A 57,671-nucleotide genomic window follows, 5' to 3' on the forward strand; every position below is an offset into this window, starting at 1 on the left:
GGCCAGGTCTGCCGCCGCTTCGAAGCTTCCGAGTGTCGAGACGTCGCCAGTGATTGGCCGCACATTTTCGCCGACTTCGGCAGCAACGCGGGCCGCGGCGGCCTCATCACGGTCCATCAACACGACCAGCGCACCTTCGGTGACGAATTTCCTGACGATGCCTTCGCCAAATCCCGAACCGCCGCCCGTGACGATAGCGACCTTGCCAGCAAGTCTCATATCTGTTCCTCCGTTGCCGGCACCATCGGGGAAGTCGCGTGCATTGCACAGTCCGATTATCTGAACGCCCTTTTAGCTTTCCTTGTTTGAGGTCGACCGGCGTGGGAGTCATAGTCGCCACGGAATTGTGAGGAGGAAGAGATGACGCTGAATTTCGACCCGCGGGCGAAGGCCACGGCGCTCTACCATGGCGAATTCCGGCCGATGTTCGTCGGCGGCAAGTGGGTTCCGGCACAATCCGGCCAGGAGATGCAGGCGCTCAACCCGGCGACTGGCGAAGTGCTGGCCACGGTGCCGCGTGGCTCGGCGGCCGACATCGATGCGGCGGTGGACGCTGCGCGCGCGGCTTTCGAAGGGCCGTGGTCAAAATTCTCGCCCTACGAGCGGCAGTGCGTGCTTCTGCGCATCGCCGATCTCTTCGAGACCCATTGGGAAGAACTCAGCGTTTCCGACACTCTCGACATGGGACTGCCGATCACGCGCACGCTCGCCAACCGGCGGCGCGTCATCGGCATGCTGCGCTTTTATGCGGGCATGGCGACCGCGCTGCATGGCGAATCCATAGACAATTCGATCCCCGGCGAGATCGTCTCGTTCACAAGGCGCGAGCCGGTAGGCGTTGTCGGCGCGATCATCCCCTGGAACGCTCCGACCGCAGCGTCGATCTGGAAGATCGCGCCGGCGCTCGCCACCGGCTGCACCATCGTGCTGAAGCCCTCGGAGGATGCTTCGTTGACGCCGCTGCTGATCGCCAGGCTGATGCAGGAGGCCGGCGTTCCCGACGGCGTCGTCAACGTCGTCACCGGCACCGGGACAGAGGCCGGCGCGCGGCTCGCTGAACATCCCGACGTCAACAAGATCGTCTTCACCGGCTCGACGCTGACCGGCCAGGCCATCGCGCGGGCGGGCGTGACCAACCTCAAGCGCGTTTCCCTGGAGCTCGGCGGCAAATCGCCGATCATCGTCTGCCGCGATGCCGACATTGACAAGGCGGTTCCTGTCGCCGCGATGGCTGTGTTCGTGCATTCGGGCCAGATCTGCATCGCCGGTTCGCGGCTTTTCGTGGCCCGCGAAATCCATGACGAATTCGTGCGCCGGGTCGCCGAGTTTGCCGGCAGGCTTCGCATCGGCCATGGCATCGAGGCGGAAACCGAAATCGGCCCGCTCATCAATGCCAGGCAGGCCGGCAAGGTGGTGGGCTATATCAAGGCCGGCCGCGACGAAGGCGCGGAACTGATGGCGGGCGGCTCGCGACTGACCGGCGGGCCCTACGACGGCGGCAATTTCATCGCGCCGACTGTCTTCGGTGCGGTGTCGGACAAGATGACCATCGCGCGTGAAGAGATCTTTGGTCCGGTGATTTCGGCGATGCCGTTCGACACGCTCGACGAAGCCGTGGCGCGGGCCAATGCGACGCCCTATGGCCTGGCGGCCGGCATTTTCACCAGTCATCTTGGCACCGCCCACAAGCTCGCCCGCCGCATCAAGGCCGGCTCGGTATGGGTCAACATGTACCACGCCATCGACCCGGCGGTGCCGTTCGGCGGCATGAAGATGTCCGGCTACGGCCGCGAGGGCGGCATCGAACATCTGCATGAATATCTGGAGACCAAGTCGATCTGGATCCAGACCGACTGAGGGTGCGCTGATATTCAGGAGAGGCCGGGCTGCCAATGGCGGCGTTCCCAACGCACCATTCTCGGCGCTCGTGCAAGGTGCCTGTCCGAAGGCGCGACGCTCAGTTTGCCAGTTCGCGCAAATTGGTGCGGATGAGGTTCATCAGCTGTTCGGAGAAGGAGTGGTGCACATAGCCCCGCGCGGTGATGATGCCGACCGAGCGGTGGGCGTCGCGATGGTCGATCGGCACCACCCGCATACGCTCGTCATTGCGCGAAATGGCGATGCCGGGCACCACGCAGACGCCAAGTCCCGAACACACCAGCGCCACCGCCGTCTGTGCGCTTTCGACCTCGTATTGCGGCTTGAACTCGATGCCTTCCGCCGCCGTCAGCCGATCGACAAGGCCGCGCACGGCGGTCTTGCGGCTGAGCAGGATGAGCGGATAGCGCAGCAGGTCCGAGAGCAGCAGCTTCTTTTCGCCACCGTATATTTCCGTGGGGATGCAGGCCATCAGCGGATCGTCGAGGATGGACTCGAACTGGAAGTCCGTCAAGTTTGGCAGTTCGGGGCCGATGTAGAACTCGACCTCCTGCTGTTGCAAAAGGCCAAGCGCGGCCTGCGGCGGGCTCTCGATGACCTCGACGATGCTGCGTGGATAGCGCAACTTGAATGTCGCCAGGATATCGCCCAGCCGGCTTGCCGCGAGCGTCGGGGCGCAGGCGATCTGCACTTTGCCCTTGCGCCGAGCGGCGACCTCCGTCAGGCGGTCGAGGCTGGTCTGCACCTGTGACATCACGTTGGCGATCTCCTCGAACAGGATCTGGCCTTCCGGCGTCAGGCTGGCACGCTGTGCGGTGCGGATGAACAGCGAGATGCCGATCTGCTCCTCAAGGTCGCGAATCTGCATCGAGACCGCCGATGGCGAACGGTTGCTCTCCTCGGCAGCACGTCGGAAGCTGCCGTTTTCGGCGGCAAGCAGGAACGTCTGGAGAAGTTTGAGGTTGACGCTGGGCATATCCGCTCGGGCAGGGTGATCTGACCCCTGACCTATTCAGACGCGGAACCGATTGCAAGGCAATAGGGCAGGCCAGACATTGGTCCTGGCTTGGCCGGCAAAAGTGTCTCTCTTGTCGAGCCGCTCAATGAACCGCGGCGAACATGACGCGTTCCTCGGTGGCCTCCGAAAGCATCATCTCCTCGACCACGCGGCCGCGCTTGACCACCAGAATGCGATCCGAAACGGCGAGAATTTCAGGCAGGTAGGACGAGATGACAACGACGGCCATGCCTTGCTCGGCGAGATCGCTGATAAGCTGGTGGATCTCGACGATGGCGCCGACGTCGACCCCGCGTGTCGGCTCGTCGAAGATCACCAGCCTCGGCTTCTGAATCAGCGATTTGGCGATCACGACCTTTTGCTGGTTACCGCCGGAGAGCTCGATCATCCGGGCTCGGTCGCTGGTCTGCCGCAGGCTCAGACGTTCGCCCCATTCGCGGGCAAGTTGCCTGGCTCGCGCCAGCGACACCATGGAGACGGGATTGGCGCCCTCGGTCAGTTCACCCATTTGCAGGTTCTCGCCCGCGGTCATGGTTTCGAAGAAACCGTCGACCTTGCGATCCTCGGTGACATAGACGATGCCGTCGCGCACCGCAGGCCTGGGCACCCGATAGCGCACCGACTTGCCGAGCAGGCGGATCTCGCCGCCGTGGAAGATGTTGCGCTTCAACAGTCCGGCGACGACCTTGGCCATTTCGGTGCGGCCGGCGCCGACAAGGCCGAACATGCCGGTGACCTGGCCTGAAAACACCGAGAAGGAAGAGTTGCGCACCAGACCGGCGCAGGACAGATTCTCGACCGAAAGCACCTTGTCGCCATAGGGGCGCGCCGTGCGCTTGACCTCGCCATGCAGCGTTTCGGTGAGCGTGCGGCCGACCATGGCCTGCACGATCGAGGCGCGGGTGAAGCCCTTGGCCTCGCCGGACGCGACGATCTCGCCATCGCGCATGACCGTGATGCGGTTGGCGACGGCAAGCGCCTCTTCCAGCGCATGGGTGATGAAGATGACGGCGATGCCCTCCTTCACCAGCCGCTGCAAAAGTTTGAAGAAGTGGCTCTTCTCTTCAGGCGTCAGCGTCGCGGTCGGCTCGTCGAAGATGATGACGCGAGCCTTGTGGTGGACGGCGCGCGCGATCTCCACCATCTGCTTGTGCGCCGCGCCCAGCGTGCTGACCTGCGCGGACGGGTCGACCTGGAAGCCCATGCCGGCGAGGAACTGCCGCGCCTGAATGTAGAGGCCGCGCAACCGGTTGAACATCTTCTCTTCGCCGAGATAGAGATTCTGCGCTACCGTCATGGCCGGCACCAGGTTGGTTTCCTGGAACACCATGGCGATGCCGGCGCGCAGCGCTTCGGCGGGCGTGGCGAAGGACACATCCTTGCCGTCGAAGGTCATCTTGCCCTCGGTCAGCTTGAAGACACCGGCCATGACCTTGGTCAGCGTCGACTTGCCGGCGCCGTTTTCCCCGAGCAGCGCGTGGATTTCGCCTTTGCGCAGGTCGAAATTGACATTCTTGAAGGCCGGAATGCGCGCGAATGCCTTGGCGGCATCCCTGAGTTCAATGATGTTGGCGTCCGACATCGCTTAGCCTCGCTTGCCGCTGGCGGCGCTCGCCACGCGTACGATCCTCGATCCGCCGCGCGAGGCGACCAGCAGATCATCGCCCAGCTCGCAGGCGCTCAGCGTCCCGTGCACCTTGCCGTCTGCGCGCGAATGGAAACTCGACAGCGGCTTCATGTTCTGGTCGCAAAGAACCACCAGCCCGTAGGACCTTGTCACCGCGTATGGCTTCAGCACGTTCATCTGCTTCAACTGGCTGCCTTGCATGGGCTCGCGATAGTCGCGCCATGAGCCGAGCGACGGCGCCATCCAGTAGGCCTCCGGGACTTCCGCCAGCATGCGGGTGCGGTAGGTCTCCTCGCGCAGGATGAACTCCACCAGTTGGTTGCGCACGGAATAGAAGGTCAGCCAATAGCCGGCGTTGAAGGCCGGGGCGATGCGGGCGGGGTAGGCCGGCAGATGCTCCAGCACGGGCAGCGTCGCCGTGGTGGCAAGGTCGATCGCCAGCACGCGGTGGCGCCAGGCCTCCGAAACGTAGATGCGGTTGGAGCCGGTGGTGGCGATGCCGGCCGGCCAGGCCAAGCCGTCCCTGACAAGCTCCAGCCGGCCGTTTTTTAGATCGAGCCGCCAGACCGAACCGGACACGCTCTTCTGCATCAGGTCGCGACGCCAACCGCTCGCCGGCACTGAGGCCGAACCGTTGGCCACCAGCAAGGTGTTGCTGTCGAGGAAGGTGAGAGCGGTGATGCAGGAGAGGCGCCGAGCCTCCTCACCCGTCGCCTCGCGCCCGTCATGCAGGCCGCCGTGGACAACGACGCCCTTGCCGTCGATGGCCATCGCCGTCATGCCGCGGGCATGGGCGAGTGCGGTGATCTCGCCCGGAAATTCCTGCAAGGTTTCGGCATGGCCGTCGGCGCTAAAGCGCATCAGCCGGTTGGCGCTGCTTGCCAGAATGCCCTTTTCGGTGCGTACGAGATTGTCGGCCTCGGCGAGGCCGGCGAACGGCTCGGCTTCCTCCAGTCCTTGGTTGGGCAGCAACGGCCCGTCGAGCGTCGGCACGGTCACTGCCCACTCGCCACGGCCGAGAAAGCGGTCAAGAAGCTGGCTCAAACCGCTCATGGCTTTTTGCCCCAGTAGGAATCCGAGCTGAACCAGTCGGGATCGACGCCTTTCAAGGGCAAGGTGCCCATGCGGTTGTTGAAGATGCCGCAGAGATAGAGGATGCCCTTGTGCTCGCGCATCGAGGTGATCATCGGATGCTTCTCGCCGGTCTGGTCCCACAGGCTTTCGAGGATCTGGCCGTTCTCGTCGAAGCGCAGCACGCAGCCGGTGTTGAGATTGGGCATCAGCCACGCGTCTTCCGATACGCGCCGCGCCATGCGACGGCGGAAGCTCGGCATTTCAAGCGAGAGATCCAAGGCCGGCGTGCGCATGCCCATCAGGGCCAGCCAGTAGGTGCCGTCGGAGGCGCGGTTGATGTTGTCGGGATAGCCGGGCAAGCCCTCGATGACGCGCTCGACCTGGCCCTTCTTCGGGCCATCGAAATAGTAGCGGCTGATGCGGCAGGCCCAGCTTTCGGCGAACAGCACCGACTGGCCGTCGAAGGCCGTGCAAATGCCATTGGGGAAGACGAGGTTCGACAGCAGTGTGCGTGTCGAACCGGATTTGGGATCATGGACGATGATGCGTCCGTTGCCACGGCTTTCCAGCGCGTCGGCATACCAGTCATGCATTTCGAAGCGCACTGTCGCTTCCGAGAAGACGATACGGCCGTCCGGCAGGATGTCGCAGTCGTCGGCGAGCTTCATGGTCGAGTCGTCGACCACCGAGGTCAGTGAGCGGTTGGTTTCGGCGGTCAGCAGCTTTACGTCGCCGGCCGGCGAGACCTGATAGAGGCCCATGCCGGCGACGCAGATGACGAGGTTGCCGTCGCGGTCGAAAGCCATGCCGAGCGGCGAGCCGCCAATATGTGCGAACACTTCGCTATCGGTATAATGGGGCGGCTGGAAGCGCAGGATCTCGCCCTGGCGGCTGCCGGTGTAGAGACGGTCCTGCCGGTCGAAGATCACATCCTCCGCGCCGTCGAGAACGCCGAGGCCGATGACGCCGACGTCCTTCAACCGGTCATTCACCGCCATTGGCGCGCCGGGCGCGGTCGAGATCGCCTGCGGCATCTTGGCGAAGGTCGGCGAGATGTAGACGCTGCGCAGGATCTTGTGGCGGTTCTTCACCCAGCGAACGTCGAGAAGCACCGACAAAAGCAGCACGATGCCGAGGATCAGGAAATTGACCGGGCCGGGCACGGCCAGCGCGAGCAGGCTGTTGGACAGGACAAGCACGAAGACGGTGCCCATCAGCGCCTTGGCGACCGAGCCGCGCCCGCCGCCTAGCGAGATGCCGCCGAGCACGGTCGCGGTCAACACCTGCAGTTCGAGACCGGTGCCGATGTCGGAAGCGGCACTGCCGATGCGGGCCGAGAAGAAGAAGCCGGAGAGCGCCACCAGCACCGAGCACAAGACATAGGCGCTGAACAAGATGAAGCGCACATTGATGCCGGCATTGTAGGCAGAGCGGCGCGCGCCGCCGACCGCGAACAGCCGCCAGCCATAGCGGGCGCGCGACAGCACGAGATGGATGATCAGCGCGATGACGACGAAGACCACAAAGGACGTCGGCACGCCCCAGATCGTACCGAAACCAAGAAAATCATAGGCCGGCGAATCCGGACCGCTGGTGACGATCCGGGTCGAGACCTGGGGAAAGACGATGTCGAAGGTCGAGCGGTAGATGATGAGCGTCACCAGCGTGGTGAGAAACGCCCGCATGCGCAGGAAGCCAACCAGGAAGCCGTTGATGGCGCCGCAGACGACGCCGAGGCCCAGGCACGCCAACAGGCCGGTACCAAAGCTCCACTGCTCGACATTCATCCCATAGAGCGTGACCAGCACGGCGAGCGCGAAGGTCGACCCGACAGACAGATCGATGCCGCCTGACACCATGACGATGGTCATGCCGAGCACCACAAGGCCAAGCTCGGCGGTCTGGCCGCTGAGATTGGTCAGCGTCGCCAGATCGAAGAAGCCTGGCACGATCGAGCCGAAGATCGCGCACAAAATGACCAGCGCCGTGAAGGGGATGACGCTGTCGATCCACTTCTTGGTCAGAATCTCCCCGACCACGTGGTCGGGGAGCAGGCGGTAGCGCCAGCGCACAAGGCTTTCAGCCATGCTCATCAAGGAAGTCCGTTACTTGAGCTCGTCCAGCTTCCAGCAATTCCTGCCGGTCGCATTGGCCTTGTCGACGCGGGTGATCGGACCGAAGAAGATGGTCTTCTCGCTGCCCGCCTGCCGGCCGGACTGCTGCAGCAGCTCGGAAATCTGTTGTGCTGCGATCTCGGCCTGGATGGGGGCATTAAAGTTGAAGATCACATCGAGCAGCCCGTTCTTGATGCTCTCGCAGCCCGTGGCGCTGCCCGCGCCATTGGTAACGATCGTCACCTGGTCCTGCTTGCCGGCGGCCACGACGGCGGCGCCGGCGCCGACCTCGGCATTATCCCAGATGCCCATGATGCCGCACAGGTCCGGATGTTGCTGGAGCACCGTCTCAGTGATCTGGCGGGCCTTTTCGCTCATGTAATCGGCCGGCTGGTCGGAGACGAGCTGCAGCTCGGGATTGGCCTTCAGCACCTCGTCGATGCCGGTGCGCATGTAGATGTTGGCGGCACCCGTCTGGACGCCGGCGAGCCAGACCACCTTGTGCGAGACGGCATTGGGCCCGGTGCAGTGCTTGGCCAGTTCGCCCATTTCGAGACGGCCCATTTCGATCCAGTCGTTGCCGACATAACTGTCCGTCTGGGTGGCCGACTGCATGTTGACTTGCAGCACCTTGATGCCGGCCGCCTGCGCCTGTTTCAACAGGCGTGCGTAGGTCTGGACGTCGGGGTTCTGCACGATGATCAGGTCCGGCTTCTCGGCGATGGCGCCCTGCATGGCGCGAATGCCGGCATTGGTGTCGCCGGAGGGATCGCGCACTTCGAGGCTGAAGCCGTAGCGAGCGGCGTGACGCTGCCACACCACCACCCAGGCCTGGTTGAGGTCCATGCCCTGCGAGATTGGCACGAAGATGACCTTCTTGCCCTTGAGCGCCTCGAGATAGGTGGAGCGGCCGACCTGATCGGTTTCCTGCGCCGTGGTGATTTTCGCCGCGCCCAGCAGCGCCAGCGCTGTCATGCCCGCGAGCAGGCAGTTCTTGAACAACTTCATGGTATCCTCCCAGATTTATGTCTCGGTTCTTGTTTCAGATGTCGCCGCTTTGCGAGGTCTGCTCGTCGCGCGGATTGATGATGGCGTCGATCGCCAGCGCGCCCAGCAGGATCACGCTCTTGATCAGGTTCTGGCTGGTGTAGCTGAAGTTCAGGATCGTCATGCCGTTGGTCAGGATGCCGACCAGGATGGTGCCGACGATGACGTTGCGTACGCCGCCCTGGCCACCGGAGAGGCCGATGCCGCCCAGCACGACGACCAGCAGCACGTCGTAGATCAGGCTGGAATTGTAGAGGCGCGTGTCGATGCCGGTGACCAGCCCCAGCATGATGATGCCGGCGATATAGGCAATGAGGGCGCTGATGACATATTGCGTCACGATGATCGGGCGCGTCGGCAGCCCGGTCGTGCGGGCCGCGTTCGGGTTGTCGCCAGTAGCATAGACCAGCCGGCCGAAGCGGGTCTTCCTCAGGAAAAAGCCCATGAGCGCGGCCACCGCCGCGAAGATGATCACCGACATCGGGATGCCGAGGATGGTTCCGTTGCCGACGAATTTCAGCCAGCCGATATCGGAGGGGGCATAGAGCACGTCGGACGCAAAGACGATGCGGCCAGAGCCGTAGACCGAGGACGCGATGGCAAGGGTGGCGAAGATCGGCGGAATTTCGGCCACCGCCACCATGACGCCGGTGAACAGGCCGATGGCCGCGACCAGGATGGCCCCGAAGACGACGGCCAGCGTGAAGTCGACGCCCCAGGTGGAGATCCAAATACTGAAGGCGACGCCGACGACCATCACCGCCACCATGGTCAGGTCGATGCCGCGCCCAACGACGATGAGCCCCATGCCGACGGCCAGCGTGCCCAGGATCGAGACATTCTTGAGAATGGCAAGGATGTTGCCTTGGCTCAGGAAATTGTTGAGCGTCGCCGAGAACACCAGGAAGAGGACGGCCGAGATCGCGCCGACGACGAGTTCCTGGGACATTTTGATGCCCAAGCGCGCGGTGTCGGATTTGCCCGAACCAGCCAAGTCAGTTCCTCCCTCGCTGCCGGTTTGAACCAGCGGCGTGCCAAAGCGGCCTTGCCCCAGGGCTTTGCCGCGACGACGTTCCTCCACAGCCCTAAGCCGGCTGCTTGCGTAAAGACCATCGCGGCTCAGGGCGGCAGGGGCAATTTCGATTTTCTGATGCGCTGTGCAGTTCGTCAGTGTGGAAAAAGAGGATGAGGAATCGTCGGTTGTGTGCTCTGCCGGATTTCACCTGTCGCAAAGCTCAGCCCGATGCCGGCAGCGTGCCGCGATCCCCGTGACGGTACTTTCCTGAGTGACGGGAGTGTCAAGTAAGGCACAAGCGGGCCCTGCTCTCCCTGGGTTTCCGTCCTACAGGCCGTTTCCATCGATCATCGCCATCAGGCAATCGCCAGCTTGTGTGCCGCTGATGCCCAGATCACGCACGCTGTTCATGTGGTTTCGGTCATTCAGGCGGAGGTCGCTGACAGGGTGCCCCTGCGCGCGCAAGCGCTTTCCGAAGTCGGCGGCCTGCTGGTGAAAAGGTGACGTTTCCTGATCTCCGACGAGAATGGTCGCTGCCGTCTCCGGGTCATGCCACCGCGTCATTGGGGTGAAGGCAGCTGCCTCCTCATCAGTGATGCCGATTAACGGCTGGAGGAAGGAGGTCTGAAGGGGCTTGAGGTCGTAAAGGCCGCCTAGCAGCAGCGCCGCACGTATGCGCGACGGCATTGGCGCCTTTTCGAACAGGAATGTGGCCAGGTGCGCACCCGCCGAATGACCACTTACGCTTAGCCGGGCAGGGTCGCCGCCATGGGCGGCTATATTGTCCAGCACCCATTGTTTGGCACGCCGGATCTGGTCGACGATTGCCGCCATCCTGAATTCGGGCATCAGCGCATAATCGACGATGACCGCGATCGCCCCAGCTTTGGTGACTGTGTTCGCTACATAAGAATAGTCGCTTCTGGAGAACATGCGCCAGTAGCCACCATGGATGAAGATGTGCACGGGAAGATCCCTGCGCACACCGGGCGGAAAGAACAGGTCCAACCTTTCGGCCTCGCCCTCGCCATAGGCGATACCCGCCGATATCGGCAGGGTCGCCCGGGTTTCGGCGCTGCGAGTCACTATGTCGGCCACGATATCGTCAAAATCGGCCACATGGTCGCGCGTGCGGAAAGGGTCCTTTGACATGACTGCCGGTTCAGAAGGTGACGGCAATATATTTAGCCTCCATGAACTCGGCGATGCCGTGGTGCTGGCCGCCTTCGCGGCCAAGGCCGCTCTGCTTGACGCCTCCGAATGGTGCGGCCGGATCCGACATCAGTCCCCGGTTGAGGCCGATCATGCCGGCCTCGATCCCCGACGCCACCCGCATGCCGCGCCCAACATCGCGTGTGTATATATAAGCGGCCAGGCCATATTCCGTGTTGTTAGCATGGGCGATGGCCTGGGCCTCGGTGTCGAAGCGTGTGATAGGTGCCACCGGGCCGAAAATCTCCTCGTGCGCCATCTCCGCATCCGGCGGCACCTCGGACAGCACTGTTGGCGGATAGAAGAATCCTTCTTCCTCCGAAATCGCCCCGCCGCAAAGCACCTTGGCTCCCCGGCCCACCGCGTCCTTGACCAGGCGATCGATCTTGTCGACAGCCTTTCTGGTGATCATCGGCCCGCACTCGGTGTCGGCATTCGGGCCCGCCCCCACCTTAAGTGCCGCCATGCGCTTGCGGAGCCCGTCGGCAAAAGCATCATAGATTCCCGATTGCACATAGAGGCGATTGGCGGCGGTGCAGGCTTCGCCGGCGTTGCGCATCTTGGCGATCATCGCGCCATCGAGGGCGGCGTCGAGATCGGCATCGTCGAAGACGACAAACGGGGCATTGCCGCCGAGTTCCATAGAACACGAAATGACATGCTTTGAAGCCTCGCCGAGCAAGGTTCGGCCGACACCCGTCGACCCCGTGAAGGACAGCTTCCTGACCCGCGGATCGGCAAGCATGGCCGAAGTCAGCGGCCCGGGATTGGTCGTGGTCAGCACGTTGACGACGCCGGCAGGCACGCCGGCTTCGCTGTAGAGTGCCGCCAGCGCATAGGCCGTCAGTGGTGTTTCGCTGGCCGGCTTCAGGACGACAGTGCAGCCTGCCGCCAGCGCCGGCGCGATCTTGCGGGTCGCCATCGCGGCCGGAAAATTCCACGGTGTGATCAGCACGCAAATTCCGATCGGCTCATAATCGACCACGATCCGGTTGGTGCCGGATGGCGCGGTGCCGAATTCACCGGTGATCCGGACCGCCTCTTCGGCATTCCAGCGGAAGAACTCGGCGGCATAAGCCACTTCGCCGCGCGCGTCGCGCAGCGCCTTGCCGTTCTCCAGCGAGATCAGCATGGCGAGCGTTTCGGAGCGTTCGACCATCAGTTCGAAACAGCGCCGAAGGATTTCCGAGCGTTTGCGCGGCGCAGTTTCCCGCCATCTCCTAGCTGCTTTGGCCGCCGCCTCGACGGCGGCGGTGGCGTCCTCGACCGTCGCATCGGGAACCGCCGCGATCACCGCCCCGGAGGAGGGATCGACGACATCGATGAGCCGACCGTCGGAGGACGACCGCCAAGTGCCGTCGATGTAGAGTCCGTGCGAAAAACCGCGCACGTCATAGCCATCCTGGTCGAGTTGCTGAGCGTTCAAATTCATCGCTTTGTTCCGTTTCTCACATAACGCAGGCGGCGAGGTCGCCGTCATGGGCGGCCTGGACGAGGCGTCGCATCGTGCCGAGATCGAACGCACGCGGATTGTTCTTGATCAGGCGGTCGATGCCGAGCGCTTGCTCGGCGGTCCAGTCAAGCTTATCGGCAGGGAGGCCCAGATCCGCCAGTGTCGGCGTAATACCGATCGCCGCGAACAATCGCCTGATCTCCTCGATCGTGGCGGCTGCCATCTCGTCGGCGGTTCGCGCCTTGGCCTCCAAGCCAAGTGCCGCGCCGATCTCTGCCATCTCGTGAGCGGCGACGCGGCTGTTATAGGTCATCACGTAAGGCATCATTGTGGCCACGCCCAAACCATGGGCGGTGTGGGTGAGGGCGCCTGCCGGGTATTGCACGGCATGCGCCGCCGCCGTGCCGGCGGTGCCGAACGCGCAGCCCGCCGCCAGAGCGCCCATCATGACATCGGCACGCGCGTCGGCATCCGTGCCGTCGCTGCAGGCTTTCTCCAGACTCCGGCCAAGCAGCTTTATCGCGAGCAACGCGAAATGGTCTGTCAGCGCAGTCTTGCCGATGAAGACATGCTGTTGCGGCAGATTGGGGTCTTCACCGCGCCGCATGGCGGTGAAGGCCTCAATCGCATGGGTCAAGGCGTCGGCGCCGGCGATCGCGGTCAGGCCAGGCGGACAGGTCATTGTCAGCTCGGGATCGCACAGAGCGACCGCGGCGATAAGGTGAGGGCTCGATATGCCGACCTTGAGCGTCCGGTCCGGGTCGGAAATCACCGCGACCGGCGTCACCTCGGAGCCGGTGCCGGCCGTGGTGGGTACGGCGATCAGCGGCAGTGTCTGACCCGGCACCTTGAACTCCCCGTAATAGTCCTGGAGCTTGCCGCCATGGCTGAGCAGCAGGGTGGCGCATTTGGCGAAATCGAGACAGCTGCCGCCGCCGATGCCGATCACCATATCCGGCCCGAACCCCTTCGCTTCCTCGACGCAGATGCCGACCGTGTCGCGTGGCACGTCGGGCAGAACACGATCATGCACCAGGACCTCGATCGAGGCTGACTGAAGGGACTTGATGATGTCGGCGAATACCGTTGTGCCCGCGAAACGCTCGTCGGTGCAGACCAGCGCGCGTCGGCCGAACCGGGCGGCGACCGTCGGCAGCACATGGCGTTGCCCCTTCCCGAACAGGATTTCGCGCGGCAACCGCAGGGCGGCGAAGAGGGTCATGATTGGTCCTTTGACGGCTGCTGACTGGAAACGGAGGCATTGAACTCGGTCTGGATCGGACGGTTTAAGAGTGTGTCTCTCGCACTTAAAAGATATCCGCTTTAAAATCGTATAGGATATAGGATTGCATCCGCGGAACCATCGTGTTAGCAGTCCTCACTGTCAAGAGGCAAAATATGCAGACCGCAAACTTACCCGACCCAAGCGACGCCAGCATTGGAGCTGGTCGCATCCAGCGCGCCAACAGTCTCGTCGAAGATGTCTATGAAGCCATCTTCGCGCAGTTGATGGCGCTGAAGATCCCCCCCGGCTCGCGCATCACAGTCGACAGCTTGGTCAAGGAATTCAACGTCTCGCACACGCCGATCCGGGAAGCCCTCGGACGGCTCGAAGGCGAAGGCCTGGTGCTCAAGACGCATCTGATCGGTTATCGTGCCGCGCCCCAGATCACCCGGCGCCGTTTCGACGAATTATACGAGATGCGTCTGCTGCTCGAGCCGCATGGCGCCGCAAAGGCCGCCGCAACGATGGACGACGCCAAGCTCGATCTGTTGCTCGAAGCTGCCGGCGTGATGTCACGCCGCGAAGGCAAGGATGATCGCGTGCGCTATTCGAATTTCGCCAGGCAGGATGCGATCTTCCACGACAAGATCATGGAGTTTTCTCAAAACGAACTCATCCGCGAGACGTTGAGCCACCAGCACACGCACTTCCACATCTTCCGCCTGATGTTCCATGCACGCGTGACCGAGGAGGCGCTTGACGAACACGAGGCGATCCTTGCCGCGTTCGGCTCGGCCGATCCCGATGCCGCCGAAAAGGCGATGCGCATCCATATCGAGCACTCGCGCGATCGCCTGCTCCCGGCATTCGATTGAGGTCGGAACGGATGTCCATTGCCGCGAATATCGCCGGGGAGGGCGGGAGCATGTTGTCCAGCGAAGCGCCTGGTTCGCTTGAACCGGTGCTGCGCGCCCAGGAATTGTCCAAGCAATACGGCCCAGTGACGGTGCTGTCGGACGTCACCCTGGACGTCCTGCCGGGAGAGATCCATGCCATCATTGGCGAGAACGGTGCCGGCAAGTCGACGTTGATGCGGCTGCTGTCCGGCTATGTCGAGCCAAGCCACGGCACGTTGTCGATGAACGGACACGCGGTGAAATTTGCCAAGCCTGCCCAAGCACAGGATGCCGGTATCGCTTTGGTTCATCAGGAGATCCTGCTCGCCGAGGGGCTCACGGTCACCGACAATCTGTTTCTCGGGCGAGAGCTTTCGCGTGGCCATGTCGTGGATGACCGCACCATGCGCCGGCTGGCAACCGAGAAACTGGCGCAGATCGGCTGCGCGGTCTCGCCAAGGGCACTGGTGCGCGACGTTTCGCTGGCAGACCGGCAGATGGTGCAGATCGCTCGCGCCCTGCTTGACGACCACAAGGTGGTTATCTTCGACGAGCCGACCGCCGTTCTGACCGGTGGCGAGGTCGAGCGCCTGCTGGAGATCGTCCTGCAACTCAAGGCTCACGGCACCGCCGTGCTCTATATCAGCCACCGGCTGGATGAGGTGCAGCGGGTCGCAGACAAAGTGACCGTTCTGCGCGACGGCAAGATGGTCGGCACCTATCCCGGCAAGACGCTGAGCCAGATGGACATGGCGCGGCTGATGGTCGGGCGCGAACTGGCAGCGCTCTATCCTGAGAGAACCGCAGCGCCTTCGGATGTACCGATGCTGAGCGTGAGGAACGCCTCCGTTCCCGGCTATGTGGAGGACGTGTCGTTCACGGTCCACAAGGGCGAGATCCTGGGGTTCGCCGGTATGGTCGGCGCAGGCCGAACCGAACTCTTCGAGGGCATTATCGGCTTGCGCCCGGCAGTTGCCAAGATCGAACTTGAGGGCAAGTCGGTCCATTTCCAATCGCCGCGCGCGGCGATCGACGCCGGCATCGGTTACCTGACCGAGGATCGCAAGGGCAAGGGACTGCTGCTGCAAGAGCACTTGGCGCCTAACCTGACGCTGTCGGCGCTCGATGTGTTCCATCCCGGCCTCTCGATGGGTCGGCGCCGCGAAGCGCAAGCCCTGGAACAGGCCGTGGAGACATATGACATCAGGCTGAAGAGCCTCGGCGCCAAAGCGGCCCAGCTTTCCGGGGGCAATCAGCAGAAGCTGCTGCTGGCGAAGGTGCTGCTGACCGATCCTTCGGTGGTCATTATCGACGAGCCCACGCGTGGCATCGACATCGCCAACAAGGCGCAGATCTATGCCTTCATCCAGGAGCTTGTGGCCAAGGGCAAGGCCTGCATCGTCATCTCTTCGGAGATGCAGGAATTGATCGGCATCTGCGACCGCATCCTGGTGATGCGCGAAGGCCGCATCACCGGCGAGGTCAGTGGCGCCGAAATGACCGAAAGCAATGTGGCGGTACTGGCGACTAGTGGCCCCAAGCCAGGGCCAAAAGCCAAGGGAGGCACAAAATGGCTGTCATGAGCGAATCCGCACCCAGGCGTCGCCCCCTCGATCTCAACATCAGTTGGACCGATATCGGGCCTTTTCTTGCGCTGGCAGCTCTGCTGGTGGCCGGTTACCTCATCAACCCCGATTTCCTGTCCGCCACCAACCTCGCCAACGTCATCACCCGCAGCGCCTTCATCGCCATTATCGCGGTCGGCGCGACATTTGTGATCTCGTCGGGGGGGCTCGATCTTTCCGTCGGCTCGATGGCCGCCTTCATCACCGGCATCACCATCATGTTCATGAACGCGGTGGCGCCGCATGCCGGCATCTGGGCTATTCCCGCCGGTATGGCGGTTGCGATCCTGGTCGGCCTCCTGTGCGGGCTTGCCAACGGGCTCATCGTCACGGTCGGCAGGATCGAACCGTTTATCGCCACGCTGGGCACGATGGGGATTTTCCGGGCGCTGATAACCTATCTGACCGATGGCGGCACGATACCGATCGACAGGTCGTTGCGCGAGGCCTACCGGCCTGTCTATTTCGGCACGGTCGGCGGGATCCCGGTTCCAATCCTCATATCCGTCGCAGTCGCCGCGGTCGCATCCTTCATCCTTTACAAGATGAAATATGGGCGCAAATGTGCGGCGGTCGGCGCCAATGAGGATGTCGCCCGTTATTCCGGCATCTCGGTGATCAGGACACGGACCGTGGCCTATATCGTCCAGGGTGTCTGTGTGGCGATTGCCGCGATCTGCTACGTGCCGCGCCTGGGCGCCGCAACGCCGACAACCGGACAGCTTTGGGAACTGCAGGTCATCACCGCCGTGGTGATTGGCGGCACCGCATTGCGCGGCGGCAAGGGCCATGTGTGGGGGACAGTCGCCGGCGCCGTCATCCTGGAACTCATCGCCAACCTCATGGTGCTGTCAGACTTCGTCTCCGAATACCTCGTTGCCGCTGTTCAAGGCGTCATCATCATCATCGCCATGCTCATCCAGCGGTTTTCGAATTCGAAATAGCGCCGCGTCCGGACCACGCGGATTAACGTTCTTGTAGGTCCAAGGGAGAAGACAATGTTCAGTAGAAAATGGATTGCGGCAGCGACACTTGGCGCGCTGCTGCTGGCCGGCCAGGCCATGGCGCAAGACAAGAAGGTCATCGCGGTGTCGATACCGGCCGCTGACCACGGTTGGACAGCGGGCATCGTCTACCACGCACAAGCGGCGGCCAAGGAAATCAACGCCGCGTTCCCGAACGTCGAAGTGGTCGTGAAGACGTCGCCGTCCGCGGCGGAGCAGGTCAGCGCGCTTGAGGACCTGTCGGCCAGCCGCAAGCTGGATGCTCTGGTGATCCTGCCTTACAGCTCGGAAGAGCTGACCCAGCCGGTCAAGGCTATCAAGGACATGGGCACGTTCATCACCGTCGTCGATCGCGGTCTGACTGACGCCTCCGTCCAGGATCTCTACCTCGCCGGCGACAATATCGCGGTTGGCACCAACACCGCCAAGTTCATGATCGACAAGCTTGGCGGCAAGGGCGACGTCGTTGTGTTGCGCGGCATTCCGACCGTCATCGACGACGAGCGCATCAAGGGCTTCCAGGACACGATCAAAGGCACTGATCTGAAAGTCCTCGACATCCAGTACGCGCATTGGAACAGCGACGAAGCCTTCAAGCTGATGCAGGACTATCTGGCCAAGTACCCGCATATCGATGCGGTGTGGGCCAATGACGACGACATGCTGCTTGGCGTGCTCGAGGCGGTCAAGCAGTCGGGGCGGACCGACATCAAGCTTGCGCTCGGTGGCAACGGCATGAAGGACATCGTCAAGAAAGTGATCGACGGCGACGCCATGACGCCGGTCGAGACGCCATACCCGCCGTCGATGATCAAGACCGCGATCTACATGACAGTCGCCAACCTGATCGGCCAGGCACCCGTCCGTGGCACCGTCAAGCTCGACGCGCCGTTGATCACCCAGGCCAACGCCAAGGAATATTACTTTCCGGATTCGCCATTCTGACCCTATCCGATTTCACAGAAAGGCAGGCGCAGTCTGCGCCTTGCCTAGCTCAAAACACTGAGAGGAAGAACCATGCCAGGCAAAAAGATACTGATGCTGACCGGTGAGTTCACCGAAGAATACGAAATCTTTGTCTATCAGCAAGCGATGGAAGCCGTCGGTCACACCATCCACGTGGTATGCCCGGACAAGAACGCCGGAGATCTGATCAAGACCTCGCTGCACGACTTCGAGGGCGACCAGACCTACACCGAAAAGCTCGGCCATTATGCGCTGATCAACAAGACTTTCTCGGAAGCCGAGAGGCAGCTCGATCAGTATCATGCCGTCTACTGCGCGGGCGGCCGCGGCCCGGAATACATCCGCACCGACAAGCGCGTGCAGGCGATCGTGCGCCATTTCCACGAGGCCAAGAAGCCAATCTTCACCATCTGCCACGGCGTGCAGATCCTGATCGCTGTCGACGGCGTGGTGCGCGGCAAGAAGGTCGCGGCACTCGGCGCCTGCGAGCCGGAGGTGACACTGGCGGGTGGCACCTATATCGACCTGTCGCCGACCGAGGCCTATGTGGACGGGACAATGGTTTCGGCCAAAGGTTGGACGGCGCTTGCTGCGTTCATCCGCGAATGTCTGAAGGTGCTGGGAACGGAAATCCGCCACGCATAAGCTTCAGGAACCGACGCATTCGCCAAGGGATGCGTCGGTTCCCTTCAACAGCGCTTCCATATCCATCAATTCGGTCGGGATCGCAGCTCCCGAGCTACGATATAGGCGAGACACTTAAGTATTGCCGCCTGTTGCGCCGCTTTTCGTCCTGCCTGTTCCACTGGTGCTGTTCGACAGGGTTGGCGCGCGGCGTTGTTTCAGCATCCGGATAGGCCGTGTCGTCGACCGTGCGGCCCCGTCGTCCCCCCGAGGCCACCTCGCTCCGGGCTTGCTTATTCGGATTGCAAGCTGCTGACATCAGTCAACGCCTGCAACGGCGCTACGCCACCGGAAATCGGGGTGCGCTTGAGTTCAGGCCCGCGTCAGTAAATCTGGCATCGCGGATAATCCAATAATCTCCCGGCGTCCGGGGCTGGTCATCGGCCTGACGAAAAGAACGGCGTCCAGGAACGATTTCGGCCGGCTGTCGTTGCCTGACATTAGGTATCCCTTATGGACTTTGCGAAATGCCGCTGTGTCAGAATCTATGCCCTCTTGAAATGACGTTCAAATGTCCTCGCTGCGGATTGGCTTTGCTGAAACCCGGGCGCTGGTTCCAGGTTGCGTCCAAATATCGCTGCGAGGGCTGTCACAGCGAAATCCGGATTACGTATCCCGACAAGATTGCACTTTTCCAGAAGTATGCGGATTCGCAGGGCGAGGTCCATCTCCCCCAAAGCATAGCTCAGTCCTGACCAGTCGTTCAGCGGCTAGGCCACGGTCCTGCAGGAGGGCAGGCGATCTGAAGGCTGACTTCCGGCGGTAGGGTTGCCTGTAGCATGGAACGAAATCCGTTCCCTGCGGTTGGAGTTGTCCAGCTACACGCGATTGAACCGGCCTTGCCCCACAGTCAGGAGCAGTGATGCAAACATACCTGGTGGAACAAATGGAGGGGGATGACGTGGTCGCGGCGAGTAACGTCAATGCGTCCAGCCCGTTCACGGCGGCGACTATGTCAACGGGACGCCAGGTTACCCTGCGGACTTGGGAAAACAATTGGGTTCGTGTAACGGATGAGCTTGGAGGGGAAGTGTTCGCATACTGCTTCGTTTCAAGCACTGGCAAAGCGGATAGCAGCGCGCAGCCCGACACCTCTGTAAGGTAAGGTAGTCCCGCAGCCCGGGCGGGCGCAGGCTGGCCTCTTCATCTTCGAATAATTCAAGCGATTAAGACCGTCTCACGCATCATCCGAATGATTGATGAAAAGATCATGCCGCGGAGCGATAAGCGGCAACAATCCTAGCGTGGGGCCCTTATGTCTCTGGCGCATTTAGAATCTTCGAGGGCGATTCAAACGGTGCAGGCTGACTACCAAGCGGTGGTCCCTTGCCGATGGTTAAAAGCTCCCGATCATGCTCTTGACCATGGCGGGCCTGTTCTACGTCTGCATCAACGGATGGGAACTGGCTTCGCCGACGTTCCTGTCTTTGATCACCTGAGGGAGATCGCCGGGCGTTATTCCGAAAAATTAGCCGCCAGCGACGGCACCAATCGACTGACCTATTCCGAGCTTTTTCGGGCGGTCGAGGCATTGGCCGGCTGGATTGAAGCCGTCGTTCCCGACGGAAATGCGGTTGGAATACTTCAGGCCAACTCGGTCTGGTACACCGTTGCGATGCTGGCCGGCATGGCATCCGGTCGGCCGTCAGTGCCGCTTAACGTGCGAGATCCGGACTCGCGCATCAACGAAATCGTCGCCGACGCGAGGCTCTCCGCCATAATTGGCGACAAAGGCCTCCACGGCCTTGATCTGCCCCAGCACGTTGCCTGGATCGATATGGCGCAATCATTGCAGGCAACGCCCCATCCAGCTGCACACCGTGTGGTTTCTGTCGATGCACCGGCAATCGTGCTTTATACCTCCGGCAGCACGGGCCGCCCCAAGGGGATTGTCAACAGCCAGCGGAACTTGCTGTGCCGAGTGCAGCAATATGTCGATGCGTGCCACATCAATGCACAGGATGTATTCCTGCCTCTGACCGGCCCGGCAACCATCGCCGGCTGTCGGGAAATTCTTGCCGCTCTTCTCACGGGTGCCACGTTGCAGCTTGTGGAGGTTGAAGCCGTCGGCCTGCGCGCGGTTCGCGGCCGCATGCAATCCGAAGGCGTGACGATCACCTATCTGGTGCCGGCATTGCTTCGCGCTCTCTTGGCGGATGAACCCGCGGACGCCTTTGGTTCGCTCAGAGTTGCCCGAATTGGAGGCGAGAAGGTATCTTCGGCCGACATCCGCCTCGTGCGCAAGGCTGTCCCGCCAAATTGCCTGGTGCAGATCGGCTATTCATCGACGGAAACGACGGGATCGCAGTGGTTCTTGCCGCACGATTGGCCGGAATTCGATTCTTCGGCTCCCGTCGGCTGGCTGCTTCCGGGAATCAGCTTCGCAGTGGTCGATGAAGAGGGTTACCCGGTTCAGCCCGGCAAGATCGGAGAACTGTTGATCAGAAGCCCGTATGTCGCGCTTGGACATTGGGAAAACGGGGCCGTTGTTCCGTTTGAAGTAGACCCCGGCGACCAGACGCTTCGCATCTTTGCGACGGGCGATCTTGTGCAAATCGGGAGTGACGGCCTGCTGCGGATCATAGGCCGCAAAGGGCGCCAGATAAAGGTCAATGGGCGGCGCGTTGAGCCGGCCGAACTCGAACGGGTTCTGCGTGGCGCGCCGTCGGTGAAGGATGCCGTGGTTATCGTCACCCCGGCGAATGAACTGGTTGCATTCGCCGTACCGCACAGCGGAGCGGGAGCCAGTTTTTGCGACGAGCTGCGCCAACTTGCCAGGACAAAATTGCCGCCGGCGCTTTGCCCGTTGCGACTCCATGCAAGCGCCGAGATACCGCGACTGCCCGGCGGAAAGATCGATATGACAACGCTGGCTGCAATTGACCTTTCGGTTCGGGAAACCACGCCCCCACCGCAAATACCCCATGCGGGACATGAAGTTCCTGCTCATCAGATCGTACGGCGTGCCTGGACCAAGGTCCTCAAGACGCGGGTCGCCCTGGGCTGTTGGGACGAAGCGGGGGGAGATTCGCTGAAGCTGCTGCACTGCGTCATGGAAATCGAAAGCGCGATCGGGCAGGAGCTCGGATTGGAAGCCTTCACGGTTGGAATGAGCTTCGATGAGATGGTTGCAGCGGTCATTTCTGCTCAAGGAGGCGGCGAGCACGCGCCCGCTTGGAAACACGAGCCTCCGCTGCTTTTCCTTTTCCCCGGGTCGGTCGGCTATGGTCCGAGCCTTGCTTCGTTCGCATCGGCAATAAGCAAGGTCGCCAGGGTGTCTCCCATCAGATATCCGGCCCTGGGCATGATCCTGCAAGGTCAAAACACCGTCGCCGCAATGGTCGAAGCTGCAATCGATCATATCAACCGCGTGCAGCCGACCGGCTGTGTTCGCCTGCTTGGTCACTCGCTCGGAGGAGCGGTCGCTTTTGAGGTTGCCGCGCGTCTGCTTGATCAAGGGCGAGCGGTAGCGTTCACGGGCATTCTGGATACCAGCCTGGTTGGCGAACGCAGCAAGCGTTGGGAGACGATTACCCGGACATTTCACCGGATCCGGACCAATCGTATATCGGCTAGTCGAGTGGCATGCCGCGCGCTTGCCAAGGTCGCGGTCAAAATGCACTGCGAATCCCGGCTTTCCAGCTTCCTCGACCGCTATGCCGAGGGTCAGTTCAACCCGACGAGCTTCAGAACCAAACTGGAACTGCAGGAAGTTCTGCGCGCGCGCGCCTTCTTCCAGTGGCTCACAGAACCCAGGCCGATACTGCCGATCACCGGCACCTTGTTCCGTTGCGCGCGGCCCGGAATGCCGCTTGCACTTGGGTGGGATCGGGCATTCGTCCATCTGGACGTCATTCCGATCGCCGGCACTCACATCGACATGGTCGTGGAGCCTCATCTGACCATCAATCGCCCGCTCATCGAAAACGCTGTGACAGAGACCTACTCTTCAATCGAGTCACAGAAACGGGAGGCAGTGTCATCGACCTGATCGGGGAATTCAGCAGCGATGTGCTGGCGCTCGATGCCCGGCTGGAGATCGATCGCATCGTTGAGACCTTGCGCGAACAGGTTCTCGGCACACAACGGCGCCGCGGAGTGGTTGTCGGGCTCTCCGGAGGCATCGACAGTTCGGTCGTCGCAACGGTCTGCGCACGCGCGTTCGGCAGGGACAAGGTACTGGGCCTGTTCATGCCGGAGCGCGATTCATCCGGCGACTCGTTGAGGCTTGGCCGCAGCGTCGCCGGGCAGCTTGGCATCGACACAATCCTTGAGGATATCCAGCCGGCGCTCGAGGGCATCGGCGCCTACGCCCGACAGATGGAGGCCATCCGAACTGCCGTCCCTGGATATGGCGAAGGCTGGAAATGCAAGCTGGTCATGGCATCGGTGCTGGAGAGCAGCGGCCTTAATATCACGCGCCTCACCGTCGAGGATCCGGACGGAAAGATCGACACCGTGCGTCTTTCGCCGGCGGCTTACCTGCAGATCGTCGCTGCAACCAACTACAAGCAGCGGGTTCGCAAGATGACTGAATACTATCATGCGGACCGCCTCAACTATGCAGTGGCAGGCACGCCAAACCGGCTCGAATATGACCAAGGCTTCTTCGTCAAGCAGGGCGACGGCGTCGCCGACGTGATGCCGATCGTCCATCTCTACAAGACCCAGGTTTATCAGCTGGCGGAATATCTCGGGATTGACGAGGAGGTCCGAACGAGGCCGCCGACCACGGACACGTTTTCCATGGCGCAAACCCAGGAGGAGTTCTACTTCGCCTTGCCCTATCAGCTGATGGATTTGTGCCTCTACGGCATGAATCACGGAATTTCGGCCGGCGTGGTTGCCGCCGCCGCCGGCCTGACGGCCGAGCAGGTCGAGAAGGTCTATAAGGATATCGTCAGCAAACGCCGCGCCGCCCGCTACCTTCACGCACGGCCGCAGCTGTCCGCTGCGATGGACAGGGATTGACCCCATGTGCGGCATCGCCGGAATTGTGGCGCTGAACGCGACTGCGGAGCCTCCTTCACGAGCCGCGCTTCTACGAATGGCAGCCGCGCTCTCCCATCGAGGCCCGGACGAGAGCGGCGTTTACCGCGACAGGCGGGCGGGGTTGGCGCATACCCGTCTGTCGGTCATCGATCTCTCGACCGGACAGCAGCCCCTCGCCGACACCGGCGATACCACCTGGATCGTGTTCAACGGCGAGATCTTCAACTACGTCGAGCTGCGTGAACAACTCACGGCGCTGGGGCATCGTTTCCGCACCCGCAGCGATACCGAGGTCATCGTGCACGCCTACCGCGCCTGGGGCGTGGCCGCGTTCGAGAGGCTAAACGGGCAGTGGGCACTCGCCATCTGGGATTCGCTGACAGGCCGCCTCGTCCTGTCGCGCGACCGGTTCGGCATCTGCCCGCTGCATTTGTGCGAACATGCTGGCCGCCTTCACTTCGCCAGCGAAGTGAAGGCCATTTTCGCAGCCGACCCGGCGATACCGCGGGCCTTCGATCCGGCGGGGATAGACCAGACTTTCACGCTGTGGACGGTCGTACCGCCGCAAGGCGTATTTCAGGGAGTGAAGGAACTTACCCCCGGCCATGTACGCATCTACGACAATGGCAGCGTTCGTGAGCACGCTTTCTGGAAACCTTGCTATCCCGAGATCGCGGACCAGGCCCATGGCACTTTCACCGGCTCACTGGACGATGCGGTGGACGAAGTGCGCAGCGCCTTGCAGGCCGCGACGGCGCTTAGAATGGTCAAGGCGGATGTGCCGGTTGGCTGCTACCTTTCCGGCGGGCTCGACAGCTCACTTGTCGCCATGCTCGGGAGGCGCTTCGCCGGCGCGCCATTCCAGACCTTCTCGTTGCGTTTTGCTGACGCCGAATATGATGAAACCCGTTACCAGCGGCTGGTTGCAAGTGCGAGCGGCGGCGAGCACCACGAGGTGATGGTTTCGCGCGGTGATATTGCCGAGGTTTTCCCAGATGTGATCCGTCACGCCGAGCGTCCGATTCTCAGGACCGCGCCGGCGCCGTTGTTCCTTCTCTCGAGACTGGTGCGCGAACATGGCATCAAGGTCGTCCTGACCGGCGAGGGCGCCGACGAGATGTTTGCCGGCTACGACCTGTTCCGTGAAGGCAAGGTCCGCCGTTTCTGGGGGCGGCAGCCCGCATCCGCCCGACGCGCGCGACTGCTGGAACGCCTCTACCCCTATCTGAGCCGGTCGCCGGTCAAGCAGCAGGCGATGGCGCGCCAGTTCTTTGGACACGATATCCATGCATTTGGCGCGCCCGGCTTCGCGCATGACACCCGCTGGCGCACCACCAGCGCCATCAAACGGCTGTTCTCGGCCGGCATGCATGCCGAAGCGGCGCGTCACGACGTGGTGGCGGACCTGCTTGGCCGCCTGCCCGAAGAGTTTCCACGATGGGGTCCTCTCGCGCAGGACCAGTACCTTGAGATCAGGACACTGATGTCGGGCTACCTGCTCTCCTCGCAGGGTGACAGGATGCTGATGGCCCATTCTGTCGAGGGGCGCTTCCCGTTCCTGGACGACAGGCTCGTGGCGTTGGCGAATTCGCTCCCGCCCGACTACAAGCTGCGCATTCTGGATGAGAAACACGTGCTGAAGCGTGTGGCGAAATCGATCGTGCCCGCGGAAGTCGTGGCCCGCAAGAAGCAACCCTACCGGGCGCCCAACGCACTTTGCTTCACGGGCGATGGCGCACCCGCCTATGTCCGCGAAGCACTCTCCGAGACTGCCCTGCGCGCGGCGAATGTCTTTGATCCGAACTCGGTCGCGCGCCTGCTGGACAAATGCGCTGCCAAGACCGGCGATGGGGATCTGTCCAACTCGGACAACATGGCGTTGGTCGGCGTGCTGTCGACGCAGCTCCTCCATCAGCAGTTTGTCGCAAGCCGCCCATCGAGCGCGCATGCGGTCGACCTCAGGATAGACGTCGATCACCTGCACAGGGAAGAGGTGCTGGTATGATGCATGGCGCCGTACCTCTGCTGGACGATTACCTCAGCCATTCGGCCGAACGGCTCGGCGACAAGATAGCGCTGGTGTGCGGCGAGCACCGGCTCACCTATGACGAGCTTGAGACACGCTCCAGCGCGGTCGCCCGTCATCTCGTCACGTCCGGGGTCGCCCCCGGTGACCGCGTTATGATCTTCGCCGACAACACCGTCGAGACCGTGGTCAGCTTCTGGGCGGTTCTCAAGGCGAGCGCCGTTGTGTGCGTCGTCAATCCGCTCACTAAGAGCGACAAGCTGGGGTATTTGCTCAACGATTGCCTTCCGGCAGCATTGATCACCGACAAACATTTGCAGCCGGTCTTTGCTGAGCCGGCGCGTAACTGTCCGTCGCTGCGGCGGCTCATCGTCTCCGGTCAGGTGGACGACGCCGAGCTCCGGGGATTGCCGCATGCCGTGCGCTGGGATGAGGCGGCTGCCGGCCACGGCAAAGCGCCGGCCCGCCGCCGCATCGATATCGATCTCGCAGCCATCATCTACACGTCGGGCTCGACCGGCGAACCCAAAGGCGTGATGCTGACACACAGGAACATGATGGCAGCCTGCACGTCTATCGCCTCGTACCTTGAGCTTGGCGAAGACGACGTGATCCTCAATGTCTTGCCCCTGGCCTTCGACTACGGCCTCTATCAGATGATAATGGCGTTCCGTACCGGGGCGCGGTTGGTCCTCGAGCGCTCGTTTGCCTTCCCCGCACAGATACTTGCGATCATCGAAAGGGAGAGAGTTACAGGCTTTCCCGGCGTGCCGACCATCTTTGCCGCGCTGTCGGATCTCAGGACGCTGAAGGCAAATGATTTTGCAAGCATAAGGTATGTCACGAACACGGCGGCAGCCCTGCCGCTTAAGCACATTCGCCTGCTCCAGGAACTGTTTGCCGCCGCCCGCATCTATTCGATGTACGGCCTGACCGAATGCAAACGCTGCACCTATCTTCCGCCGGACGATCTTGCCCGAAAACCGTTGAGCGTGGGGATCGCCATCCCGAACACCGAAATGTGGATTGTCGATGAGGATGACCGAAGGGTTGGTCCCAATGCCGTCGGCCAGTTGGTCATCCGCGGGGCAACGGTCATGAAGGGCTACTGGGGTAAGCCGGAGGCTACCGCGAAGAAGCTCAAGCCAGGTCCTTTGCCCGGCGAGCAGGTTCTGTACACCGGCGACTACTGCCGAATGGACGAGGAAGGCTACCTCTATTTTGTCGGCCGCAGCGATGAGATCATAAAATCGCGGGGAGAAAAGGTGGCGCCTAGGGAAGTCGAAAACGTGCTGATGGAAATCCCGGGAGTACGGGAAGCCGCGGTTGTCGGAGTACCCGACGACCTGCTGGGGCAAGCAGTGAAGGCCTTTGTCGTCATGGAGCAAGGAACGATCATGGGCGAAAAGCAGCTGCGGATGGAATGTCAGAAGCGATTGGAGAACTTCATGATTCCGAAGTCCATCCAAATTGTGTCCAGTCTGCCGATGACGGACACGGGCAAGCTCAAGAAAATGGCGCTGTCATAAAGCAATTTACGGAAATTATTTGGCTCGGAGGCCAATTCAATGCTGAGCACGAACAACAGAATTGACACCTACAGCGATCAAATCCGCGCCTTTCTGGCGTCAAACTTCTACGTAGCCGACCCGCGTGCGCTGGAAGTTGAAACGTCGTTGCTCGACCAGGGCATCATAGACTCGACTGGAGTGCTTGAAGTTATCGGCTTCGTCGAGGAGACATTCGGCATCACTGTCGAGGACAGTGAACTTCTGCCGGAGAATTTCGATTCCATCCAGGGAATTGCACGTTACGTGGTCAGCAAGGAAAACTGATCGCCGGGCTACGGCTTGAGGGCGTCGTCCCAACCGAGCGTGCAAACCCATGGCGCGGCTCACGCTGACGCTTTGGCCCGTGCACAAACCACCCTGGCTTCACCGGCTTTGTTCGCAACCGTGCGAATGCTCTCATAGGCTTTGGAACGCTCAACCAAACTCATGACCTGCCGGTCCTGGCCAAGCCCGACCTCGAAAAGCAGCATGCCACCTTGCCGCAGATAGTGCTGCGCCTCCTTGATCACCCGCATATGAATGCTCAGGCCGTAAGGCCCGGCAGCGAACGCCTCACGGGGTTCAAGTTCCATCAGATGCGCGCGGTCGTTTTCGAGCCGCTTCTCCGAGATGTAAGGCGGGTTGCAGACGACCAGATCGATCGTACCTTCGAGCTCCAGACCCGAGAAGGAATTGAAGAGGTCGCCTTGTAGCACCGAAATACGTCCGGCCAGGCCAAGATGGGCAACGTTCCGGCAGGTGGTTTCGACGCAGCTGTCGGTAAGATCGCTCGCCCAGACGCGCGCGGTGGGGACCTTGTATCCAATGGCGCAGGCGAGATTGCCCGCCCCGCAGCACATGTCCACGACACGCGGTACCGGCCTTTTAAGTTCGCGAAGGACATTGAGGGCGGTGCTGCCGAGCAGTTCCGTCTCCGGGCGAGGGACTAGCACGCCGGGCGCGACAACCAACTTCAGCCCCATGAAGTCGGTGCGGCCGGTACTGTAGGCGCTGGCGACATCTATTTCACCAATCACGGCAAACCCGCTTTCTTGATTCCCCATGTTGATTTCTCAGGCGCCCGGTCTTCATGCCGTGGGCGAGCCATCAGCAACGTCGTTCCCGGCTCGGTTCACGTCCGCGCAACTACTGGATCGCCGCGCTCTGCAGTTCGCTGCTGAACCTCACCTCGATGGTGTCTCCAGGCGCAACCTCGGTGTCCTGGTCGGCCGGTCGACCTCTTGACGCGTCGCCGGCCCCGCCGGTTATTGTGATCCGCGCCTGAAAGGTTTCGCCGGCGATGGGCAGTGGAAGCGCGGACGCCCCTGATGGCTGAAGCTTCTGGCTGGCTGCGTGGAGCCTTGCAGTGGTCTCGGCGAGGCGAAGGTCGGTGTCCCTCAATTCGTTCAGAAGGCCGATCCTTCTTTGATTTTCATTGCGTTCCTGCTGCCTGACGGAGTCTTCCTGCTGGCGCCGCGTTCTCATCAGTTCGACCGAGGTCTCGAGCGCCCGGCTCGACGACATCAGCACGGCACGTCTGACGTCGGCGAGCCTGCTGTTGGTCAGGTTGCCCGATTCGAACGATTTGGTGACCCGCGCAAGATCGTCCTCATCCTGTTTCACCGCGGCCGCTTCCGTCTGCTCGCGCTTGAGCAGAACTTCGACCTGAGCCTCGGCATCCTTGGCGGTCTTGTCGAGATAGCTTTGCTCCTGCTGAAAATTGTTCAGCGAAATCTTGAGGCCCTCCGCTTCCGCCTGCGCGACCGCCGATATCAATGCATTCGACAGGGGCGAGCCTTGCGGCGGTTGCATGTCAAATTCTGCCTGGTTCTGAAGTTCGGCGCGGATGCGCGCGCCATGAAAGTAGTCTCTGATGTAGTCCCCCCAGATCGACTCGTAGTCGCGTCGCAGATCAACGGGATCAGGTCCGCTTTGGCTTGCCCGAGACCGCAGGAGACTAAAACCGCCGGCGACGGCAATTGCCTGTCGGACAGTCATGAGTGGCCGGTAAGTCTGCTGCCCTGGTGTCAGCACATCGCCAGTCACATAGATCGGACGGTACTCCGCGATCACGGCCGTGACGTCGCTCGGCTTGATGACGATCATTTGCTCCCGTCCATCAGGCAGGCGCTGATGGACTATCTTGGTTGGCAGCACCGCCTCCATGCGCGTCTGCAATTCGGCCGGCGTCAGCCCGCCAACCGGGATCATCCCGAACTCGGGCAGCGCGATCGAGCCATCCATCTGGACGATCGCGCGTTGCGTTCGCTCCGCTATGGAGGCTATTCCTATCTCCACCGTATCGCCGGGCGACAGCTTATAGGCCACCGGCGCTTCAGCCGCGGCTGCGATATCCAGGGCCAGGCAGCCGGCAAGGGCTGCAAAGAGAATTCGGCTAACGAAGGCCATCGATGGCAATCTCCCTTTAATTCAGGCCCGGCTGCTGCGGCCAATCGATATGGGCGACGAATTCGTAGACCGGCCCACCAGGCACCCCCCAATTGCTCGACCAGATCACTTGCGACCCATCAGGGGAGGGTGAGGCATGTGTCTCGCTCCAATAGTCGAACGGAGCGTTTCGCGTCTGCACGATGCGTCGGACCTCCTGACGACCGTCGACACGCAGCGCGATCACTTCGCGCGTGTATGGCGCCCAGTCCGGGTGGCTCCGAACCTCATCGGGATTGCCCCCGTAACTTATAAATGCCCATTCGGGCCTGTCCAAAGCACGCAGCGACGTATGCTCGGCCTCACCGTACTTCGTGAGCGACGTGACCTTTCCATCGGACAGCCGACGCTTGATCACCTGATATTTGTCCGGAGCGGATTTGCTGGTTCCGACGTAAATTTCGCTGCCATCCGCATCGAGAGTCAAATCGCCATGGCCGGGCCGATGATGATCCTTCCACGTTTGGCGCAGGGTGCCGTCGACTGCGAAAATGGCTCGCTGTTCGGTGCCGTCGACCAGATTTTGGAAACACAGGATGTTCTCTCCGAGCGGAGAAATGGTGCAGGAACTGGTCGTTCCGGCAACCTGGGCGAGATCGATGTCCGGGTATTTCAGACGCCGGTCGATGTCGTATGCGAAAACGACAGCAGCTCCATCATTGCGGGTCGCGCGTACGGCAATGCGGTTGCCGTCACGACTAGGATTTCCCTTGGACGGGCCGAATTCGAGATCCCGATATTTCGTTGCGGAATACACTATGTCCTCACGATTGGTGCGGGGCGCCCAGATCGAAATCTTTTGACCATCGACACAGATCATCATCTCCGCGTTTCGAGGGCGCCATTCGCACTCACCCGACTTGTTGCGATGAAACAAAGGGAGGTAGGTTTTCCCGTCGAGGAAACACATGCCGTTGCAGCCGTTCATGAGGACGAGGAGGCTCTGATCCGCATTCCAGGCTTGCGCGCTCGAGTAGCGATGACTGCAATATATTTTGCCGCAGACAATTCCGCTGCCAAGCGCTCCGGGCTGGGTGATCCGAGTAAAGCGGATCCCTGTCGCCGGATCAGTTGCAGGTTTCAGATAAGCGGGCAGATCCATTGCCGGCTCCGTGCCTGCCGCACCGCTCGGCCGGTTTCCGGCTGTGTGCAGCGCCAGCAGAGCGGCCATCAACAGCAAAGCTGGTATGAGCCGCGGAAAGGTCATGTCATGTAGCTCATTTCGCGTCGGACGCGGCCTTCGCTGAGGCGCGAGCGCCACCACTCGATGGTCTTTTCCAGACCATCACGCAAGCTCGTATGTGCCCGCCATCCGACTTTACTTTCAAGGTTCGAGGAATCGGCGAGCAACGCGCGAACCTCGGAGTTTTGCGGCCGCATCCGGCTTTCATCTCGACGAACTGGTTTCCTGGTGCCACTCAACTCGAGCACCAACTCCAAAACGTCCGAGACACTGACGGCGCGCTGGCTGCCTGCATTGTAGGCATGGCCAAATTCAAGCTCGGCCGCCCCTGCCGCCACAAATGCCGCAGCAGTGTCCTCCACAAAGGTAAGGTCGCGGATAGGGCTGGTGTCTCCGACCATGATCGCCGGACAGTTCTCGTCCAGAGCCTGCCTTATGATGGTCGGCACGATGGCCCGCTCGCTCTGGCGCGGCCCGTATGTATTGAACGGTCGCAGGATGACCACCGGCACATCGAAGGACCTGGCATAGGACGCCGCCATCATGTCTGCGCCGATCTTGGATGCAGAGTAGGGGGACTGTCCCTGCAGTGGGTGGGATTCGTCGATCGGCATGGTCAGAGCGGTGCCATAAACCTCGCTCGTGGACGTATGCACAATGCGTTCGGTTTCCCAGTGGCGTGCCGCTTCGAGGACATTCACGGTGCCCAGCACATTGGTTTCCACATAGGATTGGGCAGCCGCGTAGGAGTAGGGAATCGCAATCAGCGCAGCCAGGTGAAACACCGCCGCCTGGCCGCGCACGATCCGGTTGATGAACGCGCTGTCACGAACATCCCCGCGAATGCATTGCAGCTGGCCTCGAACGTGGTCGGGTAAATCGTCCAGCCAGCCATGGCTGTCGAACGAGTTGTAGAGGGCCAGTGCCGTTACATCGGCGCCTTCGTGCACCAGCGCTTCCGTGAGGTGGGATCCGATAAATCCATCCGCACCCGTGACCAGGACCTTCCTGCCGTGATAGCTCACGACTGCGCACTCCTTTGATCGTGTGAGCTGTCAAACTGGCGAACGAACAACAATCCATTCATGCCAAACTCTCCTCACTTTCCAACTCTACCCACTTGCCGCGGGAGGCAGGGACACGCCGAAAACCGCCCTGAAGCCTCGCATTATCCAGACGAGGTCCGATGCAATCGTGCGCCGCGGATAGTAGGCGAGGTCGATCGTTGCCTTGGCCGGGAACAGGACCTCTCGATAAAACAGGAGCGGATCAAGGGAGGGCGGGTAAAAACAGGCTTCGTGACGGAAGAGAACCTGGGTCGGGCCGAGCAGGCCAGGCTTCCACTGCAGGACGGCTTCATTGCCGCCGCGGAAACAATCGGCGAAGGCAAGGCTTTCCGGCCGCGGGCCGACAATTGCCATGTCTCCCGTAAAAACGTTCCACAGTTGCGGCAACTCATCAAGTTTCGTTGCCGCGAGAAAACGGCCTATCCGCGTCATCCGGCTGTCATCGTTCATGGTCAGCGCAAGGCCGAAAGGATCGGCTGTTGTCTTGAATTTGCGGAACTTGTACATGCGAAACGGTTTTGCGCCGGCACCCAGGCGCGTCTGTGCGAAAAGCACGGGCCAACCACCCTCGACAAAGAGTGCAACAGCAATCAGTAGCATCAGCGGAGCGAGTGCCATTCCCGCTGCTGCGGCGAGGATGATATCCATCGCGCGCCTGGCAATTCCGTGGCTGGTGCCAGCTACGGCGGGCCGATGCATCGTCACGTCGAGTGCGTTCATGCCGCGGCTCCCGCGCGCCCGCTGCTTTCAATCGCGGTGGCCAACGCAACAACCACCGACTCGATCGCACTTGCCGTAATTTGCGGGTGTAGTGGAATCGTCAACTCCCGCTGCGCGAAATCCTCGGTCTTCGGCAGATGGATTTCAGTGAACATTTGGCGATAGAGCGTCATCTGGTGCACGGGCGTATAGTGGATTGTGGTCTGTATTCCCTTCGTTCGCAGATGGTCGATCACCGTTTGCCGGTCGACGTCATGTGGCAGGAGGACAGGCATGATGTGATAGGCCGAGGTCCGCGGTTTGCAGAACGGAACTGTCACAGCCGAGCAATAGTCTGCGATCAGACGTCGATAGAGGACGACCAATATGCGCCGGATTTCATTCCATTCCTGCAGGTTCTGAAGCTGGACCAAGCCAATAGCGGCGCGCAATTCATCCATGCGGTAATTGAACCCGAGCATCGTCACATCGTATTGCGGCGTGCGGCTGTTCAGCCGCTGATGTGTGCCGCTGGTCATCCCATGTCCGCGAGCCTGGCGGATCGCTTCACGGAGCTGTGCATCCCGGGCGATTACGGCCCCACCTTCCGCGGTGGTCATGTTCTTGTTGCCGTAGAAGCTAAAGGCCGCGGCCGCACCGTAAGTCCCCACCTCCTTAAGGCCGGGAGCATGCGCGGCATCCTCGACGATATGCAGTCCTCGCACACGGGCAAATCTCTGCCATTCTTCCCGGTCGGCGAGGTAGCCGGCAAAGTGGACGAGAATGACGGCCTTGGTGCGTCCGGTGCACTTGGCTTCCGCGTCGCTTAGGGACATCAGTGGCACTTCGGCCGACTCTATGTCGACGAATACCGGTGTTGCTCCTACGTAGAGCACTGCATTCGCGGTCGCCACGAAGGTCAGCGAGGGAACCAGAACTTCGTCTCCGGGACCGATCCCAAGTGCATGGAGAATGAGATGCAGGGCGGCGGTGCAAGAGCTGACGGCAACGCAATCGACCGCATCATGCACGGCCGCGAAGGCCTCTTCAAAGGCTCGTACCTGGTCCCCCATCGTCAGCCACCCACTGTCGACAACTTTGGCCAAGGCCGCCTTTTCCGGAAAGCCAAGAATAGGAGCGCTGACCAAGAGCATTACGACCTCCTCATGTTGGCGTGGTCGAGCGTTCAGCCCTCAAGCGGCCGCTGCCGAGACCTCGATCGATGCGGACTGCTCTTCCCAGGCAATGGTTTGTGCGTTTTGAAAATCTTCAACGCGTCCGATATCCAGCCAAAGGCCGTCATGTTTGTAGACGTGCACATTCGTGCCGTTTTGCATCATCTGCAGCATGAGATCGTCGAATCCGAAGGCGATGCCGTCAGGTATAAAACGAAAAACGTCTGGATTCATGCAATATATTCCCATGCTTACCAGATGGGATAGCGTCGGTTTTTCACGAAATACTTGAACGGTATTGTCGACCTCGTCGATGACGCCGAAGTCCATCTTGATGACGCGGGATGCGGTGGCTATGGTGACTGGATCCGTGTGTGTGCGGTGTGATGCCACAAACCGGCTGAGACTGAGATCGGTAAGTACGTCCCCATTGAGAACAATGAACGGCTCGTCCAGTTCCTCCCTGATCAGGGAGAGCGGGCCAATGGTGCCGAGAGGTTCCAGTTCCTGGGTGTAGCGTATCCTTAGATTCCACTGGGATCCGTCCCCGCATACGGTGCGGATCAAGTGCCCCAGATAGCCGGTCGTGACGTAGACTTCCTGAATGCCGTTCCGCCGCAGCCACTTCAAAAGCAATTCAAGAACCGGTCGAGCACCGATCGGCATGAGAGGCTTGGGCAATATGGATGTGAAAGGCCGAAGGCGTGTTCCCATTCCACCGCACTGAATGACCGCTTTCATCTCGTCCTCCTATTGATACGACTGTCGCGGTGTGATGGGTCCAACCCACCCGGCCGGAAGGTACGCCAGTGTTGGTTTTGCCTCTCCGGAGTGCAGCGATGGTAAGTGGCGCTTGAGAAGGCGTCGTCGTGCATTTGAATGGCACTTTCCCGGCCTTTTGATTCAATATTCCAGTTGGCAGCGCATGGGCGCGGCAGGGCGATCAGAGCTGGGAACTGTTCACATGTCCGGCGCCGGCAACGACCTTCTCGGAAGGGCATCGCTACCGTTCGTACGAAAAAAACACTTCAACATCTGGCCCTGAAATGTGTGCGATTGTAAGCTATATTAGAAGGTTGAAATGTGCCGATGGGCGGCGGCGAGCGTCGACATACGGGGGATCAGCGGGCGGCTGATCTGTGTTGGGTCACCGTACAGTCCATCCAAAGGGAGGTTTCGGCAGCTAGGGACACATGCGGGCTGCCAAAAGGTGGGTGGTTCATGTATCGTATTATCATCGCCGATGATCACGGCTTGTATCGTCGTGGGCTGCGACTGGCTTTGATGGCCGGCATTCCAGACTTGGAAATATTCGAAGCGGCGTGTTTTGATACCGTCATAAGCTTGCTTGAAGATCAGGCGCCTGTTGATCTCGCCATCATCGACCTGAACATGCCGGGACTGTCCGGTCAGGACGACCTTCGCGACGTCTTACCGGCTCATCCCGACACACGGTTTGCAATTGTCTCAGGGACCGATTCACGCGCCGAGATTCTAACTGCCCTCTCGATTGGACTTCATGGCTATATCGTAAAGTCCCAAACGGACGAGGAGGTGGTCCTGGCGGTGAACGAAATCCTGGCTGGCCGCATTTACGTTCCGGCACTTCTTTCACAAAGGTCCAAGGAGTCGGTGCGCCTTCCATCCGAGGCTCCCACGCAAATGCCCCACAGGACCATCAGCGTCAACAATCTGGGCAGGCTTACGTCCAGACAGAAGGAAGTCCTCAGGTTGATGGCTGAAGGTTACTCGAACAAAGAGATTGCCCGCTCTCTTGAAATTGCAGAAGCGACGACGAAGATTCATGCGGCTGCCGTCCTGCGCGAACTTGGGGCACGAAATCGGACGGAAGCCGCGGTTTTGCTGAAGACATGGGCCGCCAGGGACATCAACTAGCGCCGATTGCTTTTGGCGGCAGCCGGACCGAATATTTCAGTCCGTGATCCAGCATCTCAAGCTTGGAAGAGTGGCCCACGATAGGCTCACCGTCGGCTCCGATAATCAACGACCCAAAGCCACGCCGAGCCGAGGTGGAGACCCGGCGCTCTCCCGATTCCGACCATTCAAACACTATGTCGGCGCCGGGCTCCTGGGCCACGAATTGCCACACGACCTCGATCCGTCCTGCCGGAGTGCCGAGAGCCCCATGCTTCACGGAATTGGTCGTAAGCTCGTGAACGATCATTGCGAAGCTCTCAGCCGAACCCTCAGCCATTTTTATTTCGGGTCCACTGATCGAAATGTCATGCGTCCCCATATAGGGCTGCAACTCCTGAACGATGAGGTCACGCAGGGAAGCCGACAGGCTGCCATCGCGTGAAAGAAGCAGATGCGTCGCCTGGAGTGCGCCGATCTTTTCGATCAGTGTCTGCTTATAGCTGGCGATATCATTGTCGGGGGCACCAACCATATTCACAAGCGCCGTGATCACCGGAAACAGATTGTTGAGCCTATGGCGCTGTTCAAGCATAGCCCGCTCTCGCTTCTTCGCCGCAGCCCGCAGCAGAATGGTTATGCGCCGATCGGTGAGATCCGCGGCGACTCCTATTCGCTGTGCACGACCGTCGCGCAATTCGTCCCGTCCCCGAAGAGCAATCCAGCGGATATGTCCGCCAGTTCGCCTGATGCGGATCTCAGCGTCATAGTCGGCGCCTGATGCAAGCTCTCCCGGGGCCATCAGATTAGGCAAGTCGGCCGGGTGAACGACCGCAGTCAATTCCTGCAATGGACGGCTCGGCGCGGGTGCCAGCCCCATCATTTCCCAGAACGCGGCTGAGCCCTTCACGGACCCGCTCTCGAAATCTATGCGCCATGTTCCCAACCGGCTTGACGATAGCGCCAGGTCCAACCATTCCTTCTGAGCCCGGAGTGCCTCGCGGGCGGTTCGCTCTCCCGATATGTCGTCCACCACTACAAAAATGCTTTGAGGGAGAGCATCGGCTGGCACGGCCAAAGACAGGGCCAATCTTGTCCACAAAATCGTGCCGTCTCTTCTCAGGAGACGGATCTCGGAGCCGAACGAAGTCGTGTCTTTCAGGCGAGTCAACGCTTCCGCCAAGGTGTGGTTGTCGTCGGGGTGGACGAGTGCGCTGAGCGGCAGACTTGAAAGCTCCTCCTCGACATACCCTGTCATTTCACAAAGACGCTTGTTGGACCGTTGCAACTCTCCGTTCTCATTCATGTTGGCAAAGCCAATGGCGGCACGTTCGAATGCCCAGCGATACCTGTTTTCGGTTGCTTCCAAGGCCGCGAGTCTAGCCTCCGCAACCTGCAAAAGGGTGCGGTAGTCCTGCCTCTGCCGGTGGAAAGTCAGGGCGATCATCCCCCCTGCAACCAGCAGCAGAATGGCTTGAACCCAAAGGCCGACATCGATTGGATGGTGCAGGACATCCCGCGTCAATAAGCCGACGGCAACCATCACAAAGGTTGCCGCAAGAGCGATCATGCGATCTTCGAGATATGAGATGGCAATAATGGCGGGAACAAACTCAAAAAAGCCGATGTCGTATGCCACAGAGGTCGGCAGCGCTGTCTCGACCGCAAGTGTCGCTATCAGGAGCGACATCGAGGCAAGGCGGGTCAGCAACTTGCCTGAGCTGTTCGGATGCAAACTGAGCGAATGCAAACGCATATGCCAGACTATAACCTTCTGACTAGTCCGTCGAGATTAGACCGAAAAGCGTACAGACTAGTCCGACCGCAGGATTGTTCCCCGGGATTGTAGCGCGCATTTTGTCCGATGTCGGGGGCGGATCGGACCGCTACTCTCCAAGCGACCTGACTGACATGTTTAAGGCACCTCCTTTTGACTGGGAGGCGTTGCCGTTTTGCGGGAGGTAAGAAAATGGCACTGGTTGGTAGGCAAGATGATGGAATTCTTGGTCGCCAATATGGAAGTTTCGGGGGAAAGCCTGTCTCCGCCTTGAGAACGCAAGGTGACCATGCTTCCGCTTGGCATCAAGCACCACAACGGTTCGACAGCGTTGCTGTCGAGCCACGGCAGAGCAGCCTTGCATCTGTTGTGAGAATGCTTGATCGCATCGGTTGTGGCTACCTGATCCTGAACAGCGACAGGAAGGTCATGGAGTGGAATTCAGCCGCTCAAAACACCTTGGAGCGCGAAGGCGAGGCAGCCGATACGGCCAGCAAGGTATTTGCTGCGCTGAGACGGCTGATCGCAAACGTGCCGGGCAATTTTTCTCCTGGCACGCTTTCATGGGTGGTGATCCGAGGCATGGGCGACAGGCCCCTGATATTGAACGAGAAGGGCATAGCAACGCCTGACGCGACAAGCATCGTGGCGCTGCTGGATCGTGAAAACAGGTCCGGGCCAAATCCCCAGACGCTGCAAAGAATGTTTGGTCTGACGAGTGCCGAAACGCAGCTCGCACTGCGCTTGGCGCAGGGCGATGCCCCTTTGGAAATAGCCCGCAAGCGGCGCTTGAGCCGGACCACGATAAGGTCGCAGCTGGCGTCGCTGTTCGCCAAGACCGAAACACGGCGACAGGCGGAACTGGTAGCTCTTCTTGGGCGCATATGCGTTTTGCCGTGAGGCAAACGCCTTTACCATGCGCGCGCACAACAGGCTTGTGCGCGCAATCTGTCGCTGATGTGCTTGTCGGCCAGCCTCACCTTACCGCCGTCGCGTGCGCACCCGGCCCAATCTTGGGCGGATTGCAAACACGTGATTAAGCACGTGCCAGCCCGCCACCTTCATGACCGAAGGCCGGAAGATCTGAATCCCATCCAGGAACGTGGTCAACCAGGACTGCTGGTGGAACCGCATGGGAATACGAGCAACCCGCAGCGCCCGCAGCAATGTCTCGGGAGGCGGGAGATGGTTGCGGTCTTTGATGAGATTCCAGTTAAGCTGCTTGACGGCGAGAGTCACTTCGTCGACCTCGCGGAAACTCTTTGACGTGGTAATGCTTGGATGGCTCGTTGCATCATAAAAGGTAAGCGGATCGCTTATCGCCACCATGTCCCCATGGCTGGCTAGATCGACGAAGAACAGTTGATCCACTCCGGCCGGAATCTCTTTGTGCGTGCGCATCAAGCAGCCGGCACGAATGACGTCGCTGTTGATCAGCAATGTGGATGGAATGATCCCCAGGCAGCGTGTCGCGCGCACCAGATAGAGGTCCATCAGGCACTGCTGGCTGGAATAAAGGGAGATCGCTTCCTGCTCCTTGGGGACTTGGCGAAATCTCACTCGCTTGTCCTCGATTATGTTTGCGGCTGACGTCATGAAGGCGACCGACGGGTGCTGTTTGGCAACTTCGGCGAATGTCCTGAGTGCACCTGGCGCAAGCCAGTCATCGTCGTGCAGTAACTTGATCCACCGTCCAGAGCAAGCCAGCATAGCGTTGTTGGTGTTCTCCACCTGACCGCGACCTCGGCTGTTCTCGATGATGCGGATGCGAGGTTCGCTTCGTGCATAGTCGGTCACGATAGCCCAGGTCTCGCCCTCCGGTCCCTCGTCGTCGCTCACGACCAACTCCCAATCGGAGTAATCCTGACCCAGGACGCTGTCGATCGCCCTGCGGATCGTATCGGGCCGGCGAAAGGTTGGTATCCCGACAGAGATAAAAGGGCGTGACCATGAGACATCGGCACGGTCATGCTGGGTGACCGCAACTGCCGCTTGAAGATTGTCAACCGACGACGAATTCATGGTGTTTTTTCCTCGAGACATTCATGTTGGATGCACGTTGCAGCGCCTGCTGGTTGAGGGTCGTGGGTCAACAAATACAGCGATGCTGCCATTTTCAGAGCGAAACCCGACGCGCCGCCGGCGGCCATGAAATAGATGACGGTGACTGGCTGCCAGCCCGCCTGGGCGCCGGCGAGCAGCGGGCCAAACACGAGAACTGCTCGTACGAGGTCGATGACCAGTCTTGTTCCTTGCCGCCGTAACAGAGCGGGAACGTCGCTAAGCGGAGTAGACAACGCTTGTGCCGCGCCCATCAGCGCCAGTGCGGTCATGATTTCCGCGGTGGGCATCCAAGGCTCGCCCAGGAGCGGAACGACCACATAGGGCGCGGCGAGTCCAAGCAGCAATATCGGCACCGCGGTAAAGCCGGCAGCCAGCAGGAGAAGCCCGCGTGCCACGCCAAGCAGGTGTCCACGATTGTTGTTCTGGTTTGCTTCGGCGACAAAAACATTGCTGAGCGGTGAAGCGATCAGCGTCACTGGACCGGTAACCAGGCGCGTTGCCACGCCCAAATATCCGGCAAATGCGGTGCCGAACAGCCCACCGACAAGAACTGCCGGAAGATTGTTGATCGCTATGCTCGCGAGTGTTGCGGGGATATCGAACAGAGGAAATTTGTATTCCCGCCGGGCCTTTTCGAACACCGCACGCCAAGGTGCCCGGGCGATGCCGCGCAAATCCTCCCAGCTCGTCACCCGATAACCGATATACCCGATAAAGACGAACTGGCTCAAAATATGGGCATGGATCATCGCTTCGCCGCCGAGGTTGGCGATGCCGAAAACCAATTGCAGTGCAGCCATGCTCGCCGGCAGGATCAGCCGCCCAAGGGCAAAGTCGCGCAAAAGCCCGGCACGCAGGCTCCAGCAGTTCATGGCTTCGACCAGACCTGCGCCTCCCATTCCGATCGGAATGAGCCAGGCGAGCGAACCGAGGCGGTTGGGAGCAAGGTTCGACAGCATCTGTCCGGCCGAAAAGGCCAGGACGGTGGTCACGAACACAGCCAAAAGGATAAGCTTGACCGTCACATAGGCCTGGGCGCTCCCCTTAACCCCATAGAGTGACGCCTCGAAGCGCAATGCTGCGACCCCGGCGAGTATGTTCACAATCGACAGATAAATCGTAAAGATGCCGAAATCCGCAGGCGAATAGAGCCGCGCCAAGACCGGAATCGCAGCAAGAAGGGTGAGTTGGCCGACAATTGCCATCGCCGACACTTCACCAGCTGCACGAATGATCGAACCGATCGTGCTCGGCCGAACAGCGATGATGGCTGTGTCGGCCGCGGGAACCATCTTGGGTCTCAGAAGGTCGCTCAGTGCCATCGGTTCGCGCTTCCGAGGGAGGCAAATATCGGGGATTGCCGCAGCCTACGATGCACACCGAACCTTGCCATCATTCACCTGAATGACGCGCTCTGCGGACAGGCTGCACCCTGAATCGTCCGGGCCGCTCCCTGGATGAACCGCCCCCGGATCGTCCGCGGCCCAAGGACGAGCCTGTGCTTGGTCATGCTATCTGCTCGCGCAAGAGGTCGGCGCTATCCTCGAGCCGATATCCGGCATGTTTTTTCAAGTTCACTTGCGTGAGGACGCTGCCGACGGGTACCGCAAGAGAACCGTTGCCCTGAAGGAGTTCCAGCACCCCGCGAGCGAGGGTACGTGGCGTTTTCCTCCATCGGACGGCAAAAAGCACCGCATCAGCCCATCCAGCCAGAAATTTGGCTTCCGGCCGCCCGAGCGCCGACGGCAGGTTTATGATGACGATGCGATAGGTCAAGTGCAGATCCGCCATCACTTTGCCCCCATCCTCGCAGGACAACACCGCCAGCAGATCGTCCGACGGAGCAGCGGTCATCACGTCGATGCCGATTTCATGCAGACTGGCCACGGCGTTTTCCAGGTTGCTGCGATTGCAGACATAGTCAGCGAAGGAATGGCGGCTCTTGCGCTCGCTGAACTGATGCAGGAACTCGAGCGTGAGTTGAACGCCCTTGCGTTCAAGATCGATCAAGAGAACACGACCGCCCATCCGCGTGCCGGCCAGCGCCAGACTCCATGCGAGCTCGGTCCCCCCATCCTCCGGGACGCTGGAGGTGACAAGCGCCGTGTACGACGAACGAGCCCTCAGCGCATTGGGCGCCGCAGCAATCAGCAACGACGTCACGGCGCGGCTATAGGCGGAGCTGCGCTCGCCCAGGACAAGGGTTCGCAGTCGTTTGGCATGCACCCTGCCTGCTTCGGGAATCTGCCCCATACATGGAACCTTGAGCACCGCTTCCGCCTCGGTCTCACCGCGGAAAGTCCGATCGAAGTGATTGCGCATCGTGACGAAAATCGCGCCCAGTATAGCGAACACAATCATCCCGGGCGGAACAAGGAAGATGGCGGGCAAGGTCTGCGGGATGGTCGGCGGCCATGCCGCCGATAGGATGGAAATTCCAGCCGAGGGAACTCCGATACGCCGCGTCAAATCCTGTTGCCGGCCAAGAAGTTCGTTGTATCGCTGGGTCAGCAAACTGACCTGCGGCTCGAGAACCCGCAACCCGGAAAGCCGGCTGGCGGTGTCGGCCATGACCGCATCCAAAATGGCCTTCCGGCTCTCAAGAGTGGCGATCTGGGCACGGAAAATGTTTGCGTCCGCAGCAATCTTGTCGATGCCTTGTTCGACCTTGCTTTCGGTCATGTTTCTGAGTTCTTGGTCCGCAGGCGCGCGAGCCTGTCGAGCCGCGAGATCGGCAAGTTCAGGCCCGCCAATGGCTTCGGCCACGGAGACGAAAGAAGCCCCCTGCGCTCGAAGCTCCTGAACATGTCGCAGCCGAGTTTCCACAGCGGCGAGATCTGCGTTTGACATCGACAATTGCTGGCTGAGGTCGGCCCGTTCCCTGGCTGCATTGTCCGCCGAGCCTTGGTCGATGGCTCCGTGGCTCAACCGATATTTCTCAAGGCGGTCGGCCGCTGCCTGCAGATCGTTTTGCAGCCTGGGCAGGCTGGTGGTGATCGCATCGAGTTCTTGCTGGTCGGATGCCTGCCTTCTCCTTATCAGATTGTCGACATAGACCTGAGCGAATGTGTTGGCCACGAGCGCCGCCCGCGCGGGACTGTCATCGGCGAAAGCGACGGAGACTACTCTCGATCGCAGCTCCTGCCCGACCCGCATTCCTTGCCGCAAGGCTCTCAATTCGGAGGCATCCTCGGCCTGTGAATCGCTGATTGTTTTGTCCGCTCCTGGCCACAGTCGGTCCAGTAGACCACCGGCAAGCGAGCGTGTCCTCGGGGGAGGGATGGCAGACGGCTCAAGCCGGGAATTCCCGCTAGCGGAATTGTCCTGTCCGGTTTCAGCCGCACCTGTCTTGCGCAGTGCCGCCATGACGCGGCGCAGATGGTCTTGCGACGATAGCATCGTGATGTGGTCATCTATGCTTGAATCGACGAGGTCCTGCGAAGACGGGGCGCCGACGGGCAGTGAACCGCGCGATGGGGCGTCGATGATAAGCTGAGTAGTTGCCTCGTAGAGAACCGGGCGAAGACTTCCCAGCAACCCCGCCAGCAGCCCGCCCAACACAGCGAAGGCAACAATAGACCATTTTCGCCTTGCCAGAATCACGAAGAGTTGGTGCGACGCGGTGGCCGGCTCGACATATTCGCGCAATGACCGCACGTGCACTCTGCCTTCGAGAACCGGTGCTGGTGGTTGATTGATCCGTGGCAGCTGGATCGGGCTGATTGCGGAACCTACCATTTTATACTCCTGCCAGATCGGGTTCATGAATTGGGCCGGTTTGCTGTGCTTGCCGGTTGGCTCGGCTCCGCCAGGCCTGGAACATCAATGCGGACCACAATTCGCGCGAGCGGTTCTGGCCATCAATGTGATCGCGCCAGCAGGCGTCGATCTTCGCAGCGTCCAATACGTCACTGCTTTCTGCTCGCATGTCGGCGAGAAGATCGCTGGCCCAGTTGCGCAGCGGACCCCGCAGCCATGCTGCGATAGGGACATCGAAGCCCTGTTTCGGACGCTCGATCAGGTGCTGCGGGAGATAGCGGCGTAGCAATTGACGAAGAATCCATTTGCCGGCGCCATCACGAACTTTCATGTTGGATGGCAGCCGCCAGGAGAATTCGACAACGCGGTGGTCAAGCAGAGGACACCGGCCCTCAAGGCTGTTGGCCATAGTGGCACGGTCCAGCTTCACCAAGATATCGCCAGGCAAGTACCCCGCCATGTCATCGCACAGAAGACGGGAGAGCAGGTCGTCAAGCGGCGGACCGCCGTGGCCGTAGATTGGTTCGGTGGGCCGCTGACGTCCCAGGTTTTCAGCCTGTGGCCGCGCCAGCCGCTGAAACAATTCGTCTTCATTCGATGCCGTGAGCAGCCGGGCGAGACGTTCCATCCGGTCGCTCCGGATAAAATGCCTCGCGCTCGCAGAGAGTGGCAGTTTGCCGATGACATCGTCGCGTCCTGCGCGTGCGAAAAAGCCTGCCCCTGCCGCCAAGGTTCGGCGCAGTTGTCGGGGCAGGCGCAGGTGTCGTTTCAACCGCTCCGCCATGAAGTGGCGGCCGTATCCTGCGAAGCATTCGTCACCGCCGTCGCCCGACAGCGCTACGGTGACGTGCTGACGAGCGAGCCTGGCAACGAGCAAGGTCGGTATCTGCGATTCATCGGCGAAGGGTTCATCCCAGACCTGCGGCAACTCGGGAATGACGTCACGTGCGGCGCTGGGCGAGAGGTGAAGTTCGGAGTGGTCGGTGCCCAGATGACGGGCAACGGCCGCTGCGTATGGAGCTTCATCAAAGCCGCCCTCTGCGAACGAGATCGTGAAACTGCGAACCGGCTTGCAGGATTGAGCCTGCATCAGGGCGATCACGGCTGAGCTGTCGATCCCGCCCGACAGGAAGCCACCCAGAGGGACGTCGGCGATCATGCGTTCCCGCACGGCCAGCCGAAGCCGGTTGTCCAGTTCGTCAACCAGATCTTCGTCGGTGCCGGTAGCGGGGTTCCGTCGCCCATCGGCTGCAACGTCAGCCAGTGACCACCAGCGGTGAATGCGTTGGGAAAGACGGTCCGCGCTGCGGTCTTCGGCATAATTCGCCGCGGTGATGGAAAGGACGGAACCAGGCGGCAGTTTGAACACGCCTCGCCAGATACAGAGATGGTCCGGCACCCATCCCGTTGAAAGCATTGCCGCCGCGGCATCAAGATCAAGGTCGGGAGAGAAGCCCGGAAAGGTGTTGATCGCCTTCAGCTCAGAGGCGAAGACCAATGCGTCTCGGGTCGAAGCAACATAGAGGGGCTTTTTGCCCATCCTGTCACGGGCCAGATAAAGGCTTCTTGTCTTCAGATCCCACAATGCGAACACGAACATTCCGGCAAAGCGTTTGAGGGCGGTTTCAAGCCCCCAATGCTCGATTGCGCTGAGCATCACTTCGGTGTCGCTGGCGCCTTGAAAGGTTTGGCCCGCACTCTCGAGTTCGCGACGCAAATCGCGAAAATTGTATATCTCACCGTTGAAAGTGATCACGTACCGGCCGCTGGCAGAATGCATCGGCTGGTGCCCGGCGGCTGACAGGTCGACAATTGCCAATCGCCTGTGGCCCAATGCGATTCCAGCCTCGCGATCGGCCCAGAGCCCTTCGCCATCCGGGCCCCGGTGACGCAGCGATGCGGTCATCCGCCCGATCGCTTGGAGCGGCTTTATGTCTGTGGCATCGGAAGCCAATAGAATTCCGGCGATCCCACACATTTAGGGCACCCTGGGCTCGGCAAGTTGCGGCCGAAGTGCGGTCGGATTTCCGGCAACGAGGCAGAAAGCCAGCGAAAACCACACGATCGGATGGCGGATGATCAGGTGAGGCATGCTGAAGATTATCGTCGACGCACCGAGCACCAGCAGCGCGTCGAAGCCCGCTCGCCAGGCAACCGACATTGCGGCTCCCACGATCCAGACCAATGCCATCACCGCAAGCAATCCGCCCTGCAGGTAAAGGTCAAGAACGGTGTTATGGGCCTCGAAAGGGCGCTGTAGAAATTGACGGTCGGCGACGGGCGGGCGCTCGAGGTGAGGCCCAGGGCCTAATCCCAGGGACCCGGATTTCAACCCCGTTTCCACCGCATCCTGCCACAGATAGAGCCGGAGTTCGAATGTTTCGAGTGTCGCTTCCCCACCCTGGTCCTTGGTAAGGCTCTTGGCAAAATGGGCGACGCTGGCCTCTTCGGTGAGCGCGTACGGCGTCATCGCCAGCGCTAAAGGCAAGGAACCCGCCAACAGCACAATTGCTGCCAAGCGGGGCAGGCTGGCGCGACCGCTTGTTGCGATCCATGCACGAAGCCGCAATCCGAGAAAGACGAGGCAGCTCAGGATACTGGTGTAGAGATAGGTGTCGCTCTTCGTCAGCCGGCCGACATAAAAGGTCAGGATCAGGCTGGAGAATGCGAGCAAACGGCGCCATGGGTTGCGGGTGGTCGTGGCAAGGTGCAAAGCCAGGGGGCCAAAAAGCGCGCAATAGAGCGCAAGTTGGTTCGGGTTCTCGGACCAGCCACGGAATCTGTCCCAGAACCAGGGGTCGACGCCGGGCTGGTGGGCCACCCCAAATGCCAATCCCAGCTGAATTACGAAGCTTCCATTGGCGATGGCGATCACCCACCAGGCACTGCGGCGAAGGTGACGATCGGCGTCGGGCTCCGCGGCCGCCAGGCATGTGAAGCCGGCCAGCAGCATGTAGGCCATCACGTCATGTACCAGCCCGGTCAAGTAAAGGACGGTGGTCAGGTAGCCGACGATCGTGCCGATTCCCAAAGCCAGCGACAAGATCAGCCAGAAGCTCGCCAGTTGGACAAAAGCGGGTGTGACCTGGAGACGACCCCCGGCGAATATTCGTCCAATCGCCAGAGCGATCCAGATCGCGATGAACAATTCGCCATAGCCGAGCGACAATCCCGGAACGGCCAGTTGCGTCGCGTAGGACATCGCAACTCCCAGGGCGAGCAAGGCGTCCCGGATCATTGACGTGCTCCGCCCCGGTGATCTGCGAGGCTGCCCTCAAGTGCGACAGCAGGGAGCGGTCGCGGAAGCCCCGCGCGGAGTGTGTTTTCGTACAGATCGCAGTACTGATCGACCACCAACGGCAGGGCAAATCGCTCCCGCACAAGTTCAGCGGAACGGGCGCCCATTGCCTTTGCCCCAGCGCGGTCGGACAGCAAGTCTATTGTTCGCGAGGCAAGGGCATCGGCGTCATGCGGTGCAACCAGGTAGCCATTCCACCCGTCTTCGACGACGTCTCTGCAGCCTGGCATCCTGGAAGCCACGATTGGCAGTCCCGAAAGCCCCGCTTCCAGCAACACACGCGGTACTCCTTCGCGATACTGGGTGGGAAAGGCGAATACATCGGCCATGCCGAGGAGATCAGCGACATCGCGTCGTGGACCCAAGGCCAGCACATGAGATGCGTGCCGGTCGATCTCGGACTTGTCGATTGCGAATGAGCCTTCGGATTCTCGCGGGCCGACAAGCACAAATCGTGCTGCTGGTCTTTCGGCCACGACGCGAGGAACCGCCTCGAGGAGGGTTCCCACACCCTTCTGACGGGTCAAGCGGCCGACAAAGATCACCACTTCGGCGGACTGGAGGCCGAGTTCCCTACGCATCTTCGTTGCCGAGGACCCGAGATGGCGCACCGTTGCGAACGCATCGACATCGATTCCGGAACTGCGTATCAGTCGCGAGCTTCCGCGACCGGTCAGCCGAAAGCGCTCGAAGAACAGTTGGTCATCACGATTTTGGAAAACGGTCGCCGCCGTCCACGAAGACGCGAGCCATTGCAGCGCGCAATAGACCGGACGCAGGGCCAAAGCGCGAGGCGCCAGAGATGAGAACGTCCAGCCCAGCCCGTTGATGGTGCGAATAACCGGAACTGTTCCCCGCATGGAAAGGGGCGTCAACAGATTTGGCTTGGTGTCGAAACTCTGGATGATGTCGGGCCGAAGCTCCCGCATCAATCGGCGCATCGTTCCGAGAGCACGCCATTCCCCGCCGCCAGATGCAAACCGGTCGAAGGAGAACCTGTGATGCGAAATGTCATGCCTTAAAAACGGTACGGGAGAACCGCTCGAGACCGCCGTAACGCGAAAGCCTTTCTCTCGCAGCGCGATGAGGAAGGGAACTCTCAAGGCGTGATCCTCGCCTCCCACGCAGACCAGATGTGGGTTCATCTGCCTCTCCCCAGCGCACACGGCGGGCAATCGAGTAACTGACGCTCTCGATGCTGCCACGGCCCGGTTTCATCACCTATGAGCGCATCCCGCGCGAGTGCACGCTATGGGGAGGCCGGGTTCCTGTCCTCGTCCGTTTGAATGACACCATGATGTTTGGAAAGGGGTAGGACCAGTGAGGCGAGATTCCCTCGCAGTGGGGAGCGCTAATGTCCCTCCTGTCTTGCCGACGCAGTCTCACCGGGACGCGCCCACGGCATTGCCTGAAGTGGGCACGATGAGTGGCTGGAGTAAGGCGTGGCGGACCTGAGCTCCGCGGCTCGCTGATGGGCGCGAAGTTCGGACGCTCGGCCCAAACGACTGTCGGCGAGGCCCCAAGACCTCGCCGACCTTTTAAGGCATTCGTCGCTGGAGCGTCAGGTGACCAGGAAAGACGATGCGGTAATCGACAGATGCGGAGAGAGGCTCGCGAAATGGATCTGGTTTGCGCCTCCGACGCCGTCGCTGTCGAAAGAAAGAGCTCCGGTCGAACTGTTGTAGATAATGTGATCGGAACTGTCATGCGCCGCTTTGCCGGCAAAGAAAGCGTCCGACGAGAGGCCCCCCTGATCGAGACCGGCAAAGATGGAATGGTCGAGGTGGATCTTGTCCTGGGCTTTGTTGAAATCAGTGATCCTGTCGACGTTTCCAGAACCAAGGGCGGTACTGAACACGAAGGCATCTCTGCCCCCGTGCCCGGTCAACGTATCGGCCCCGCCGCCACCGTCGATCTTGTTGTTACCGGCATTGCCGTGAATGGTCTGTCCGAATTCGTTGCCGGTCAGATTGATGGCGGCCTTGCCGGACGCCTTGGTGGTTGCGAGTTGCTCGATGTGCGAGCCAGCCGAAAGAGCGAAGCTCACCGAGGCAAGAACCTTGTCGAGGCCGCTTCCTCTCTGCTCCACCACCTTGTCGTGGGCATTGTCGACGTAATAGGTGTCATTGCCGCCATAGCCGGTCATCTTGTCGGCGCCACCGCCGCCATTGATCTTGTTGGCACCACCATTTCCATAGATGGCTTGACCGAATTCGTTGCCGGTCAGGTTGATGGACGCCCTGCCACCCGAATTGGCGGTGGAGAGCTGCTCGACATGTGATCCCGCCGTAAGAGCGTAACTCACCGAGGCCGCGACCTTGTCGAAGCCCCCGTTTGGCGCTTCCATGACCTTGTCATGAGCATTGTTGACGAGATATTTGTCATTGCCCCTGGTTGCGTGGAAAACGTCTGCGCCGCGCGTGCCATGGAAGACATGATCGCTTCCCGACGGGGCCGGCGCGGTGGGAGCAGGGGTGCCGACGTGAGTAGGAGGTGTGGTCGGTGTGCCGACCGGATCACTGACCGGGGGCGTGGCAGGATCACTAACCGGGGGCGAGACCGGGGCATGGGTGCCCTCGAGATTGTGCTGGAGGAAAAAGGCTTTCAGTTCCGAGGCGCTTTCAAGCGCGGTGTCGCCATTCTGCGTTCCCCATTTATAGGTATAGTCAAAGGCCGGCGACGGAACCAGTGCGGCCCAACGATCAATCATGGCCTGCTCCTGGGCAGCGGTGGGCATGACAAACTTGCCGCCAGCGCTGGTTTCCCAGTTGCCACCACCGAACGCTTGGTAAAGCGGGACGATCTTGTCAATCGGGATGCCTGCTTCACCGGCAGCCGCAACCATCTTGTCGATATGGGTGTAGTCGGGAGCCGAAGTGTTGTTGATGGGGTAATAGCCGATACCGTAGAAATCGATGCCCGTATTCGCCGGATTGTAAGCGGCGTGGGCCGGGTCGTTCGGGTTCATGTAGCTCGGCGAGCCATCCGTGCCCAAGTTCATCATCGTGATGAAGGTCTTGGCGCCGGGAACATGAGAATGAATCCAGTCGGATTCCGCCTTTAGGTTTGCAGCGGTTGCGTAGCTGCCCCACTTGCCTGTCGGATCAGGCTCGTCGCTAAGGTAAAACCCGAAAACATTTGGATTACCTATGAAGGGAGTGACTTTATCAATGAAAGACGAAGTTACTCCGTCGTGCTCACCGAGATAAACCAAGCCTTTCATGCCATCCGGCAAGGCATTGACTTGCGAAACGTACTGAACATCAGCCAGATTGAATCCGGCGGTTGCGATCTCGGCGGCTGATCCACCGGACGCGTAGTGGAGTGTCATCCAAAAATCCTTTGGTTGATTCGGTTATGCCCCACGTCTGCTTAGTTGACGGCGCATATTAGGCCCAAATCAAATACGACACCCGCTGGATAGAATCTTTGATCGCCGACAGGATTGCTGCACAGCAGGAGATGTTCCGCTTCGGGTCAACCGAAGTCTTTTAAAACAGTGCCGCAACAACAACATAAGCCCCTCTCATCCGGCTCATTGTTGAGCCGCGTGATTGGGAAATATCCGCCTTTTCCAACCGGGTTATCCCCAACTAAGGGAAAGCCATTGAGGATGCCTCGGCACATGAACCGAGGCTTGCGCTGACGCCCTCGCGGCTCACCCGCCAACTTGACGGTCGAAAGATCGTGCCGCTTGCGGCGTGAAGCGGCCACCTATCGCTGCTTTAGGAGCACTTTCTGCCTTGATCCTATTTAAAAAATCGATGGCCCAACTCTCGTTTGAAATATGATCCGACCCAGCGCATGGAGAAAAAGTCATCTCTCCAAAATATATGTCACCGTTAATGCTGTACAAATCGACCCTGACAAACTCAACATCCCTAGATATCGTTTCCGCGATCTCGATCATTTTTTCGAGATTTTCCGGCCTTTCTACGTTTTCTGGCAGTTCATAACCATACATGACATCAATCTGCTTAAAATCCGGAAGAGAAAAGACAGCCCTTTTATGATCAACAAATCTACCGACGTCGACCTGAAGATAAATTGCCTTGCCGCGAACGCAAAAGAATTTGTAGTCACTTAATTCACCACCAGTAGAAATGTTGTCTTCGACAATTAATTTCTTTTCCATTTTATAATATTGTGTCTCTCGCCCAATATTGAAGTACGACCTCTTAGAGAAATTTAAGAATTCCTCTATGGTTTTCCTATTGAGCGGTTTGTCGAGGAATATAATTTTTCCAGAGGAATGGGTCGGTTTCATCACGAAATGACGTCCGAGGAAAGGCTGGATCCAAAGTAAAATGTCATCTGCCGTCGTATTTCTATCTATCTTGAATACAGAGATCGTCTTTGGGATTTTAAGGCCTGCGATTCCACTAGCTATGTATTTAGCATAATGCTTATCAACGCAAATCTTCTCCAGGTATCCCCATCTATTTCGTATCATTCTGTCAAATATAAAATCATTTATCGTAGCCGATTGACTGGAAACCCGTCTTGGGAACCTATTGTTCCCGTTAAAGAATCCCGCTGCTGCTATGGGGTAGTTCAGAACGTAGAAATTCGGGGTTATCAAGCTGACCCTATATATCGTTTCCCAGACAGCTCTTCTTAATTTCCGATACTTCTTTTCCACGCAACACCCCACTAGGCGGATAACGCACCGGCTAACGCGGCGTCCGCTCTGATAACGACGATGGCGAAGGCGCGATCCGCCTCCTTGGGCAGGTTGGCAGCCGTCACAGATGGGGCGGGTTCGAACCCGTCGGCCAGCGCCCCGAGGTGAACGAGCCCTCCAGTCGCCATCCCTGCGCATGCGTTAAACACAATACGTCAGGCTCGATCACCGTCCTCCTCCGTTTGAATGACGATCCGGCGTGCCGGCCTGACGGTCGTCAATTTGCCGCCTCTGGAAGTCTGGGAGACTGATGGTCTGCTCGGGTGATTGGTGTATCGGGGCGAGATCAAATACAGAATACAGAACGACAAAAGGTTTGATTGATCTAAGTTGTTGCTCCGCATCAGGTATTTTGTGTCAACGACCGTGGCGTCTTTGAAAGTGTGTGGAAGCAAGGACATAAGCCCCTTTTGCGTGTTCCATTCTGGACTGCGTTACTAGCGTGAATTGCCGTTTTTTGGGGGAGTTATCCCCAGCCTGTGCACGCTGCGGGTCGCGTTTCGTTGGTCCTGCGCCACGAATCCGCTGCATTTTCCTCAAAGTCGACGTATGTAAGCAGAGCGTAATAAGGGGGGCGACGGATAGCGGCTGCTATGCGCACCAAGAAAGGTTTGAGCCATCACAATTTACGGAAGTAACGGCGCGGCAGTGTCGCGCGAACGACCGCTGGTCATGAAAACATCGGGGGCCGGTTCTCCCGAGCTGCGTTCCGCCATTCTCGCCTGCATGCCTGGGCTGCTTGGCGTGGCGCTGTTTTCGGCAGTGATAAACATTCTCGCCCTGACCGGTTCGGTTTATATGTTGCAGATCTACGATCGCGTTCTGCCGTCGCAGAGCGTTCCCACCCTGGTGGGGTTCACGATCGGCATGCTGGGCTTGTATGCGGTCTACGGGCTCCTGGATTTCGTGCGGCTTCGCGTGCTGGTCCGCATCGGCAGTCTTCTCTATAGAAATTTGCAGGAAAAGGTGTTCTCCATCTCCCTGTCCTTGCCGCTCAAGGCAGGACGTGATGCGGGCCGTCTGCAGCCTTTGCACGATCTTGACCGACTGCGCGGCTTTCTTTCCGGAACGGGACCGACGGTCATCTTCGACGCTCCGTGGATCCCTTTTTATCTGGTGATCATTTATTTGCTCCATCCTTTGCTCGGCTTGTTGGCAACCGTCGGCGCGATCGCCGTGGTCCTCCTGACGGCGGTTGCGGAAGTCTTTAGCCGTGGTCCGGCCGCGCGCGCCTCCGAAGACTTGTCGTCGCAACGGGCGCTTGCCGACTCCGCCCGGCGCAACGCCGAGGTTGTTCATGCAATGGGGCTTTCTGGTCGACTGGCTCGACGCTGGAGCGACGTCAGCCGCGCATATCTTGGTCAGCAGGAGCGCCTCTCGGATGTCGTCGGTGGCGCCAGTTCCTTCTCGAAGGCGCTTCGCATGGGTCTGCAATCCGGCGTTCTGGGGCTCGGTGCCTACCTGGTCATAGGTGGTGAAGCTTCTCCTGGGGTGATTATCGCATCTTCCATATTGCTCGGCCGGGCCTTGGCCCCAGTTGACGCGGCGATTGCAAACTGGAGAGGTTTTCTATCGACCCGGCGCAGCTATAGCGAGCTGGCAGCTGTCATGGCTGCATTTGGCAGTCAGGACGATCCGATGGAATTGCCTCGTCCACAGGCACGATTTGCCGTCGAGCAACTGACAGTCGCGCCGCCCGGCCTGACAAGACCGACCGTTGTAAATGTAAGTTTCCACCTGTCGAGGGGGGCTGGAATGGCCGTCGTCGGCCCGAGCGGCTCCGGCAAGACGACGCTGGCCCGTTCGTTGGTCGGGGTGTGGAAGCCGCTCCATGGCTCGGTGAGATTGGACGGCGCCTCTCTCGATCAATGGAACTCGGAACATCTCGGCGCCCATATCGGCTACATGCCGCAGGATGTGGAGTTGTTTGACGGCACGGTAGCAGACAACATTTCGAGGTTCCGAGGCAAGACGGATCCAAAAGGCGTCCTTGCGGCGGCAAGAGCCGCCGGCGTCGAGAAAATGATCATGCAACTCCCTCAGGGATTTCAGACCCGCATCGGGGAGGGGGGAGCAGCCCTGTCGGCAGGGCAGAGGCAACTCGTGGGTCTCGCCCGAGCACTTTATGGCGAGCCGTTCCTTGTCGTGCTCGACGAACCGAACTCGAACCTCGACGTGGATGGAGACGCTGCCCTGGCCGGCGCCATACGGGCAGTGCGTCAGCGCGGGGGCATCGTCATTGTCGTTGCGCATCGTCCCTCGGCACTCGCCAACATCGATCAGGTGCTGGTTATGTCGAATGGGACGGTTCATGCCTTTGGCTCGCGCGAGGAGGTCTTGGCGAACGTGCTCCGACCTTCACCGCCTGTTTCACCTCGGCCATCTTCTTTGGCGCCGATACCGGGGGTTGCCGGGCATGCATGAGGCTCTGCTCGAAACATTCGTCACCTTCTCGTCCTTTGCCCGGACCCTTCGTGGCAGCAAAGGGCCTGCCGTGAGCTCGCCAGATCTGCCGGACGGTATACGGGCCAACCTGATATTCGGCTTGGTGATTACAGGTCTGCTGGTCCTCGGCGGCGGCCTGTGGCTGGGATTGACCAAGATCGCCGGCGCCGTGGTTGCACCGGCCACCGTGGTGGTAGAAAGCAACGTCAAGAAGGTCCAGCATCAAACCGGAGGAACAGTGGGCGGGATCTTCGCGCAGGACGGAGATCATGTACGAGCCGGCGACGTGCTGGTCAGGCTGGATGACACGCTGACACGCGCGAACCTGCAAATCATCAGCGAGGATCTCGATCGCGCGACCGTTCGCCTCGCCCGGCTGGAGGCCGAGCGCACGGGCTTGGCGGAAATGCAGCTGCCGGTCGGCCTGAAAGCGCGAATGAACCAACCGGAGCTGGCTGCGCTCGTCAACGGCGAACGCGCTCTCTTTGAAACGCGCTCTTCGGCTTTGGCTGGACAGAAGGCGCAGCTGAGAAGCCAATCCCAGCAACTTGAACGTCAGATCGACGGTCTTAAAGCGCAACAGAGCGCGGTGGATGAATCGGTTGCCCTGCTGAGCAAGGATTTCGCCGACGTTGATTCCCTCTACGCCAAAAAACTCGTCTCCAAGGAGAGGGTAAGCAACATCAAGTTGGATGCCACCCGGGCCAGGGGAGAATCGGGTCGCCTCGCTGCAGCAGTAGCTGAAGCCCAGGCGCGCATCAGCGAAACGGGGTTGCAGATGCTGCAGCTGGATGACCAAAGGCGCACTGACGTGACGACCGAACTCCGCGAGACGGAAGCCAAGCAGACCGAACTCAACGAACGGAGGATTGTGGCGCAGGATGAACTGACCAAGACAACGATCCGCGCGCCACAGTCCGGAACGATACAGGAATCGGCTGTCCATACCGTCGGCGGCGTTATCGCGCCTGGCGAGATGCTTATGACCATCGTACCTGATGCCGACGATCTTGTGGTGGACGCGCTGATCCCTCCGTCGCGGGTCGACGATGTCCGGCCTGGGCAGCCGGTGTCGATCCGTTTTCCGGCGTTCGACGTGGGAACCACTCCGGTCTGCCAAGGGTCAGTGAAACACATCTCGGCAGATCTGATTAAAGACCCGCAACGTCAGCTTTCCTATTTTTCGGCGCGTATCAAGGTTGAAAGCAAATCGAGCTGCCTGACCGAAGCGAAGGTGCTGAGGCCAGGTATGCCCGCCGAGGTTCATATCCGCACCGACGAACGCAATGTCTGGTCTTATCTGTTGAAACCCTTTGCGGATCAGATGTCCAAAGCGTTTACGCAGTGATGGCGAGGTGGAGGAGGGCGTGACCAATAGGATATCGGGATTTCTGGCGGCCCGACGGCTTTTGGGGGCGGGCGGCCGTCGAGCCTAACCGGCGACGCGGGGATGAAGCGCCTCCGGCTGGAGGAAACATGCGCGTTGTGTGACGCTACCGCATCATTCGAATAGCGAGGCTGGTTTACCGTCCCCAGACAACGGCATTCTCATGCCGTTTAATGATGTGCTTCAGGTTTTCGAAGGCGGTCGTGACGTGGCCCGCGAAGCGCTCTGCCGCCGGTGAGCGTGGTCCGCTGACCCGGCGAAGGATACCGAGTGAGCGGCTGGGCTGCGGGATTTCATAGGGCAGCACCGTAACCCGGCTCTCCTTGCGCTGCGCGAAGACTACGGAGAATGGCAGCACGGCCAACGCATCGGTTTCGGCAAGGAAGTTGATCACGCTCATCAGCGAGCCTCCCGAATAGCGGATGTTCAGGTCCGACATGCCGATGCTCATCAGGATCATCTGCAGGTCCGACATCAGCGGAGAGCCGGGCAGGGGAGCCACCCAGGGAAAGCTGGTCAGGTCATGCGCCCTGAGGCGGCGATTTCGCAGCAGGGGATGATCGGACCGGCAAGGCCGGAACTTCGTCCCGCATCCGATGCGGTACGAGTGGATGGCAATTTTTGTCTCAGCTTACGTCAGACATTTCCACAAAATATATCACATGTTGACGTTAATTTAACAGGCTACTATGGTCTGTTTGCCGCGTCGGATGCGGCGCTTTGGTATCACCGTTGCTCGTTGATTGTCGTCATGTCCGTTATCCCTATCCCAACCTGCAGGATTGCCTTGCAGCGCCCTTCACCAGTTGCTGAAAACGGCGGCGCCCATGCCCAGTTTGCTCGGAATCGATAACGGTCTCACGGTCACCAAGGCGGTGATCTTCGATGCCGATGGCACGCAGTTGTCGGTGGCGCGTCGGCGGGTTCCGCAATCGATGCCCCATGCGCGCTGGGTGGAGCGCGACATGGCCGGCCTCTGGCAAGCGACCGCCGACGCAATCAAGGAGGCGATCGCGCTATGTGGCCGCCCGGCGGACGACATCAAGGCGGTGGCGGCAACCGCGCATGGCGACGGTCTCTATTTGCTCGACAAGGATCGTCGGCCGCTGGGGCCTGGAATCCTGTCGCTCGATAGCCGCGCCGGCAAGATTGTCGAGCGATGGTCGGCGGACCAGGTCTTCGAAGAGGCGCTAGCGCGAACAGGCCAGGCGCCCCACGTCTCGGCGCCGTCGGCGCTGCTCGCCTGGATCAGGGAGCACGAACCGGCCCGCTATGGGCGTATCGGGCATATACTGGCCTGCAAGGACTGGCTGCGCTTTTGCCTGACCGGCACGATCGGCACCGACCGTACCGAGGCCAGCACCTCATTCACGGATTTCAGCACGCAGGATTACGCGCCGGAAGCGATGCGCATCTTCGGGCTGGACGATGTTTTCGACGCGCTGCCGCCGATGGCGCACTCCGCCGCGATCGTCGGCCATGTCACCGCCGAGGCAGCCGAAATGACCGGCCTTGCCAAGGGAACACCGGTCGCGTGCGGACTGCATGACGTGACTGCCTCCGCACTTGGCATGGGCGGCCATGAGGAGGGCGTGCTCGCCGTCGTCGCCGGAACCTATTCCATCAACGAAGTCGTCTCTTCGCAACCACGCGTCGACCCGCGTTGGCTCTGTCGCAACGCCATCGACGCAGGCCGCTGGAACAACATGGCGATCTCGCCGGCCTCGACCGCGAACTACGACTGGTTTCTCGACACGTTCTGCCGCTCGGAGCAGGAAAAGGCATCGGTCGATGGCGACTCGATCCACGAGCTTCTGGCAGCAGAGATCGACGCGGCGCTGAAGAAGCCCTCGACCATCCTGTTTCATCCCTATCTGTTCGGCTCTCCTTATGGCGATGTTGCCAGCGGCGGCTTTGTCGGCCTGCACGGCTGGCACAATCGCGGCGATATGCTGAAGGCGGTTCTGGAGGGCATTGCCTTCAATCACCGCACCCATGTCGAAGCCTTGCGCGACGGCTTTGCCATCAGCGAGATCCGCCTGACCGGCGGCGGTTCGCGCAATCCGGCCTTCGTTCAGATGTTTGCCGACGTGCTGAACGCCCCGGTCATCGTCACCTCGACCGACGAGGCCGCGGCCTTTGGCGCTGCCCTTTGCGCGGGGGCGGCGGTTGGCATCTTCGCGACGCCGCAACAGGGCGCCAGGCAGGTCGGGATGACGGCCCGCCAATACGAGCCTGACCAAGCCTCGAGTGCTGTGTTCAACGAGCGCTTTTCCCTCTATGGCCGCATAGCCGGTGCGCTCGAACCGCATTGGCCCGACATCGAGAAGCTGGGCCGGTCAGAGACTGGGGGAACCGCATGATCAAGGCCGACGAACGACGCGAAGAGATCGCCGACTATGTG

44 protein-coding genes (1 of these 44 running past the window's edge) are annotated in these 57,671 nt (G+C 60.5%); 17 read left to right on the forward strand and 27 right to left on the reverse strand.

The genetic code is table 11. The features are described 5' to 3' along the window. On the reverse strand, window positions 1–219 hold a 219-nt coding region (locus EN955_RS08015), incomplete at its 3' end, for an SDR family NAD(P)-dependent oxidoreductase (protein WP_127223402.1). Between the two features lie 141 nt (window positions 220–360). On the opposite strand from EN955_RS08015, the gene EN955_RS08020 reads away from it, so the two are divergent. Further along, complete coding sequence (locus tag EN955_RS08020; RefSeq protein WP_024502413.1) at window positions 361–1,857, forward strand: aldehyde dehydrogenase family protein; 1,497 nt, start codon at window positions 361–363, stop codon at window positions 1,855–1,857. A 100-nt stretch (window positions 1,858–1,957) separates the two neighbouring features. On the opposite strand, the gene EN955_RS08025 is transcribed toward EN955_RS08020, so the two are convergent. The 9 genes from EN955_RS08025 to EN955_RS08065 form a co-directional block, all read right to left on the reverse strand. Beyond that, window positions 1,958–2,854 (reverse strand): LysR family transcriptional regulator, encoded by an 897-nt coding sequence (locus EN955_RS08025; protein ID WP_013533142.1) that lies wholly within the window; start codon window positions 2,852–2,854, stop codon window positions 1,958–1,960. A gap of 124 nt (window positions 2,855–2,978) precedes the next feature. Further along, window positions 2,979–4,478 (reverse strand): sugar ABC transporter ATP-binding protein, encoded by a 1,500-nt coding sequence (locus EN955_RS08030; protein WP_024502414.1) that lies wholly within the window; start codon window positions 4,476–4,478, stop codon window positions 2,979–2,981. A 3-nt stretch (window positions 4,479–4,481) separates the two neighbouring features. Continuing rightward, window positions 4,482–5,576 carry an NHL repeat containing protein gene (locus tag EN955_RS08035; RefSeq protein ID WP_013533140.1) on the reverse strand — a complete coding sequence of 365 codons (1,095 nt, stop codon included), beginning with the start codon at window positions 5,574–5,576 and terminating at the stop codon, window positions 4,482–4,484. After that, a complete protein-coding gene (locus tag EN955_RS08040) occupies window positions 5,573–7,690 on the reverse strand; it encodes an SMP-30/gluconolactonase/LRE family protein (protein WP_024502415.1) in 2,118 nt (705 codons plus the stop codon). Before EN955_RS08040 ends, EN955_RS08035 begins: the two co-directional genes overlap by 4 nt. Window positions 7,691–7,702: 12 nt before the next feature. Continuing rightward, window positions 7,703–8,719: a sugar ABC transporter substrate-binding protein gene (locus EN955_RS08045; protein ID WP_013533138.1), complete on the reverse strand. Its 1,017-nt coding sequence runs from the start codon at window positions 8,717–8,719 to the stop codon at window positions 7,703–7,705. Window positions 8,720–8,753: 34 nt separating this feature from the next. Further along, window positions 8,754–9,707: an ABC transporter permease gene (locus tag EN955_RS08050; protein WP_032809776.1), complete on the reverse strand. Its 954-nt coding sequence runs from the start codon at window positions 9,705–9,707 to the stop codon at window positions 8,754–8,756. Between the two features lie 393 nt (window positions 9,708–10,100). Continuing rightward, window positions 10,101–10,925, reverse strand: coding sequence for an alpha/beta hydrolase (locus EN955_RS08055; protein WP_024502416.1), 825 nt, complete (start codon window positions 10,923–10,925; stop codon window positions 10,101–10,103). Between the two features lie 10 nt (window positions 10,926–10,935). Then, a complete protein-coding gene (locus tag EN955_RS08060; RefSeq protein ID WP_024502417.1) occupies window positions 10,936–12,417 on the reverse strand; it encodes an NAD-dependent succinate-semialdehyde dehydrogenase in 1,482 nt (493 codons plus the stop codon). A gap of 16 nt (window positions 12,418–12,433) precedes the next feature. After that, window positions 12,434–13,660, reverse strand: coding sequence for an iron-containing alcohol dehydrogenase (locus EN955_RS08065; RefSeq protein WP_024502418.1), 1,227 nt, complete (start codon window positions 13,658–13,660; stop codon window positions 12,434–12,436). 176 nt (window positions 13,661–13,836) lie between these two features. Between EN955_RS08065 and EN955_RS08070 the strand changes: the two genes are divergently transcribed. From EN955_RS08070 to EN955_RS08125, 10 genes are all read left to right on the forward strand, one after another. After that, complete coding sequence (locus EN955_RS08070; RefSeq protein WP_013533133.1) at window positions 13,837–14,538, forward strand: GntR family transcriptional regulator; 702 nt, start codon at window positions 13,837–13,839, stop codon at window positions 14,536–14,538. Window positions 14,539–14,588: 50 nt separating this feature from the next. Next, window positions 14,589–16,142, forward strand: coding sequence for a sugar ABC transporter ATP-binding protein (locus tag EN955_RS08075; protein ID WP_024502419.1), 1,554 nt, complete (start codon window positions 14,589–14,591; stop codon window positions 16,140–16,142). Then, window positions 16,130–17,128, forward strand: coding sequence for an ABC transporter permease (locus EN955_RS08080; protein ID WP_024502420.1), 999 nt, complete (start codon window positions 16,130–16,132; stop codon window positions 17,126–17,128). The genes EN955_RS08075 and EN955_RS08080 overlap by 13 nt, the downstream gene beginning before the upstream one ends. Window positions 17,129–17,182: 54 nt before the next feature. Continuing rightward, window positions 17,183–18,133: a substrate-binding domain-containing protein gene (locus EN955_RS08085; RefSeq protein ID WP_013533130.1), complete on the forward strand. Its 951-nt coding sequence runs from the start codon at window positions 17,183–17,185 to the stop codon at window positions 18,131–18,133. Window positions 18,134–18,205: 72 nt separating this feature from the next. Next, window positions 18,206–18,799 (forward strand): DJ-1/PfpI family protein, encoded by a 594-nt coding sequence (locus EN955_RS08090; RefSeq protein ID WP_013533129.1) that lies wholly within the window; start codon window positions 18,206–18,208, stop codon window positions 18,797–18,799. Between the two features lie 1,435 nt (window positions 18,800–20,234). After that, window positions 20,235–22,829, forward strand: a complete 2,595-nt coding sequence (locus tag EN955_RS08105; RefSeq protein ID WP_081714230.1) for an AMP-binding protein — start codon at window positions 20,235–20,237, stop codon at window positions 22,827–22,829. After that, complete coding sequence (gene nadE, locus EN955_RS08110; RefSeq protein ID WP_032898949.1) at window positions 22,826–23,809, forward strand: NAD(+) synthase; 984 nt, start codon at window positions 22,826–22,828, stop codon at window positions 23,807–23,809. Before EN955_RS08105 ends, nadE begins: the two co-directional genes overlap by 4 nt. Before the next feature lie 4 nt (window positions 23,810–23,813). Further along, window positions 23,814–25,835, forward strand: a complete 2,022-nt coding sequence (gene asnB, locus EN955_RS08115; protein ID WP_024502423.1) for an asparagine synthase (glutamine-hydrolyzing) — start codon at window positions 23,814–23,816, stop codon at window positions 25,833–25,835. Continuing rightward, a complete protein-coding gene (locus EN955_RS08120) occupies window positions 25,832–27,385 on the forward strand; it encodes a class I adenylate-forming enzyme family protein (RefSeq protein ID WP_024502424.1) in 1,554 nt (517 codons plus the stop codon). Before asnB (EN955_RS08115) ends, EN955_RS08120 begins: the two co-directional genes overlap by 4 nt. Before the next feature lie 39 nt (window positions 27,386–27,424). Next, on the forward strand, window positions 27,425–27,691 hold the full coding sequence (locus EN955_RS08125) for an acyl carrier protein (protein ID WP_013533122.1): 267 nt from the start codon (window positions 27,425–27,427) through the stop codon (window positions 27,689–27,691). Window positions 27,692–27,750: 59 nt separating this feature from the next. Here EN955_RS08125 and EN955_RS08130 read toward each other — a convergent pair whose 3' ends face one another. The 7 genes from EN955_RS08130 to EN955_RS08160 form a co-directional block, all read right to left on the reverse strand. After that, entirely contained in the window at window positions 27,751–28,443 is a 693-nt protein-coding gene (locus tag EN955_RS08130; protein WP_032898951.1) for a class I SAM-dependent methyltransferase, read from the reverse strand. Between the two features lie 109 nt (window positions 28,444–28,552). Beyond that, the gene (locus tag EN955_RS08135) at window positions 28,553–29,815 is read right to left on the reverse strand and encodes a polysaccharide biosynthesis/export family protein (RefSeq protein WP_024502426.1); all 1,263 of its coding nucleotides are present in this window, start codon (window positions 29,813–29,815) and stop codon (window positions 28,553–28,555) included. Between the two features lie 16 nt (window positions 29,816–29,831). Then, the gene (locus EN955_RS08140) at window positions 29,832–31,061 is read right to left on the reverse strand and encodes a hypothetical protein (protein WP_032898876.1); all 1,230 of its coding nucleotides are present in this window, start codon (window positions 31,059–31,061) and stop codon (window positions 29,832–29,834) included. After that, window positions 31,058–32,062 (reverse strand): SDR family NAD(P)-dependent oxidoreductase, encoded by a 1,005-nt coding sequence (locus EN955_RS08145; protein ID WP_024502427.1) that lies wholly within the window; start codon window positions 32,060–32,062, stop codon window positions 31,058–31,060. The genes EN955_RS08140 and EN955_RS08145 overlap by 4 nt, the downstream gene beginning before the upstream one ends. Before the next feature lie 87 nt (window positions 32,063–32,149). Further along, complete coding sequence (locus tag EN955_RS08150; protein ID WP_013533117.1) at window positions 32,150–32,824, reverse strand: sugar transferase; 675 nt, start codon at window positions 32,822–32,824, stop codon at window positions 32,150–32,152. After that, window positions 32,821–33,957, reverse strand: a complete 1,137-nt coding sequence (locus EN955_RS08155; protein WP_013533116.1) for a DegT/DnrJ/EryC1/StrS aminotransferase family protein — start codon at window positions 33,955–33,957, stop codon at window positions 32,821–32,823. The genes EN955_RS08150 and EN955_RS08155 overlap by 4 nt, the downstream gene beginning before the upstream one ends. Window positions 33,958–33,996: 39 nt before the next feature. Then, a complete protein-coding gene (locus EN955_RS08160) occupies window positions 33,997–34,719 on the reverse strand; it encodes a sugar phosphate nucleotidyltransferase (RefSeq protein WP_013533115.1) in 723 nt (240 codons plus the stop codon). 480 nt (window positions 34,720–35,199) lie between these two features. On the opposite strand from EN955_RS08160, the gene EN955_RS08165 reads away from it, so the two are divergent. Beyond that, window positions 35,200–35,874: a response regulator transcription factor gene (locus EN955_RS08165; RefSeq protein ID WP_013533114.1), complete on the forward strand. Its 675-nt coding sequence runs from the start codon at window positions 35,200–35,202 to the stop codon at window positions 35,872–35,874. Here EN955_RS08165 and EN955_RS08170 read toward each other — a convergent pair. Further along, window positions 35,867–37,609: a PAS domain-containing protein gene (locus EN955_RS08170; protein WP_024502428.1), complete on the reverse strand. Its 1,743-nt coding sequence runs from the start codon at window positions 37,607–37,609 to the stop codon at window positions 35,867–35,869. The genes EN955_RS08165 and EN955_RS08170 overlap by 8 nt on opposite strands. 213 nt (window positions 37,610–37,822) lie before the next feature. Between EN955_RS08170 and EN955_RS08175 the strand changes: the two genes are divergently transcribed. Further along, window positions 37,823–38,530, forward strand: a complete 708-nt coding sequence (locus tag EN955_RS08175; RefSeq protein WP_024502429.1) for a helix-turn-helix transcriptional regulator — start codon at window positions 37,823–37,825, stop codon at window positions 38,528–38,530. 81 nt (window positions 38,531–38,611) lie between these two features. On the opposite strand, the gene EN955_RS08180 is transcribed toward EN955_RS08175, so the two are convergent. From EN955_RS08180 to EN955_RS08215, 8 genes are all read right to left on the reverse strand, one after another. Continuing rightward, window positions 38,612–39,652: a glycosyltransferase family 2 protein gene (locus tag EN955_RS08180; protein ID WP_024502430.1), complete on the reverse strand. Its 1,041-nt coding sequence runs from the start codon at window positions 39,650–39,652 to the stop codon at window positions 38,612–38,614. Next, window positions 39,649–41,016: a lipopolysaccharide biosynthesis protein gene (locus EN955_RS08185; RefSeq protein WP_024502431.1), complete on the reverse strand. Its 1,368-nt coding sequence runs from the start codon at window positions 41,014–41,016 to the stop codon at window positions 39,649–39,651. The genes EN955_RS08180 and EN955_RS08185 overlap by 4 nt, the downstream gene beginning before the upstream one ends. A gap of 184 nt (window positions 41,017–41,200) precedes the next feature. Then, entirely contained in the window at window positions 41,201–43,432 is a 2,232-nt protein-coding gene (locus EN955_RS08190; protein WP_024502432.1) for an exopolysaccharide transport family protein, read from the reverse strand. Window position 43,433: 1 nt separating this feature from the next. Beyond that, entirely contained in the window at window positions 43,434–45,431 is a 1,998-nt protein-coding gene (gene asnB, locus EN955_RS08195) for an asparagine synthase (glutamine-hydrolyzing) (RefSeq protein ID WP_024502433.1), read from the reverse strand. After that, window positions 45,432–46,691, reverse strand: a complete 1,260-nt coding sequence (locus EN955_RS08200; RefSeq protein WP_024502434.1) for an O-antigen ligase family protein — start codon at window positions 46,689–46,691, stop codon at window positions 45,432–45,434. Next, window positions 46,688–47,896: a glycosyltransferase family 4 protein gene (locus EN955_RS08205; protein ID WP_024502435.1), complete on the reverse strand. Its 1,209-nt coding sequence runs from the start codon at window positions 47,894–47,896 to the stop codon at window positions 46,688–46,690. Before EN955_RS08205 ends, EN955_RS08200 begins: the two co-directional genes overlap by 4 nt. A gap of 416 nt (window positions 47,897–48,312) precedes the next feature. Further along, complete coding sequence (locus EN955_RS08210; RefSeq protein ID WP_024502436.1) at window positions 48,313–50,082, reverse strand: calcium-binding protein; 1,770 nt, start codon at window positions 50,080–50,082, stop codon at window positions 48,313–48,315. Window positions 50,083–50,409: 327 nt separating this feature from the next. After that, a complete protein-coding gene (locus EN955_RS08215; protein ID WP_164752739.1) occupies window positions 50,410–51,393 on the reverse strand; it encodes an ATP-grasp fold amidoligase family protein in 984 nt (327 codons plus the stop codon). A 714-nt stretch (window positions 51,394–52,107) separates the two neighbouring features. Between EN955_RS08215 and EN955_RS08220 the strand changes: the two genes are divergently transcribed. Then, complete coding sequence (locus EN955_RS08220; RefSeq protein WP_024502439.1) at window positions 52,108–53,859, forward strand: type I secretion system permease/ATPase; 1,752 nt, start codon at window positions 52,108–52,110, stop codon at window positions 53,857–53,859. Then, window positions 53,852–55,228, forward strand: coding sequence for an HlyD family type I secretion periplasmic adaptor subunit (locus tag EN955_RS08225; RefSeq protein ID WP_024502440.1), 1,377 nt, complete (start codon window positions 53,852–53,854; stop codon window positions 55,226–55,228). Before EN955_RS08220 ends, EN955_RS08225 begins: the two co-directional genes overlap by 8 nt. A 175-nt stretch (window positions 55,229–55,403) precedes the next feature. On the opposite strand, the gene EN955_RS08230 is transcribed toward EN955_RS08225, so the two are convergent. Continuing rightward, window positions 55,404–55,886, reverse strand: coding sequence for a LysR substrate-binding domain-containing protein (locus EN955_RS08230; protein WP_338101679.1), 483 nt, complete (start codon window positions 55,884–55,886; stop codon window positions 55,404–55,406). 208 nt (window positions 55,887–56,094) lie between these two features. On the opposite strand from EN955_RS08230, the gene EN955_RS08235 reads away from it, so the two are divergent. Next, window positions 56,095–57,630, forward strand: coding sequence for an FGGY-family carbohydrate kinase (locus tag EN955_RS08235; protein ID WP_024502441.1), 1,536 nt, complete (start codon window positions 56,095–56,097; stop codon window positions 57,628–57,630). Then, window positions 57,627–57,671 carry the start of a DeoR/GlpR family DNA-binding transcription regulator gene (locus EN955_RS08240; protein WP_024502442.1) on the forward strand. Its footprint extends 732 nt past the window's final position, so 45 of the gene's 777 nt are visible here — the first part of the coding sequence; it begins with the start codon at window positions 57,627–57,629; its stop codon lies beyond the right edge, outside the window. Before EN955_RS08235 ends, EN955_RS08240 begins: the two co-directional genes overlap by 4 nt.

The sequence above is a fragment of the Mesorhizobium sp. M7A.F.Ca.CA.001.04.2.1 genome (assembly GCF_003998485.1).
GTDB classification, from domain to species: domain Bacteria; phylum Pseudomonadota; class Alphaproteobacteria; order Rhizobiales; family Rhizobiaceae; genus Mesorhizobium; species Mesorhizobium ciceri.

Coding starts and splice junctions, on each gene's coding strand:
- EN955_RS08020 (WP_024502413.1), top strand. CDS start 361: ATGACGCTGAATTTCGACCCGCGGGCGAAGGCCACGGCGCTCTACCAT.
- EN955_RS08025 (WP_013533142.1), bottom strand. CDS start 2,854: ATGCCCAGCGTCAACCTCAAACTTCTCCAGACGTTCCTGCTTGCCGCC.
- EN955_RS08030 (WP_024502414.1), bottom strand. CDS start 4,478: ATGTCGGACGCCAACATCATTGAACTCAGGGATGCCGCCAAGGCATTC.
- EN955_RS08035 (WP_013533140.1), bottom strand. CDS start 5,576: ATGAGCGGTTTGAGCCAGCTTCTTGACCGCTTTCTCGGCCGTGGCGAG.
- EN955_RS08040 (WP_024502415.1), bottom strand. CDS start 7,690: ATGAGCATGGCTGAAAGCCTTGTGCGCTGGCGCTACCGCCTGCTCCCC.
- EN955_RS08045 (WP_013533138.1), bottom strand. CDS start 8,719: ATGAAGTTGTTCAAGAACTGCCTGCTCGCGGGCATGACAGCGCTGGCG.
- EN955_RS08050 (WP_032809776.1), bottom strand. CDS start 9,707: ATGTCCCAGGAACTCGTCGTCGGCGCGATCTCGGCCGTCCTCTTCCTG.
- EN955_RS08055 (WP_024502416.1), bottom strand. CDS start 10,925: ATGTCAAAGGACCCTTTCCGCACGCGCGACCATGTGGCCGATTTTGAC.
- EN955_RS08060 (WP_024502417.1), bottom strand. CDS start 12,417: ATGAATTTGAACGCTCAGCAACTCGACCAGGATGGCTATGACGTGCGC.
- EN955_RS08065 (WP_024502418.1), bottom strand. CDS start 13,660: ATGACCCTCTTCGCCGCCCTGCGGTTGCCGCGCGAAATCCTGTTCGGG.
- EN955_RS08070 (WP_013533133.1), top strand. CDS start 13,837: ATGCAGACCGCAAACTTACCCGACCCAAGCGACGCCAGCATTGGAGCT.
- EN955_RS08075 (WP_024502419.1), top strand. CDS start 14,589: ATGTTGTCCAGCGAAGCGCCTGGTTCGCTTGAACCGGTGCTGCGCGCC.
- EN955_RS08080 (WP_024502420.1), top strand. CDS start 16,130: ATGGCTGTCATGAGCGAATCCGCACCCAGGCGTCGCCCCCTCGATCTC.
- EN955_RS08085 (WP_013533130.1), top strand. CDS start 17,183: ATGTTCAGTAGAAAATGGATTGCGGCAGCGACACTTGGCGCGCTGCTG.
- EN955_RS08090 (WP_013533129.1), top strand. CDS start 18,206: ATGCCAGGCAAAAAGATACTGATGCTGACCGGTGAGTTCACCGAAGAA.
- EN955_RS08105 (WP_081714230.1), top strand. CDS start 20,235: ATGGGAACTGGCTTCGCCGACGTTCCTGTCTTTGATCACCTGAGGGAG.
- asnB (WP_024502423.1), top strand. CDS start 23,814: ATGTGCGGCATCGCCGGAATTGTGGCGCTGAACGCGACTGCGGAGCCT.
- EN955_RS08120 (WP_024502424.1), top strand. CDS start 25,832: ATGATGCATGGCGCCGTACCTCTGCTGGACGATTACCTCAGCCATTCG.
- EN955_RS08125 (WP_013533122.1), top strand. CDS start 27,425: ATGCTGAGCACGAACAACAGAATTGACACCTACAGCGATCAAATCCGC.
- EN955_RS08135 (WP_024502426.1), bottom strand. CDS start 29,815: ATGGCCTTCGTTAGCCGAATTCTCTTTGCAGCCCTTGCCGGCTGCCTG.
- EN955_RS08140 (WP_032898876.1), bottom strand. CDS start 31,061: ATGACCTTTCCGCGGCTCATACCAGCTTTGCTGTTGATGGCCGCTCTG.
- EN955_RS08150 (WP_013533117.1), bottom strand. CDS start 32,824: ATGAACGCACTCGACGTGACGATGCATCGGCCCGCCGTAGCTGGCACC.
- EN955_RS08155 (WP_013533116.1), bottom strand. CDS start 33,957: ATGCTCTTGGTCAGCGCTCCTATTCTTGGCTTTCCGGAAAAGGCGGCC.
- EN955_RS08160 (WP_013533115.1), bottom strand. CDS start 34,719: ATGAAAGCGGTCATTCAGTGCGGTGGAATGGGAACACGCCTTCGGCCT.
- EN955_RS08165 (WP_013533114.1), top strand. CDS start 35,200: ATGTATCGTATTATCATCGCCGATGATCACGGCTTGTATCGTCGTGGG.
- EN955_RS08170 (WP_024502428.1), bottom strand. CDS start 37,609: ATGCGTTTGCATTCGCTCAGTTTGCATCCGAACAGCTCAGGCAAGTTG.
- EN955_RS08175 (WP_024502429.1), top strand. CDS start 37,823: ATGGCACTGGTTGGTAGGCAAGATGATGGAATTCTTGGTCGCCAATAT.
- EN955_RS08180 (WP_024502430.1), bottom strand. CDS start 39,652: ATGAATTCGTCGTCGGTTGACAATCTTCAAGCGGCAGTTGCGGTCACC.
- EN955_RS08185 (WP_024502431.1), bottom strand. CDS start 41,016: ATGGCACTGAGCGACCTTCTGAGACCCAAGATGGTTCCCGCGGCCGAC.
- EN955_RS08190 (WP_024502432.1), bottom strand. CDS start 43,432: ATGGTAGGTTCCGCAATCAGCCCGATCCAGCTGCCACGGATCAATCAA.
- asnB (WP_024502433.1), bottom strand. CDS start 45,431: ATGTGTGGGATCGCCGGAATTCTATTGGCTTCCGATGCCACAGACATA.
- EN955_RS08200 (WP_024502434.1), bottom strand. CDS start 46,691: ATGATCCGGGACGCCTTGCTCGCCCTGGGAGTTGCGATGTCCTACGCG.
- EN955_RS08205 (WP_024502435.1), bottom strand. CDS start 47,896: ATGAACCCACATCTGGTCTGCGTGGGAGGCGAGGATCACGCCTTGAGA.
- EN955_RS08210 (WP_024502436.1), bottom strand. CDS start 50,082: ATGACACTCCACTACGCGTCCGGTGGATCAGCCGCCGAGATCGCAACC.
- EN955_RS08220 (WP_024502439.1), top strand. CDS start 52,108: ATGAAAACATCGGGGGCCGGTTCTCCCGAGCTGCGTTCCGCCATTCTC.
- EN955_RS08225 (WP_024502440.1), top strand. CDS start 53,852: ATGCATGAGGCTCTGCTCGAAACATTCGTCACCTTCTCGTCCTTTGCC.
- EN955_RS08235 (WP_024502441.1), top strand. CDS start 56,095: ATGCCCAGTTTGCTCGGAATCGATAACGGTCTCACGGTCACCAAGGCG.